The organism is Peribacillus deserti (genome assembly GCF_016909175.1).
Classification (GTDB): Bacteria; Bacillota; Bacilli; order Bacillales; family DSM-1321; genus Paraperibacillus; species Paraperibacillus deserti.
On record NZ_JAFBFI010000001.1, the window covers coordinates 230,687 to 288,357 of the forward strand.

The window sequence follows — 57,671 nt, forward strand, 5'->3', positions numbered from 1 at the left end:
TAATATTTTTGCGGGCATCTCCATAATTCTTTTGAATATCTACCATCTGATCAAAGGTTAAGTTCGTTTTAAGATTATTCCCTAAAGCTTTTAGGATCTTATCATAATTATTTACAGTGGAAAGGCTCGCACCCTCATTTATTACAGCCTTCATTACCTGCCGCTGGCGAAGCTGTCTGCCGAAGTCACCTCTTGGATCCTGATGCCGCATGCGGGAGTATACCAGTGCCTTTTTCCCATCTAATTCAATAGGTCCTTTGTTAAAGTGATAGCCTTTATCGCTGAACTCCAAGTCATTATGGACTGTTACACCGCCGACTGAATCTACTATGCTCTGAAATCCTTCCATGTTGAGCTCAACATAATAATCTATGGGAATATCAAGAAAGTTTTCTACGGTTTTGATGGACATCCCTATGCCCCCATAAGCGTACGCATGGTTGATTTTGTCCTCGGTGCCTTTTCCGATCATCTCTGTTCTTGTATCCCTTGGTATGCTCATCATTTCCACTGATTTTTTAGTAGGGTTTACGGTCAGCACGATCATTGTATCCGACCGTCCACTGTCATTTTTACGCTGGTCAACACCAAGCAGCAGTACCGAGAATGGCTGTTGGTTTTCAAGGGTTACTGCTTTTTGCCTCTTATCAGACTTACTATTATCGATGGGACTATGCATGGTCTCCACTGCAGCTGCCAGGGATTTGTAAACTGAGAATATATAAGTTCCCCCACCTATTAGGAACATTAGAAGCAGTAGACTGACTACTTTTTGCCATCTTAGTTTCTTTCTTCTTCTCGATCTCATGGTAACCTCCCTATCTAAAAATGAATCTAGACTAGAATAACATGTTTACTAAGTTTTGCAATTTGGGTAAAACTCCAATTTTTTGCTCATGTTCTTTGTTATGTTAAGAAACTATAAATACCATGACAGGAAAGTAAATGCTTGTTTCAAGCCCAATCCACATTCTTTCCTTATTATATAACCCTCTCATTACCTGCAGCCTGGCTTTACACAATCTTTAACATGCCAACTAACTTGATAAATTGTTAGAAAAATCTTAACAATCCTTACAAATGATTTGTAAACTCTCAATATCCACTTCATGTACGGCCTCTATAATTCGACATGTCAGATTAATTAATGTCGCTGGGGTGGTGTATTTGTGAGTACAGAAAAGGCCTACAATATCTATCATGATTATGCAAACGTCCAAGAATCCTCCAATCTCTCACTTTCAAGGCATGCACTTCAATATCTCTATTTAAAGAGAGTGATTGATCTTATTATCGCAGGGATAGGCATTGTGCTTTCGCTGCCTGTTATATTATGGTTTGCACTGCTGATCGTTCTTGAGACACCTGGATCTCCTTTTTACTTTCAGGAGCGGGTGGGGAAGAATGGAAAAACCTTTAAGATTATTAAACTCAGATCTATGAGAATAGATGCTGAGAAACAGGGCGCAAGATGGGCTGCTAAACAGGATTCCCGAGTTACCAGAGTAGGTGCCTTTATCCGGAAAACACGGATCGATGAGCTGCCGCAATTACTTTTGGTTTTGAAGGGGGACATGTCCATCGTAGGGCCGAGACCTGAAAGGCCCGTCTTCGTTAAGCAGTTTAATCAGGAGATTGACGGCTTTGAAAAGCGTCTTCTTGTTAAACCCGGGCTGACAGGGCTTGCTCAGGTTAACGGGGGATATGATATTACACCAAAAGAAAAATTGAAATACGATCTGGAATATATTCAAAATCTGGCGTTCAAAAATGAAATGAAAATTATGATTAAAACTTGTAAAGTTCTTTTTACCGGTGAAGGAGCACGTTAAGGCGGGAGAAATGATGACAATCACAAACCAAATGACAAAAGGGGCAAAATGGACTGGGATTTCAACTGCGGCCATTACCATTATACAGATCGTCCAGTTTATCTTCCTTGGAAATCAAATGAGTGTATCCCAATTTGGTCTGGTAGGGATGCTTACTACCATTATGGTATTTGCCCAAATTCTGCTCGATGCCGGTTTTGGTTCAGCCGTGATCCAAAAAGAAAAAATTTCTAAACCCATGCTTTCAACATTATTTTGGCTGAATGTGATGGTTGGCTGCTCCTTGTTTATTCTCTTGTTTTGTACAAGCGGGATGATCGCAGGGTTCTTTCACCGATCTGAACTAAGTGAATTAATAAAAATCTTGGCTGTTCTGTTCCTGGCGGCACCTGTTGGCCAGCAAAGCCAATATTTGCTCCAGAAGGATCTGCGGTTTAATCACCTTGGCAAGATCGAAATGGCCTCAAGCTTTGTTTCGTTTTTACTTTTAGTTATTCTCACATTTGTGATGAATCCTATTTACGCCTTTGTCATCTCACAGGTCGTTTTATATGGGTTAAAAAGCATTTTGTACTTTGTGAGCTACGCCAGAACATGGCGGCCGGGAATGGTCTTTGAGTTGAAGGAATGCCGGGAGATCTTATCCTTTGGAGCCTTTCAATTATCATCTAGGCTTGTTAACCGGATCGGCTCCAACATCGATGTCATTTTAATAGGGCGGTTCATGGGTGCTGAAGCACTTGGTATTTATAATCTGGTCTATCAAATTGTAACGATCCCGGTTTTACGGATCAACCCGATTATGACAAGGGTTGCCTTTCCGGTTTTCTCGAAAAACCAGCATAGCCATTCAGCGTTGAATGAAGGGTTTTTGCATATGACGAAGCTATTAAGTCTTATTACATTTCCGATGTTAATGGGATTAACAGCCGTAGCCAATGTATTTATTCTCACTTTTTTCGGCGAAAAGTGGATAGAGGCCATACCCATTGTACAAATTATGGCGATTGTCGGGATTTTGCGGGTGTTAATGAATCCTAGCGGCAGCATCATTCTTGCAAAAGGAAAGGCGGATATTGCTTTTTACTGGGATTCAGGCATGCTCCTCCTTTACGGCGGGGCGCTGGGAGCAGCCGTCACTACAGACAGCTTAGAAATCGTTGCCTGGACTTATGTTCTGGTCAGCATAGTCAACTTCCTCTTAGGACGCTGGCTGCTGTCGTGGCTGATCGGACTCGAGTGGAGCCGGTATTTGAGGACGGTGGCTATGCCTTTTGTATTATCGCTACTGATTTCCTTCGCAGCTTACTTGATTAATAAAGGCTGGACCTACTATTTTTCGGAAACTACGGTGTGGCCTCTAATTATTTCAGTAACAATCAGTGCAGCGATGTACTTGGTTCTTTTATATAGGTTTTATCCTCAGTATTTTTCAAGGCTGTTAAAAAAACGGACTGGAGGCAGGTCGCTATGAAGGTTTTATGGATAACGAGTGTTTACCCGAGCTCGGAGCAGCCTGGGTGCGGCGTGTTTCACGAAACACAGGTGCAGGCTCTCGTTCGTTTAGGGATTGAAGTTACCGTCATCTGCCCGGTGCCACGTAATCCAGCCGTGATTCAATACATGAAAAAGCAATATCGTGCCAATAAACATATCCCGCTTATATACGAGCGTAAAGGTGTAACGGTCTACCGGCCGCCTTATACGGCGCTTCCCGGACAGCTCAGGTGGGCGCAGCCTGATAAAAGGATCGCTGCTGCAGTCCTAGAGACGATGGCCGAACATAACATGGAGCCTGATTTAATTCATGCCCACTTTGCCATGCCTTCAGGAGGCGCAGCAAAGCGGGTTGCAGAAGTAAAAAATCTTCCCTGGATCCTCACGCTGCATGGAAGTGATGTAAATGTGTATCCGCACTACAGTAAAGGTGCGATGAAGGCATTCCTGCAGTCTATCAGATTGGCAGACGAGGTCGTATCAGTAGGCAGCAATTTGAAGGAGAAAGCAAAAGATTTAAGCGGAAGAGACAGCACAGTTCTTCCAATCGGGGTCGATTTATCCCGGTTTCAGCTTCCTAAACAATTTAAGTTAGAAGTAAGAAGGCAGCTAGGTCTACCTCTGGATAAAAAAATTGTATTGTTTGTCGGTCGGTTAATGGAGGCAAAAGGTGTTTTCGAGCTTGCTAAAGCGCTGGAAAGCCTGCCGGAAGAAGTGGCTGCTGCCTATGTAGGTGATGGCCCGGCTTATGAAAAGCTGAATTCCCATCCCCAATTTAATAAGCGGATTTTCTTGACCGGGCAGGTCGAGAATTCTAAAGTAAAAGATTACTTGTTTGCCAGCGACGTGTTCGCCCTCCCATCGTACCGGGAAGGAATGCCAACCGTTGTGATCGAGGCGCTTGCGCTGAAGGTTCCGGTGATTTGTACCGCAGTGGGTGGTATGACGGAGCTGTTTGGGCAGCACAGTAAACTCCTGATAGAGCCGAAATCAGCTGCAAGCCTGTCGGAGCGGATTAGCGATTATTTATACAGAGATATCAACCTGACAAAGATTGGGCAGGAGCTGTATTCCCATATTCAGGAACACTATGATGCGTCAAAGAATGCTTCTGTTTTGCGCGACATCTATCAAAGGTTGCTGAAATCAGATGGCCGTTTAAGCAAAAATACAAAATGAATGCACAGAAGGAGACGATGATTGTGAAGAAAATAGCGGTAATTGGAACTGGTTATGTTGGCCTTGTATCGGGAACATGTTTTGCAGAGGCTGGCAACCAGGTGACATGCTGTGACATAAACCAAAGCAAAATATCGAGTCTCTTACAGGGAATTATGCCGATCTATGAACCAGGCTTGAAAGAGCTTGTACAGAAAAATGTGGAGAGAGAAACGCTTGCGTTTACGACCAAAATTGATGAGGCGGTACGGGCCGCAGAAGTGGTCTTCATTGCAGTCGGCACGCCGATGTCAGCAACTGGGGAAGCAGATTTAACCTATGTAAAACAGGCAGCTGAAACAATCGGCAGCAATCTAAATGGCTATAAAGTGATTGTAACCAAAAGCACGGTTCCGGTTGGAACTGGCAAGCTGGTAGAATCCATCATACGTAAATCTGCTCCTAAAGGGCAGGCGTTTGATATTGTCTCTAATCCGGAATTTTTACGCGAGGGAGCAGCTATAAAGGACAGCATGAATATGGAGCGCGCCGTGATTGGTGCAACAAGCGATAAAGCCTATGAAATCATTGCTGAACTTCATATACCGTTTACTTCAAACATTGTAAAATCTTCAGTCGAGAGTGCAGAGCTAATTAAATATGCAGCTAACGCCTTTTTAGCAACAAAGATTTCATTTATTAACGATATAGCTAACATCTGCGAACGTGTAGGTGCTGATGTAACCAAGGTTTCTGAAGGAATAGGCCTTGACAGCAGGATTGGGAGCAAATTTTTACAGGCTGGAGTTGGGTTCGGCGGATCTTGCTTTCCGAAGGATACGTCAGCGCTTCTGCATATTGCACAGGACTCAGGATATGACTTTAATTTAATCAAAGCGGTCATGGAAACAAACGAAGGGCAGCGGGCTCAGGTAGTTGAAAAAATAATGGCTGCTCTAGGGTCATTAAAAGGAAAGACCATCAGTGTCCTGGGACTTGCATTTAAACCAGACACAGATGACGTTAGATTCGCACCAGCACTTGATATTATCCCGCAGCTGAAAACATTAGGAGCACAGGTAAAAGCATTCGACCCGATTGCAATCGGTGAGGCGAAAAAGCAGCTCGGCAATCAATGTGATTATTCGGATGATCTGTATGAAACGATTAAACATACAGATGCGTGTATCGTATTAACAGATTGGAAGGAAGTCAAGGGTCTGGATTTAGTTAAGGTGAAGCGCCTGTTAAAACGCCCTGTTATCGTCGATGGGCGCAACCTGTTTGACCTGGATGAAATGCACGATCTTGGATATACCTATATTTCCATGGGAAGGCCTGCTGTTTATAACGAAAAAGTATTGGTGTCACATGTTATTTAATTTAATGGGCTTTTATTAAAGCACACTCTTAGTTTAATCACTGCGTTGATTGGAGCGGAGGGCGCGAGACTCCTGCGGGAGCAGCGGCTCACGGGAGACCCCACAGGCGTAAACGCCGAGGAGGCTCCCGGACCGCCCCGCGGAAAGCAGTGCCTCTCGCTGCAATCAACAGACCAGGTTAGATGTAGATAAAAGGAGAAGGAAAGCGATGGAAAGCAATTTCACAATCAAACAGGCAGCAGCAACATCGGCTTTCCTTTTAGCTGGGCTATTAGTAGTCAGTTACTTCGCAGGAATGGGGGCTCAGTTCCTCGTCTTTTTAGGGGTATGGGCTGTTATCATCCTGGCTGCATTGGCAATGCCGCACGTCAGCTATAAGCAGATTTCTGTTTCTGCAATGTATATACTGTTAGCTTCCACCTTTCTCAACCAGACTCTGCTCAGCATTAAGGTGGGTTTCTTTACCTTATTCCTGTACAGACTGATCCTCATTGCTGCGGCATTTATATTCATGGTGCATGTGGCGCGGGACCGGGAGCTTCCACGGTACTGGAGCGGAGTACAGGTAAAAGGCGTCATGCTTTTTCTCTTGTTCTGGCTTGCATATGGCGGTGTGTCGCTGCTATGGGCAAAATCAGTCGTGGATGGAATCAAATATTTATTTCTGCTTGGGATTGGCGTGGTGTTTGTGTTTCTCGCCGTCTTCACGTTTACAAGCATTAACCGGCTTTTAATGGTATACGCAATCTGGATGCTGATGACGGTCTTTCTGATGATAATCGGCCTGGTTAATCACTTTTTCGATTTTCAGCTACCGACCTCAACGCTTTATGGAGGGCCCCAATACAAGCTGTCCTATCCGACATCGGTATTTTTCAACCAGAATGACTTTGCTACCTTTTTAACTCTCTCGTTCTTCTTTTATTTAGCGGCTGCAAAGAACAGTACACATGCAAGTGTGAAAACTATATCGATTATGCTGGCATTTTTGGCCGTTTACCTGATCTATTTAACCGAATCCAGGGCAAGCCTGCTGGCAGTCATTGCAGGGCTCGGCGTGTATTTCTTTTTAATCCTTCCAAGAGGGCTTAAGAAAATAACGGGATGTCTTGGAGCAGCTGTAGCCACACTTGCGATATTCATGATGTTCAGCAAGTTCGAAAAGCTTTTTTCTCTTCTTTTCTCGCCTTCCGGCTATCAGGCAAGATACGAAGCACTGCCATCCAATGAGGCCAGATTAAATCTATTGAAAAACACGATGCATTATTTGGGAGAATCATTCGGCTTCGGGGTCGGGGCAGGAAATATTTCATTCTATTTAAAAAATGAGCCCGTCTTCCATACCAATTATGTCGTTGAGGTTCATAACTGGCTGGCAGAAATTCTGGGTAACTTCGGACTTATTGTGTTTTTGGGATATGCTGTGATGTACTTATATCTGTTTTTCAGTCTTTTTAAAATGTATGGGACTGGCGGCCGCAAGGAAAAGACGCTGATTGAAGCGTCTATGCTGGCGATGGTTGCATTCCTTGTATCCAGCATCAGCCCGAGTACCATGATCAACCTCTATTTTCACTGGGTATTCCTCGGCTTTGTCATATCGGTTGTATCCGTAATGAATACTGCGGGGACTGTCCCAAACCCGCGGAAATGGGGACAGTCCCCATATAAAAATATTGTCTAAGGAGCCACTGGAATGGAACTCGTCGTTAAAAGATTGACTGCAAGAACAAAGAAATTTTTCCTTTTATTGTTAGCGTTCCCCATTATTCTCGGTGCTCTTGGCTGGTTTCTTCCGGTGGGGAAAACGGGTTCGGATGCTCCTGCAGAAGCAGAGATTTCCCTGGGGAGCTACGAAAATCCGAATTTAAATGACCCCAAACAGGTCATCGTTCTGTTATCAAATCTGCCATTTTACCAGGAGAATTTACCTGATGTTTTAACTAAACACAGGGAAGAGATCATGCGGGATTTGAGTGTAACTCCTGTAACGGAAACAAATATTCAGATCTCCTATAAGAATCACCCTAAGGAAGAATCTATCCAAATGGTCAACAGCATTGCCGATGCGTTTATGAAACTGGATAAACGGGGCTTTGAACAAAAGCAGACCATTATGAAAGAGTCGATTGATCGATTAAAGAATGAACAAGTCGGGCCTGACGCCAAGGTTGACCAGCAGCGGTTTTTGTATGAACTGCAAACGGCGGGTCTTACGATGAAGAAGGCTGTATTACTGAAAGCACCGGATGAAGAGGGATTGGGAGAAAACGCCGTTTCGTCAAAAGCGAGAGCGGTTCTCGGTGTGTTAATGGGCTTTACCCTTGCCCTGTTATGGATTGTCATACCGGAATTTGTACGCGACCAAAAACAATAGGAGGTGGAAGGCCGTGGAACGAAAGCATCCTCTAGTATCAATCATTACTCCATCGTATAATGCCCACAGGTTTATCGGCGATACAATAGAATCTGTCCAAAAACAAACGTTTCCAGACTGGGAAATGATTATTGTGGATGATTGCTCAACCGATGATACACGTGAAATTTTAAGGATCTATGCTAAGAATGATCCCAGGATCCGTGTAATCTGCCTTGACGAAAACGGCGGTGCCGCTATCGCCAGGAATAAAGCCTTGGAGCACGCATGCGGCAGGTATCTTGCTTTTCTGGACAGCGACGACAGCTGGAAGCCTGAAAAACTGGAAAAACAGCTGGGCTTTATGCAGAAGCATAATCATGCTTTTACTTTCACGGGCTATGAGCTTGTGAATGCGGATGGAATTCCAGTAAATAAGAAGGTTTTAGCACCGGAACAGATTTCATATGATCATTTACTGAAAAACACGATCGTCGGTACGTTAACCGTTATGATTGACAAGGAGCAAACCGGGCCATTTGAAATGCCGAATATAAGGACCAGGCAGGATCTCGCTACATGGCTGTCTATTTTGAAAAGAGGTTTTACGGCCCATGGCTTAAATGAAATTCTCGCCCAATACCGTGTAGGGAATGCCTCTATTTCAAAAAACAAATGGAAGGCAGCCAAAATGAACTGGTTTGTCTATCGCAAGGTGGAGAAATTAAACGTCGTTAAGGCCTTCTGGTGCTTCTCACATTATGCCTGCCATGCTTTTTTAAAAAGAATGTAAGGGGGGAAGAAATGAAAAACATTCATATCATTGTGGCAACGGGCGAATGGGGCCAGGACAATCTGCGATACCGAAGGCACCGGCTAGCCGAGTTTCTGCAAAACGAGCCCGATACCAAAGAAGTAATCTGGTTATGCCCAACCCCTGATCAAACCGATTCTTCCATGAGCAAATTACCAAATGGAATCAAACAATGGGCGGTTCAGGATCTACTGCCCCAAAAAGTGTTCCGCTTTGGCCGGTATGTAGACAGCTTTTATAAGAAAAAAATAGAACTGTTCCTTGAGTTTCTAAAACAGTCAAGGGAATCATTCAACCTTATTCTGTGGTATACCTTTCCAGGCTTTCCGCTGCTTGCTGACCTCTTTTCATGGGACAAGGTCATCTATGATTGCAGCGATCTATGGGCTGCACCAATCAGCGGTTCAAAATCCGTGGTATCAGCCTTCAGGCAAAAAGTGATTTCATCTGCCGAAGACCGAATTGTGAAAAGAGCTGAGCTGATCTTCTGCACATCCGATTACTTACAGAAACAAGTTGTACGGAAGTTAGGTGTCTCAAACACTGGACACGTGCATACATTTGAAAACGGTGTGGAATATGATTTGTTCGCCGGTGAAAAAGAAATAGCGGATGTTGCGCCAGGATTTGATGGAACCATTTTAGGATTTATTGGCGGCATCAAACCGAAGCTTGATTTTGCTTTGATTACAAAGGCAGCCCGGCAGAAACGGGAATGGCTGTTCCTATTTGTCGGACCAGATGGAACTGGCGGCCATCCTGAATTTAAAGAGCTTTTGCAGGAGCCCAATGTGTTATGGACAGGAAGCGTTCCTCCGCTAGAAGTTCCAAAATATATGAATCTAGTTGATATTGGCATCATGCCATACAAACCATCACCTTATAATGATGCGGTATTCCCATTGAAGCTGTATGAATTTCTCGCTGCCGGCAAGCCTGCCATTGGAGTTCATCTGCCATCCACAAAGAAGTATGCAGAGGAAATGGTGTATGAGCATGTGAATCATGTTGACGGCTTTATTGAAGCCTGCGAGAAGGTTGAAGCAGTGGTGTATGATTCCGTTTATGCGAACAGGCGCAGGGAATTAGCAAAAACAAAGGACTGGAATTCCGTATTCAGCGGAATGGCGGATGTTGTATTTGAAAAGAGAAATTGGCCCCTGCTAGTGTGGGCTGACACGGATCAACTGAATTGAGACATCCACATCTATGGTTGCATTATGGAGGGTGATGGAAGTCCAAACCGGGCAAATGGGTTAGAGAAGCGTCCTTCATAAGGGTGATGAAAGACCAAACCGGGGCAAGTGGGTTGGAGAAACCAACTTTATGTTGATTTTGTACCAGCAGGTGCGAGTTAACAAAACATTAACATTCAGGTAACTATCTCTTATCATGGGCCGAGTACACTGAAACTGTAGAAATCACAGGCGTCATCTATAACCAGTAATACCAGTTTGTTTTTCCTAAATTCCTGGTAGGAGGTAAGAGATGTTACACATACTGAATATCCTGTTCCTGGTCTGTTTGTCGGTGTGTTTCAGTGCAATTTTTTATTATTCATTTATTGCCCCTCAGTCGAAGTGCAGTCCTCAGTCCCAACCGGAGAAATATTCATTACGTATAACAAAACTCTTCAAAATCATTCTAAAGGGATGTGGTTTTAGTGAAAAAAGTGCGTAAAGCAATTATTCCAGCAGCTGGACTAGGAACCAGATTTCTGCCGGCAACAAAAGCAATGCCTAAAGAAATGCTGCCGATCGTCGATAAGCCTACCATTCAATATATAGTAGAAGAAGCGGTTGAGTCGGGAATTGAAGACATCATTATCGTAACAGGTAAAGGAAAGCGAGCCATAGAGGACCATTTCGATAGAGCTGTCGAGCTCGAGCAAAACCTTATGCTTAAAGAAAAATACGAACTGCTCCAAAAGGTGCAGGCAACTTCACACGTTGATATCCACTATATCCGTCAAAAGGAACCCAAAGGTCTAGGACACGCGGTATGGTGTGCCAGAAATTTTATCGGGGAAGAACCGTTTGCCGTGTTATTGGGGGATGACATTGTAAAAAGTGATATGCCTTGCTTAAAGCAGCTGACTGACGTGTATGATGAAACAAGAAGTTCTGTAATTGGTGTTCAGCAGGTATCGGACAGCGAAACTCACCGCTACGGAATCATCGATCCAGCTGAACAGGACGGCCGGCGCTATCAGGTTGCAAACTTTGTTGAGAAGCCTAAGCCAGGAACCGCACCTTCCAATATAGCCATCATGGGCCGTTACATTTTAACACCGGAGATTTTCATGTTCCTGGATCAGCATGAAACGGGAGCTGGGGGAGAAATTCAGTTAACAGATGCCATCCAGAAGCTGAATCAAATCCAGCGTGTGTTTGCCTATGATTTCAAAGGCAAACGCTATGATGTTGGGGAGAAAGCAGGTTTTATTAAAACCACAATTGAATTTGCCATGGATGATCCTGCGCTGAAGGCCGAGATCATGCCGCTGATGCAGGAGCTGCTCGAGGCGGAGAAGGTATTGGAATAATATCATAAATGGAACTGCACCCCGGTTTAGCGGGGTGCTTGGGCATGTTGTATTCAAATAAGGTTGTCCGTATAAATGGTCGATTTGACGTGAGGATTATTCTCATAAACGATGGAATAGAAAGACAGCCGCAGGATTTATATCTAAATTCTAAAAAAATCAAAGCACCAAACCTATTAAGATAACTACACACCACTATAAGATTGAAATAATCCTCAATATCCTCCTGATAAAATTTCTATCAAACTCATAAATACACAGATATAGACTAGAAAAACACCTGGACAATCGATAAGATACATAAGCGGTCATGCCGCCCAAAGAAGAGCAGTAAAATTTCTGTGACATAGGAGAACGAAACTGAAACAGCAATAGCTTTCTTATGGCTTTTTGTTAAAAGCCAGAGAGTCTATGACTGCAAAGCCAAAAATTGCCCAAGCTTCACTATGATAAAATCCTAAAAACGAAAGAAGATACTTTCAATTTTTTAGATAGAATTAACTTAGGAAGTCCGGCTTGAAACCTATTTCGGTATATAGCTGGGGTGTCTTCATACTATACCACCAAAATGGGTTTATAGAGATCCTTACAGTATGATAGATAGTAAAGTATAAGGTAACTATTAAAACTAAGGTAAGATATTATGTTGTCTGGCAACGGGTTCGGAAAATAGTGGCAGAACGTTTCTATAAAAGAGTTAAGGGTGGGAAACACGGGTGAACGTTAATAAAGACATAATCATTTATATTGTTTCTGGTCCGTGTGGCGTAGGTAAATCAACTGTAACAAGAGAACTTACTAAAAAATTAAATCATACGGCTCTGATAAGCGGTGACATTATTATGAATATGCTTGGTGAAGACCATTTAGCCTGGGATGAGAAGCTTAAACTTACATGGATCAATATCTTGTCGCTATCAAGGAATTTTGTAGAGCATAAATTAAATGTAGTGATTGATTTTGTTGTTGAAAGTGAGCTAGAATGGTTAGTCCAAAATCTTTCAGAACTGCCAGTCAAGATAAAGTACATAGTATTGATAGCTGATGAAGATACATTAAAAGAACGATTACATAAACGAGGCGATCCTCAATTGCTGGAAAGGTCCCTATTCTTACTGAAACAGCTTGGAAATTGTGAAGTAAATAAGAAACATTTATTCGATGCGAAAGATAAAAATCCATTAGACATTTCAGATGATCTCATTCACCATTCAGGATTTTACATACATAATTAACTAATTTCCTATAAATCTAGATAAAATAGTAAATGAAGAGGAATGTAATAAATCACGAAAAGGATTTTTATCAAAGCTATATATGATTAATTCTGCCCAGAGCTGGTTGTAGTCTCTGGGCTTTTTTTCAGTGATAAAAAAAATGACCCCAGCATACCTGGAGTCATTTCCAAAAGAAAAGGGCTATGATTTAATGCTTGTCGATTGCCGGACGAGAAGTTTAGGAGATAGTAATACTTCCTGAAAAGGCTCCTCTTTATGTTGAATTCTCCAATAGAGCTGTTCCACTGCTTTTTTTCCAAAAAAATTTAAATCAATATCCATAGTTGTGATTTTAGGTGAAGCATATTGAGAAAATTGCCCATTATCAAAGCTGCAGATTGATGCTTCTTCTGGAATGGCCAGCCCTTGATGCTGCAGTGAAGACAAGATGTGAAAACCAAAACCGTCATTTACACAGAACCAAGCTGAAGGCAGCTCTTTAATATTTGCAATCAAATGGCTAATCTCTGTTTCGTTTTCTTTCACATTTATAAACATTAACCCTGGGTTCGCTTCAAGGTTATTTCTTTTAAGGGCTAATAAGTATCCTTCTAATCTTTCTTGGTAGCTAGGAGAAATATCTGTATTGCCTATATAAGCGATGTTTTTATGTCCTAGTCGAATTAAATGTTCTACAGCTATATACGCACCATAACGGTTATTGGTTAAAATAGCGTCTGCATGCAAAAGTGGATCGTGATGGTCTATTAGAACCGTCGGAATCCCAGTCTTAATTACGGCCGAAATGTATTCTGTGCTGATGTGGGAGAGAATTAGTATACCATCTATCTCATGGTTACTTAGCAATTTTGGAAGTATCAAGTTTTCTTTGTCATCCGAATTAATTGATTCTATAAATAAATTCATTCCTCGGTTGTGGACTTCTTTTTCTATACTGAGATAGATCTTGCCAAAGAAGCTAGTTAAAGAAAACGCGTATTCAGAAGCGATTAGCGCAATATTTTTAGGAGAGTTCTTTTTCGCTGCCTTTCGAACAGTTAGATACTGATAGCCTAAGTCTTCCGCTGTTTTTTGTACAAGCATTCTTGTTTCATCGCTTACTCCCGGTTTCCCGGACAGAGCCTGGGAAACGGAGTTTTTGGAAATTTGTAATCGATCTGCGATATGCTGCATCGTAATTTTCTTTCTATCATTCATAGAATCGTCCTCATTTGTTTTATTATGAGTTAACTTTTTACTAATTCAGAGTTTATACCAATATTGTAACGTTACAGAATTAACATTACAAGCTGTTTGCAATACTAATTATATTAATTTTAAAACTGAATGATAGTGAAAAAATGTAAATTTACGTTTGACTTTGTAAAGTGATGATGCAATAATGGATTTGTAAGGTGATTAAATACATTACAAATTATATTTTGTAATGTAGTGAAACTTGGTAATAAGAAAAGTCTTAGAGATCTATCATTTCTACATAAATTATAATTTTTTTGACGGTGAATGATAGCGCTATCATAAAGCGGGCTTCTTCTAAAATATTTAGTAGTTTCATAGCGGGTGTTTTAGAATTTGCGGGAATAATCCAGAAGAATCATTTAAATAATGGAGGAATAGAGGATGAAAATCAAAAAAGTTGCATCAATTATGTTTGCGGCGTCATTGACAGTGTCCGGCCTTGCCGGCTGCAGCACAGGGAATGACAGTAAATCTAGCACAACTTCTAAAAATGGAGAAACAACGATTGAATTCTGGGCGGCTCCAAACCCTACGCAGCAGGTCTATTGGAAGGAAATTGCTGATGAGTTTACAAAGGAAAATCCTAAAATCAAGGTAAAAGTAAGTCCGATGAAAGAAAGCCCGACATCTGAAGCGAGCATTCAGTCTGCTATTGCCGGCAAGAGCGCACCCACCATGTCTGAAAATATCAACCGGGGCTTTGCAGCTCAGTTGGCTGAAAGTAAAGCACTTGTACCTTTAGATACGTTAGATGGATGGGATAAAGTAAAATCAGATCGTAATATGGATAACACGATGAAGGGCTGGGAGTTTTCTGACGGCCACCAATATGTACTGCCAATCTACTCCAATGCCATGTTATTCGGCTGGAGACTTGATATCTTAAAGGAGCTTGGGTACAATGAACCACCAAAAACATACAGTGAAATGCTGGATGTAACCAAGAAATTAAAAGCAAAATTCCCGGATAAATATGTTTGGGCAAAAGCAGATATTGCAGACCCTACAGCCTGGAAACGCTGGTTCGATTTCTTTATGCTTTATAATGCAGCATCAGGCGGCAATAAGTTCATTGAAGGAAGCGAGTTCACTGCTGACGATAAAGCAGGTGAATCTGTCCTTACCTTTGTAAATGACCTGCGAGAAGAAAAAGGGTTATTAACAAGACAAGCAAAAGACCCATTTGAAAGCGGTTTAGGAATCTTTACCGATATCGGGCCTTGGACAATTGCCTATTGGAAAGAAAAATTCCCTAACATGAAATGGAACGAAACCTATACTTTAGCAACACCGCCAGTTCCAGATGGCATGGATACATCAAATGTAAGTACTTTCTCTGACACAAAAGGTATAGTCGTTTATGCATCTGCCACAAAAGAACAGCAAAAAGCAGCTATGAAATTCATTGACTGGGTTTACTCAAATCCTGAAAACGATTTGAAATGGCTTGAGAAAACAAGTCTGCCGCCTGCACGTGATGATTTAACAACTAATGATTCCTTTACAGAGTTCTTTGAAAAAAATCCAGCATTAAAACCATATGCTGCGGCCGTTCCAAACGCTATCCCTCCTATGGATAACGCAAAATACAATGATCTGCAGACATTGATCGGCCAACAGGCTTTCAATCCGGTTGTTAAGGGTGAAAAAGATCCGAAAACAGCTTGGGAAGATATGAAGAAAGCCATTGAGGGGGCTCTCAAGTAATGAAGCAGAAAGGACAAGGAAGATTGGGCTGGCTATTTGCCAGTCCTTATCTTGTATATGCGGTCGTTTTCTTTGCAATACCGCTGATCTGGTCACTTTTCTTATCTTTCACAGATTGGAATTTAATTGCGCCAACATTTAATTTTACAGGGTTTTCGAATTACATAGAAGCTGTGAAAAGCCCTGGTGTACAGGCAGCATTTTTTGTAACGTTTAAGTTCATGTTTTTGTTTGTACCTCTAGTTATAGCATCATCTATTGTTGTAGCCTTAATCATTCATGGATTACCGAAGTTTAAGGGATTGTTCTTAATTGGATTTTTCCTCCCTTATCTTGCATCTGGGGTTGTATCTTCTTTAATCATAAAAGGAATATTATCCTACAACAGTCCGATTAATGAATTTTTACGAAAAACCCTTGGATTGGACATTGACTGGCTTGGAAATCCGTTTGCGGCACTGTTTGTAGTTGCTTTGATTATCGCATGGAAATTCACTGGATACTATGCGCTCATTCTAACATCTGGATTTGAGAGCATCAGCAAGGAAGTATATGAAGCAGCCATGATTGATGGAGTAAATCCATGGCAGCGTTTTTGGAAAATCACCTTCCCGCTGTTATATCCAGCGCTATTTACTGTAATGATTTTATCAATCGGTGTAACGTTCGGAATTTTTACAGAGGTCTACCAGTTAACTGGCGGCGGTCCAAACTATGCGACAAACACATGGCAGATGGAGATTTTTGCAAAAGCCTTTACAAATCTTCAGGCTGGATATGCATCGGCAATAGCTATCATTGCGTCGATCGTAACCTTTATTTCGATTTTCATAATCCGAAAACTTTTAGAAATGTGGGGTAAGCGAAATGGATGGGCGTAAGAAAAAAGGATTGTTTTTTCGGTATTTAATTGCGGTTATTCTCTTGCTGATCATGATTTTTCCATACATTTACATGGTGCTTACTTCGTTCGCGGATTGGGACCAGGTAGACAAGAAACTGATTCCCACTGACTTCACTCTAAAATCCTATCAGTGGCTTTTGGGTGGAGGGGAAGCCGTTATCCCAAGACCTTGGCTTCATGCGTTTTTCAATAGTTTCGTAGTTTCCGCAGGTTCGACCCTGCTTATGATGGTTTCCGGGGTTATGGTGGCCTATGCGTTAGCAAAAATTCCGTTTAAAGGCAGAGACACCATTAACAACTTTATTCTGTTCCAAATGTTTTTCCCGGCTATCATCTTGCTGATTCCTACTTTCCTTGTTATTCAAAGAATCGGCATGTACGACTCTTATTGGGGAATGATTCTGCCTAAAGCGTTAAGTCTATGGGCAGTGTTTATGTATGCCAATTTCTTCAAAGCGATCCCCGATACATTTATTGAAGCGGCCAAATTGGATGGCGCAAACGATTTTCAGATTTTATTCAAAATTGTTCTGCCTATGTCCAAGTCGATTACAACCGTTATTTTCCTGTTCCTGTTCATGGAAAGATGGACCGAATTATTATGGGATATGCTGGTTACGAAGAGCGACAGCATGCTGACACTCAACGTTCTTTTATCACAAATGTTTGGACCTTACGGTGGATATCCAGGGCCGATGTATGCTGCATCTGTTCTGCTTACCATGCCGATCATCATTATTTTCCTGATTTTTTCGAAGAAATTCCAGGAAGGCATGCAGTTTACTCTTAAGTAAGGCGAATCTTAACTTGTTTAATTACATCACCATACAGGCAGGAGTTTTAACACGATGACGAACTGGTGGAAGCAGTCTGTTTTTTATGAAATATATATGCCCAGCTTTAAGGATGGCAATAACGATGGAATCGGTGATTTTTCCGGAATTGCCTCCAAGCTGGATTATTTAAAAGAACTCGGGGTTGACGGGCTGTGGCTCACACCCTTTTATCCGTCTCCAAAAATCGATAATGGCTACGACATTGCCGATTACTACGATATTGATCCTAATTATGGGACGATGAGCGATTTTGATTCTTTTATTAGTGAAGCACATGCACGGGGCATGAAGGTTATTGTGGATTTGGTACTGAATCATACATCATCAAAGCATCAATGGTTTCAGGAGTCCAGATCCTCCAAAGATAATCCCAAGCGCGACTGGTACATTTGGAGGGATGAGCCGAACAATTGGGAATCCTTCTTTGGCGGGACAGCCTGGGAGTATGATAAGGCAACTGGCCAGTATTATTATCATGCCTTTGCCAAAGAACAGGTCGATTTAAATTGGGCGAATCCTGAAGTGAAACGCGCAATGTTTGATGTGATGCAGTTCTGGCTTGATAAGGGAGTAGATGGATTCAGGCTTGATGTGATCAACTTCCTAAAGGTAAATAATACGTTTAAAGATAATCCACATGATGCAGAAAAAAATGAACAACTGCATCTGTATGACAAAGACCAGGAGGGCATCCTGGAAGTTATTGAGGAGATTTCGGCTTTTGTTCATGAATATCCGGGAGCATTCCTTGTCGGTGAAGTTGGCTCAGAAGATCTGGATATCTTAACGCAGTATTCTGGCCTTGATAAATTAGATGTGGTGTTTAATTTCAATATAGGAAGTATCCCTAAGTTCGACCTAGATAAGCTTTATGATCAGCTGGCAGAGACGGATAAGATATACGATTCTGTACAAGTTCCAACGTTGTTTTTTTCAAGCCATGACATGCCGCGCTTTATCTCAAGATTTGGTGGCAGCAAGGAACGGGCAAAGCTGATAGCTGCGCTCATGCTTACTGCAAAAGGTGTTCCGTTCATCTATTTTGGCGATGAAATCGGCATGAGTGATTGGGTGACAAATGATATTTCCAAAATGAAGGATGTTCAAGGTGTTATGGCCTATCAATCAGCGATCGAATCGGGCAGTTCCCAAAAGGAAGCGTTAAAGGCAGCTAATGTGAAATGCCGTGATAAGTCGCGAACTCCGATGCAATGGAATTCAAATGAGCATGCTGGATTCTCAGAACACACACCATGGATTACGGTACCGGATGAAACATCCATTATCAATGTTGAAGACCAGACAAACGATCCTGATTCTCTGCTTTCATTTTATAAAAATCTTTTAAAACTGCGAAAACAACATTCGGCGCTGCAAACAGGTGATTATGAGTTTTTCCAAAAAGAAGAGGATTTTGTGTATTTCGTAAGAAGCAATGATTCAGAAAAAATATTAGTCGCCTTGAATTTTGGAGAGAAGCCGAAAAGTGTGGATTTAGCGGATTATGAACTGTTGTTTTCCACCCATAGGGAACGGGTTAGAACTGGCGAATCCATAACAATCCTACCCAATGAGGCAATGATTCTAAAGGGGGATAAAAAATGAGAAGATTAACCAAAGGTGACGTGAAAACCTGTGAAGCGCTTTTAGAGGAGTTCACATCGCAGGCACAGCCGAGACAGGCCGAAAAAATCGTGTTCACTGGGATCGGCGAAAATGATGTGTATAACATTACAGCTCCTTTTGCTGATGAAGGGGAGCTTGTGATCGCAGGGCGTGTGGAATCGCGCGACAGTGAGCATTCCAATGTGTATTTTTTTGTGCAGCGGAATGGAGAATGGATACCTAGAGAAAACGCTCCAGTTTTAGAGCTTCAGGATCCGTTTTTTACAAGAGTTAAGGGAGAGCTTGTGCTTGGAGGAGTACAAATCTTTCCTCATCCGACGACTGAGGGAGCACTTGGCTGGAGAACGGTGTTTTACAAAGGCGCATCTATTTCTGATTTAAAGGAATTTGCTAAAGGGCCGGATGGAATGAAGGATCTCCGTTTAGTGGAGCTTGCAGATGGCGGGATAGGCGTGTTCACTAGGCCTCAGGGTGAAAAGGGAGGCAGAGGTAAAATTGGCTATACCCGTATTGCTTCATTAGAAGAGCTTACTATAGACATCATTAATGAAGCTCCTCTGCTTGAGGGACAGTTTATAGAAGAACAATGGGGCGGAGCGAATGAGCTGCACGTATTATCCAATGACTTGATTGGGGTTTTAGGCCATATTGCTTCCTTCGATACAGAAGGGAACCGACATTATTATCCAATGATTTTTGCCTTGAATCCGGAAACAGCAGATATATCAGACATCCAGCTTATAGCGGTTAGAAGCAATTTCTTGCCGGGGCCGTCTAAACGTCCCGATTTGATTGATGTAGTATTCAGCGGCGGTTTAGTCCGGAAACCCGATGGAATGGCAGAGCTTTACGCCGGCATTAGTGATGCAGAAGCGCAAAAGATAACCATAGAAGATCCTTTCTTACAATATGAACAAGCAACAAAAAATAATTAAATAAAAGGAGAATCAACCATGAATGTATATAGATATGAAGAAAATCCGCTGGTAACACCGGCAGATGTAAAGCCTCACCGTGAAGACTTTGAAGTGATTGGAGCCTTCAATGCAGGAGTAACAACGTTCAACGATGAAATTATTATGCTTCTTCGTGTTGCGGAGCGTCCAATCAGCGAGGATCCAGATATAGTCAAGGCACCTGTTTATAATCCTGAAACCAGAGAACTAGAGATTTTAGAATTCCATTTAGATGATCCGAAATATAATTTCTCAGATCCACGCTTCTTTGCAGAAGTTGGCGACTCTCAAAGCTTCAAATATTTAACTTCTTTATCCTACTTAAGAATTGCCCGAAGTAAGGACGGCCACCGTTTTACTATTGATGAAAAGCCTTTTGTTTATCCTTCGAATGAGTTAGAAACGTTCGGAATTGAAGATCCGCGCATCACCAAAATAGAGGATACATATTACATCTACTTTAGTGCTGTATCATCGGTGGGGGTTGGTGAATCTTTGGTATCCACAAAGGACTTTATCAACATTGAACACCACGGAATGATTTTTGCACCTGAAAATAAGGATGTCCTCATCTTCCCGGAAAAAATAAACGGAAAATATTATGCCCTGCACCGCCCTGTTCCGAAAAGTGTAGGCAGGCCCGAGATGTGGATTGCTGAATCTACTAATCTTATACATTGGGGAAATCACAAATATCTATTGGGACTGCGTGAAAATATGTGGGATAACGGCCGCATGGGCGGCGGGGCTGTTCCAATCAAAACTGAGAAAGGATGGCTTGAACTCTACCACGGTGCCTCCAAAGAAGACCGCTACTGCATGGGGGCAGTACTGCTGGATTTAGAGGATCCATCTAAGGTTATTGCCCGTTCAGACAAACCAATATTAGAGCCTGAGGCTGATTATGAGGTAGAGGGCTTCTTCGGTAATGTCGTGTTTTCATGCGGCGCCATTGTAGAAGGTGATGTGGTCAAAATGTACTATGGTGTTGCCGATACTTCCATGGCCTGTGCTGAGCTAAGCCTGCAGGAAATACTAGATTCATTGACCTATGTAAAATAATTTTCCAAAACTTGATCAGGGTGACTCAGTGAGTCACCCTCCTTTTTCTGTCATCAAGGAAATTAGTAATAAGGGACGGTTTATTGAAACTGAAGGAAAATTGGAAAATTCGTCAATTCAAGTGGTGGATGTTTTTTCATTTCATACAGGTTCACGATTTGGACCCCTGAAGCTATGGCTGATTATCCTGACCTGAGAGTTACAAAAGCAATCATAACCATTTAATTGCAGATATGTGCTTGGTTATGCAAAAGGAGAGCACAGGATGTTTAGCATTTTTAAATCTTTTTCTACTGAATTAAAGTTTTACTTAATCATGAACACATTTTTTTCGTTCGGGAATGCTCTCTCGGGAGTTTTCTTAAGTGTATTCCTGTGGAAACTGGATAAATCGTATTCCCTGCTGGCTAATTACAGCCTGTATTGGTCCATTTCCATTATTTTTAGCTTTGGGCTTTGTGCATGGCTGGCCCGCAAGACGAGTCCGATGATTACCATGCGCTATGGGTTCGTGAGTTACCTGATTACGTATGTGATTATGCTTAGTTTTCACGAGTCGCTGGATCAGCATATTATTTTATTGGGTGCAGGCATGGGGCTGTCCATTAGCTTATACAGTGTTGGTATGCACATGGCGATTTTAGATCTAACAACGAATGATAAACGCGAGCAGTTTCTATATATAGAGGGTATCTTATCAACAATTGGCGGAGTAATAGCACCGCTGTTATCCGGAATATTAATCTCGAATTTTCATGGAATGGCCGGATATTATGTCGTGTTTATTGCGACTTGCGTCTTTTTTGTATTGTCCTTTGTATTTTCCTTAAAAGTAAAAGGGAAACATATCCCTGCAAAAAGCTACTTTTGGGAAGTGATCAAGAATCCCTCACCTGAATGGAAGAAGATGTACGTGATTATGGTCGGGGATGGAATTGTTTCAGGTGTTTATTTTACCTTTCTGATTTCAATGATCACCTACAAGGTAGCAGGAGGAGAACTGAATCTTGGTATTTATAACACCATAACCCAAATTGTCTCAATCATTGCTTTCGCGATTCTTGCAAAGTATTCTAAACCTGAGTACCGAATTGCGATATTTGGGATCGGTGCTGTCAGCTTATTACTGAGCTCCGTTTTTCTATCAGTGTATCCTGTTTTAATTGGGCTCATTATTTTCGGCTTAATGGAACCGATCGCTAGTAATATGATTATAACGACCATGAATGCAATGATTTATGCATCGATTGAAAAGGACCCTCAGTATAAGGAAAAACGGTTGGACTACATCATTATCCGAGAAATACCTCTGGGTCTGGGAAGAATTCTGGGTGTTGTTTTATTTTTATGGATGAGAAAATATTTTGATTTCGATCAGCTTTTACCAGTTTCGTTTAGCTTGTTTCCTATTGTTTTTGTGCTGATGGTTCCATTATTGTTTATCGTGTGGAAAAAAAGCGGACACATGCATCAAAACGTAAATATACCTAAAGGATAAGTCTAACGACTGAAGGAACCTTGTTGTACAGATTTAGAGAACGAATATGTCTTGAACAAATTCCGATAATTTCTTTAGAAGAAATACATGGTAAGGACGAGTGTCAATATGGAAAATATAGGGATGTGAGTGGTCCCGAAGACGGGTGGGGAATATAAAAGCTTTTCTCCATATAAATGAAATTCCGTCACATCTTTTACATCACTTAAGGGTTTTCCGCCTGGAAGACACGTTATATGATAAGTGCCTTCACCTACTTTCCCACAATAGGGCGATACTTTTTCATTCGCACAAGACATTTTAATCCCAGCTGAGTCATTAAGCGACGGCTTGGTTTATGATTCAATAAAAGACTTTTTTGCATGAACAGTGCTATTTTAGTATCCAAATTATATTTAGTGTTCAAAACTGCACCCCAATGGTTAGCTATGGGTCTCGATTGGGGTGAGTTCATATTAATATCCTTTTGTTCAATTCATTCTTCCGCTATCGTACCCGTTTAGCTGAACAAGAACATCTATTTAATCGAGTTTGAGTGCAAATTTTCTTTGTGTTTTTTCTGATTCGTAATCATCTACTATTATTTTAATAATTTTATAAGATTCTTCTGCTATGGCTTTGTTAGAATTTTTATTACCATTGTAGGTTATTAAAGCCTTCCATAAAGCCCATCCTCTTGCTCTGTTCCAAGTTTCTTCATCCATTTTTAATACACTCTTGAATATCTTTCTACTATTATCATCAAAAAATGTCCATGCCATTGCAGCATCACAGGAAGGATCTCCTACACCTAATATTCCAAAATCAATAACTGCACAAAGTATTCCATCCTTAACTAATAGATTTCCCGGTGCTATATCGCCATGAACCCAAACAGGATTAGAATTCCAATTAGAATCTAATGCCAGTTCCCAAATTTCTTTTAATAAGTGTTCATTAAAAATATCCTTATTATTCTCAATTGCTTCTCTAGACTCTTCATCGTATATTGACAAAGGTCCACCTCTATAAAAATTATGCTCCCCAGCTAAAGGACCTCCGCTGGCATCAATCGATTGTAATTCTATTAAAAATATCCCCAAGTCTCGTGCAAATTGATTAATATCATTAATATTTCCAGGAGACACTGTCTCCCCCTCTAACCACTTGTTGATAGACCAAGCCCATGGATATTCGTCGCTAGGATCACCTTTAGCTAATGGAATGGAAATTGGGAGAGAAAGTTGGTTGGCTAATATTGGCAGCCATTTTTGTTCTTTCTCTACTTGAGCAGCATAACATGCAGCGCTCGGTAACCTTACACTCATGTGATCACCTAAATGAAAAGTTCTATTATCATTTCCACTAAATTTTACAGGACTGATTTCTAAATCCGCCCATTGTGGAAATTGTTCTTTTATTAATCTAACTACTAAATCAACGTTGATATTTGTCATTAAATACCTCTCCAAAATATTATTTGTCACCCAAAATTCAAAATTACTGTTTAATCCTTTTGTCTTGTTGACAGCCTTGTGAAGTATCTAGGGCCTGTCGTTTCCTTCCTGTTGCTTTACCCTCCACCAACCATCCATAGAGCTGCCTTAATTAATATATAAAATTAATAAGATCTTCAACAATCCGGCCCTGTTAATCACTAATTCAGCGCAAAACCTGTGCTGCACCCATGAGAATGAAATTTTCAAAGTCGTCAATACTGATTCTTGGTTGAGGGAGGAAGGTAGACAACTATGGTACCTTTCCAGCCCATTTAGGCTGACTCCAACGACCACGATGCACCATAGACTGTCTCTCCCTTCAGGGAGAGACAGTCTATGGTAGATTAATATTATTTTATTATTGTACCAGGCCCAAATTTATAAGCTAAAGATAAAAATTTTTCAGTTCCATTAAAACTGTATTCTATTACAAATTGAAGAACGGGCCCGATAGCCAATCGGATTCAAAAAACATTAGAAGGTGATAATTTCAAACTGGGTTCTGTCTTTTGGGACATTTATAGGCTTTTCATCTAACTATGATTCGTGCGATTGCAGAGGATGAAGAAAACCCTGTGAAACTAGTGAAATTCGTGCGTCGTACCATGAAACAAAAATCGATCTGATGCTTTTCTTCTATTCTATTTCGGGGTAGACACTGGTAAAACGTAAAACCTTAAAGGTGTGCCTCTTGAGCCTTCAGGAAATTTGCTTTATTTGAAAGTGAAGGCTCCCACAAAACCGTCGGGGAAGGCATTGATATAACACTCAGAATCCAGCAATTAATCAAACAGAAAAACCGAGGCCATAAATTGTGGTTTATTCCAACAACGGTTTGTTATACAGAATGAATGCCCCTTTTAGAGAGTCTCTGGGTTTCGCTGGCAAAAAGGGGGGGATTTTCACTAACAGCTTGATTCAGAGGTTTTCAGGGATGAAGCTTAGTATCCCGTTAGATGAATTAGAGTGGAGACCCGGTATGATTGTGAGGGGAGTTAAGGAAGTACCCTTTCTTTATAAACATACAATTAAGAAGAACACTGCCTTGTGTTCTTTTTGTTTTGTTTTCGTTTAGGAAAATAGTGTAAGAAAAAGTAGACAGATAATTCTGATTGTAATAATCTGTAAGTAAGCTTTTCTTAAAGTGCATTTCATAAGTCTCCTCAGATATACATAAATTTTAGAATTATAGTATATACGTTTAAAAGAGGTGAAGGATTTTTACCAGATTGTAAGCGCTTATATTAGTAAAAAACGGGGGTAATTTAGGATGAAGAAAAAACTTATATTGGCCTTATCGCTGCTGCTTGCGTTCTCAATGGCGCTAGCAGGCTGTTCCGACTCTTCTTCTGGTGGAAAAACAGAAGGAGGTTCAAAGGGAAAAGAAGATAAGCTTGAAATTTTTAGCTGGTGGACTGGGGCAGGGGAAGAAGATGGATTGAAAGCTTTATTAAAGCTGTTCAAAGAAAAAAATCCTGATATTCCTGTACAAAATGCGGCAGTAGCTGGCGGCGCTGGAACTAATGCAAAAGCCGTACTGGCCAGCAGAATGCAGGGAGATGATCCTCCAGCGACGTTCCAGGTGCATGGCGGAGCAGAATTGAATTCAGGCTGGGTTGCGGCAGGGAAAATGGAGCCGCTTAATGATTTATATGAAAATGAAGGCTGGAAGGATAAATTCCCGCAGTCATTGATAGATATGGTAAGTAAAGATGGCAGCATTTACTCTGTACCAGTTAACATTCACCGGGGAAATGTACTTTGGTACAACAAGAAGGTTTTTGCTGACAATGGAATCACACCTCCAAAAACCTTTGATGAATTCTTCGCAGCTGCAGATAAGCTGAAAAAAGCTGGAGTAACACCATTAGCATTAGGAGACAAAGAGCCTTGGACCGCAACCATGCTTTTTGAAGATATTCTTTTAGGGACGATTGGCGTAGAAAACTACACAAAGCTTTGGACAGGTGAAGTACCTCTGGATGACCCAGGTGTGGTAGAAGCCGCAGAAACATTTAAGAAAATGCTTTCTTATATCAATGATGACCATAGCTCACGCAACTGGCAGGATGCCGCTCAAATGGTAGGCAAAGGCGAAGCGGCGATGAATGTAATGGGGGATTGGGCAAAAGGTTACTTTGTTAATGACTTGAAATTAAAAACGAATGAAGACTTTGGCTATATCACAACGCCAGGAACGGAAAACAGCTTTATGGTTATCACAGATACATTTGGATTGCCAAAAGGCGTTAAAAATCCTGACGATGTGAAAAAATTCTTGTCCGTTTTAGGATCCGTGGAAGGGCAGGATGCCTTTAACCCGTTAAAAGGATCTATCCCGGCTCGTACGGATGCAGATCAATCGAAATACGATGAATACGGAAAACAGACGATTGCTGATTTTGGAAAAGCTGAGTTAGCGGCGAGTCTTGCGCATGGTTCAGCTGCTCCAGAAGGATTTGTTACCAAAGTGAATCAAGCGATTAATATTTTCGTTACGCAAAAGGAAGTTAAGCAGTTTGTTGATTCATTAAAAGCTGCGTCTGGTGATCTCAAAAAATAAAAAGTTTCGGCGAAAAGAGGAGGAGACACAGCGTCTTCCTCTTTTTGATTCATACATAATGAATTTGACACGAGTTTGGCGTAATTATTTAGTAATTTGATAAATTAATTTAGTTATCGCTCAATTAGCTGCAATAAAACGCCATCTAAAAATGAAGAATTTGGGTTTGGCGCAATTATTTTGTTATAAGCAGCAATTATTTTGCTATGTGATGTAGCTATTTTTTTATACAGTGCAATTAATTTTTAGCAGGGGCTCCCAGGCGGTCCGGCTGCTGATTCTAACAGATTCAATGCTCATTTTAAATTAGCAAGGAGGTTGTCACGATGGAGCCGAGCATAACTAAACAGGAAACAGTAGTATTGCCCGCAGCAAGAGCAAGGAAGAAAAAAAAGATGACAGCTGACAGGCTGCTGGCATTCTCCTTCATTCTGCCATCTATAGTGCTGGTAGCTATATTCGTATATGGCTTCATTGGATGGACAGGGTATGTAAGCCTAAGTAATTGGAATACGTTAGTACCTGACTTCTCGTTTGCCGGATTGAAGAATTACATATTCTTATTCCAGGATTTCCGTTTTCAGGCTGACCTGCGCAACACCTTGATTTTTACCATCCTGTTTATCGCGGTCGTTGCCATAGTCGGTCAATTATTAGCTATTTTTCTTGACCAGAAAATCCGCGGCGAATCAATCTTTAGAAACATTTTCTTTTTTCCCATGGCCTTATCCTTCGTTGTGACAGGTGTTGTGTGGCAATGGCTGTTAAATCCAACAACAGGCGTCAATCTGTTCTTGAAAAAATTCGGACTTGAATCGATGTGGTATACCGATACGAATATTCTAGCTGGCTTTAAAGTAGGCAAGATTGAATTTGGGGTGCCTGTAGCAATTATTGCCGTAGTGATTGCGGCTGTCTGGCAGATGACCGGATTTTCACTTGCCATGTATTTAGCCGGGCTGAGAGCGATTCCTGAGGAATTGAAGGAAGCAGCCAGAATGGATGGAGCCTCGGAATTTACCATTTATCGCAAGGTAATTATACCTTTGCTAAAACCGATTACGGTCAGCGTGATCATTATCATGGCCCATATATCTCTTAAAATATTTGATTTAATTTATGCCATGACTGGTCCCGGTGCGAACTTCGTTACCGATGTACCTGGTGTATATATGTTCGAAGCGACATTCCGGGGCAATTATTATGCCAATGGTGCGGCCATTGCGATCATCATGCTCCTTTCGGTTGCCATCTTCATTGTTCCATATCTTATTTCCAGCAGAAAGGGTGAGTCGTAATGGCACTGAGCCGACTAAGCAAGCCGTTGTTATATGTGCTTTTAATTGCCTTATGCCTTTTTTTCCTCATGCCTATATACGTCATGCTGGTTACAAGCTTAAAGCCTCTTGATCAGGTCACTCTTAGTGAGATGTGGAAGCTGCCAACAGTTCTTGACTTCAGCAGCTATTCGACTGCATTTGAGAAGCTGCTGCCGAACCTCTTAAACTCGTTTTATTTAGTGATCCCGGCCACAGTTATCTCTGCATTATTAGGGTCACTGAATGGTTATGTATTATCAAAATGGAAGTTCAAAGGAGCCGACATCCTATTCACTCTGATTTTGTTCGGGATGTTTATTCCTTATCAAAGTATATTAATTCCGATGATTCAGTTCCTGCGCGATGTGGGGCTGTATAACACCATTCCGGGACTTGTTTTTGTCCATGTAGTGTATGGAATACCGATAACCACCTTAATGTTCCGGAACTTTTATGCCAGCATTCCTGATGAAATGATAGAATCCGCCAAAATCGATGGTGCAGGGTTCTTGCGGATCTTCCGCTATATCATACTGCCGCTTTCGATTACAGGCTTTGTGGTTGTAGCAATCTGGCAGTTCACGAATATATGGAATGAATTTCTTTTCGCTGTGACGATCACCACATCCGAACAGCAGCCGATCATGGTAGCCCTGCAAAACCTATCAGGCAGCCAGATCGTCCAATGGAATGTACAAATGGCAGGCGCCCTCCTGGCAGCTCTTCCAACCTTACTAGTATATATATTCCTGGGCAAATACTTCGTAAAAGGCCTGCTTGCGGGGTCCGTCAAAGGATAAGTGCTTGGGAAATGGTCTGGGAAATCGGGGACTGTCCCCGGATGCTGGGAAATAATCAGGGGAAATCGGGGACTGTCCCCAAGGGGTAAAAGGAATTTAAAAATAAAAGCTGACCAGCTTAATTCCTGGGTCAGCTTTTTTCATCATTATTATTGTCTTCACTAGATGCCTGTTCAAATAGGTGGGAAATGTAGCTGTTTAATTCAAAACCTTCTTCATGAGTAAAATCGGTAATCTGTCGCATATGTGATGCCTCCTATAATTTGTTGTTAGATTCATTATTCCCCGTCTATGAATCTTTTATTCATCCAAATTATAGAATTAACTTATTTTTTAGTAGAGATCTGGCAAATTCACCATTTCCCAATGACTAATTGTACGGATAGACCTCTATCAAACTCTCTTTCTTCCACTATTACAAGATCATTTGATTGTATCAGCTGGACAGTATTGCGGGTTAAACAGCAGCCATTCTTTATAGTTCTAAATGTTCCTTCAATCGGTTATGAAGGGAGAGCCGCTCACTTTCAGGCACTAAGAAATAGTAAATGTGATCGATCTTAGTACCTGATCCTTTTATTTGGTTTTGTTCGATATGACGTTGAACTCCTTTGTAGTTTTTCTGCAAATCGACCATCTGATCAAATGTTAAATTTGTTTTAATATTATTGCCCAGCGTGGTAAAGATCTCGTCAAAACTTACGAGGGAAGAAACGCTGGCTCCTTCTTGAATAATACCCTGAATAATTTGGCGCTGGCGCATCTGCCTGCCGAAATCTCCTCGTGGATCTTCGTATCTCATCCGCGAATATTTTAATGCCTTTTCGCCGTTTAAAGTAAGGCTGCCCTTTGGAAAATGTACGCCTCCAGACGTAAAATCAAGATCATTATTTACGGTAATCCCGCCAACAGAATCTATAATTTCCTTGAATCCTTCCATGTTCATTTGGACATAATAATCTATCGGTATATCAAGAAATTGTTCAACCGTATCCATGGCCATTTCGACTCCGCCAAAAGCATAAGCATGGTTAATTTTATCCTCTGTCCCTTTGCCGGCAATTACCGTTCGGGTGTCTCTGGGGATACTAAGCATTTCTATCGAATTTTTATTTGGATTAACAGTAAGCACAATGATCGTATCAGAGCGGCCGCTATCATTCTCCCGCTTATCTACTCCAAGCAGCAGAACGGAAAAAGGATCTTTTTTCTCAAGAGTAACGGCCTGTTCACGTTTATCAGAAACCTTTCGTTCAATAGGCTGGTGCATCTGGTTTACGGCAGAAGTTAATGATTGAGAAAAATAGAATAAATAGATACCTCCGCCTAAAATCAGTAAAAGTAAGGCAATGCCAGCAAACTTAGCCCATCGGCGCCTTTTTTTATTTTTCTTCATAATAACCTCCAGATTTTCGGTAAACTATTTTAAGAATATCATGAATTTTATGAAAAAGGGAGAGGGGATAAGAGCAAACGTCGGTGATTAATTCCCAAATAATAGAAAATTTGTTCAGGGGAAATAAACAAATTCAATAGATACTTGTTTAGGGGATTTTGAATGTTACATCACAGAGAGAAGCAGTTTAATCCAGCCAAAGATCGCGAGCCATAGTGGAATGCTTAATGCCGTTCCCCATAATAGTCCTTTAGCAAAGTTTTCTGATTCAGAGGAGAAATTCATAATATAACCTTCTTCTAATAGATTTTATTATAAATTCTCTCCTGTTTATGAATATATAATCATACTGAATTGAAATCTATATCAGAAAATTTTTGTTACATTAAATATATATGACGCTTAGTGAAAAATTAGCCAGGTATATTAACCTTTTATTTCTCATACAGCTCCAAAGGCAGTCTATCTGGATCATGAAAAAAAGTAAATTTCTTCCCTGTGACAGGATCGATCCGAATCGGTTCCGCTTGGATGCTGTTCGCATCCAGCTCACTTACAGCCTCTTCTATATGATCCACTTCAAAAGCGAGGTGTCTAAGTCCCTGAGCCTCAGGGTAACTCAATCTCTCAGGGCTGTCTGGAAACGAAAATAGTTCGATCTGATATTCGCCCCCGGCCATTAAGTCTAGTTTATAAGAATTCCGTTCTTCACGATACGTTTCCTTCAACACTTCTAATCCCAGAATATTTACATAGAAATTCTTTGATCTTTTATAATCGGAACAGATTATTGCAATATGATGGATTTTATTAAGTTTCATCTTTTGCCCGCCTATCGTTAATTTATAAACTAATTCTAGCATTCTTTCTTGTAACTTATGTATTACCGCCTGCATTTGAATCGAAAAAACGAGCCGCAAGTCCTTTGTTTATATCCATGGTTTTAAACAAAACCAATTCCTTTTACCCTTAAACATCCCTAATTAATATATAAAAATAGTATATATTCTTCATAACAAATGTCCTTTTATTTGTAAAAAACTAGAAATAACAAGCGTTGGAAATTATTAATCGTTGTTAATGCCTCTCTAATAATGATATTTTATTATAGTTATTTTTAATAAAATACTAATTAGAAGGAGGCACACTATGATTAACGAATGGAATGTATTGCGGACAGTTGCTTGTCTCAGTATCGTTTTTCTTCATAGTACAACCATGATCGGCTCTCCTAATATAGAATATTTTGATCTGTTCAGGGCCTTGTTATGTTTTGCAACACCCACATTTGTTGTTTTATCTGAAATTATACTAGCGAATCGCTATCCTGATAAACTTCCAGAGAACTTCTGGTCCAAACGCTTTCAATGGATTTACCTACCGTTTCTATCCTTTGCGATCATCGATGCTTTGGTGGCTAAAGATCTCTATCCAAATCTTAATTTAAGCCAGAAGATGATTGAAAATGCTGTGTTCGGTTTATTTGGGGGATATTTTGTATTGATCATCTTCCAGTTTTACTTGCTGCACTATCTGGTGATCCGTTTCAAAATATCTATGAAACTACTCTTTCCCCTAAGTTTAATCATCATGTTCGCTCATTTATATATTCTGAATGGGAAACACCCATTTGTGGTTGAGTATAATAAAATGTTAGTCATGCCCTTTACTGCATGGTTCGCTTACTTTACAACTGCCTTTATCATAGGCAAGCATTATAAGAAGATTGCTGCCGTTCTATTGAAATATAGATGGTTTACGATTATTCCTGTAGTTCTCTCTGTTGCGCTTGTTTTTTACTTTTATCAAGAAGGAAATACCGCTGTTAATTCTCGCCGTCTTGATTTGTTCCCGGTCGTTATTTCGGTCAGCATGTTTATTCTTGCGTGGGGTCAGCGGCTTCCTAAATTACGTCTGGTAAATATAATCAGCAATTATTCATTTGGGATTTATCTCGTTCACTGGCAGGTACTGAAATACCTTTCGCCGTTTGTGTCTCAGTTATTCCCAAGCAAATCCTTAAAAATTATAACTCTGTTTGTGATCACTATAACCATCTCCATAGCCATCATCAAACTTGTTTCCCTGCTGCCTAAGGGGTCGTATATCGTCGGCAATATCAACCGCCGGCGGAAAAAGGCTGTTTCTGTACAAAGAACGCAGGCAGCATAAATTTCGAGCAAATCTTTTTAACAGAGGGTTTGCTTTTTTTATGCCATTTTGCTTGCTAATTTACATTTTTTGCCGATAATAAGAGTAACCTCAAGATTAAGGAGATGTCTGTTTGAAAAAGATTATGTTTATTATGGCGGTATTAACTGCTATTCTGTCGACGCAAACGCTTGATACAAAAGCAGCTTACCCAACTTACACCATTACTCAATCCAGTAGCCCGATTAATAAGTCCATGCTGAAATTCTCCACTTATAATACATACACAAAGCAATATTATGTATTAAGATCTTATCTGGAGGAGTTAGAGAAAAAGGGTGGAGGCACACTGGTTTTAAACAGCGGCACCTATACGATAACCAATACCTTATATGTACCTTCTAATGTTACTCTCCGATTCAAAAACGGCGTGAAAATTATGAAAGGAACTGTTACAGGTACCTCACAGTTTCAGGCGGCCAAATCCGTTTTCCAATTAATTCGGCCTTCCCGTTCAGGCAAGACAGGTGTATATGGGAAATATGATGGTGAGAAGAATATTTCGTTTATTGGTGAAGGAAAAGTATTGTTTGATATGAAATATTTTAAAGATGGAATAGCGATCATTGCTGGCCATAATCAAAATGTTAAAATCGAAAATATTGAATTTCATAATATGCAGTCAGGTCATTTCATTGAAATGGACGCCACTTATAAAGTGGTTATCAAAAATAATGAGTTTATTGATTCAAAGGCATCAGCAAATCTAAATAAAGAAGCGATCAACCTGGATACACCGGACAAAGAGACACAAGGCTGGAGTCAAAAATGGAGTAAGTATGATAAAACTCCCAATAAAGATGTTTTGATTGAAGGAAATCTATTCAAAAATCTCGATCGTGCCATCGGTACTCATAAATATTCAGAAGGAAAATTTCATGAAGCCGTTATTATTAGAAAAAATGTGATTGATAAAACCAGGAGGGATTCTATACGTGCCATGAACTGGTCGAATTCTATCATTGAAGGGAACACCATCCGCAATGTAGAAAGAAGCGGTAATTACAGCGGCATCCTAGCAAGCGGCGTCAAGAACCCTCTGTTCAGGAACAACAGCTTTGAAAATGCGCCAAGGCCTATTCAGATCTTCCCTTGGAAGAATAGCGGACCAGGCTCCCGATATGCGGTGACCTATAATGTTATGAATTCGCCCAATATTAGTGCCCTTTCAACCAATAAAGTAAAAAATACAACAGAGTCCTTTATTAGAGTCAACTCGGTTTATAATGAGTACACCAAAAATACCATTAAAGTGAACTGTATGGCTTACTAATAAACTAAAACCCGAATCGTGGATAATTTTGAATTGTCCATGATTCGGGTTTTTAATTTTTTTTAGAAAAATCAGATAAAATAAACCGTTTTTGGATGTTAATTTGTTGTAAAAATAGTAAAATATTACTATTAGGTACGAAATCTGAAAACGGAGATAGACGAATGAAAATTGAAAGCATAATAAGCATTGTAAACAAAGCCTGCAATGATGAGAGATATACTAGGGCAAGACAGATTATGAGTAAAGAGTGGAATAGACTGATTGAAACTCGAAGCTATCAGCTGCTGAATGATAATGCCAAGCAATTAATCAAAATTATCGTGGAAGAAAAGGAAAAAGGCACCTTCGAGGCGCTGTCCCATTCTGATAAAAAATTACTGAAGTTAATGAATGATAGTGTCAGGGAAGTAAACCTTCCTTTTGCAAAGCGAATTTATATAGAATACATAGACCTTTTTGAAAGACAGGAAGCACAGGGATGGCTTTCTTCTGATGCCAGATTTGTTTGTGATGCCTGGAAAAAAGCAATGGAAGTGAATACCTAAAAAGAAGCCTTTTGATTAAGAGGCTTTTTGTTAAACAATCTATGATTCCAGCTGCAAATGCTCTTTCAAACGATCAGGCCTTCTTCCAGAACATTATAATAGCAGACTCCAGCAAGCTTTGTTCCGCCCCTTACCGATATCATTTTGTACAACATTGTAGGTCGTCTGAATAACCTGCTTAAAATTATTCTTCCTTCTTAGACAAACACATAATTCTGAGATGAAAATCAGATAGAAAAATCAAACAATTCCTTGAGATTACTATAATAAGTAGTTAAAATTGAAACAAGAAAAGTATAGATACTTCGTGTTAAAGCTCAGCAAAGCAATTTTACTACTACATGTAGGAGTTGAAGACATGTCAAACATAAGTTCAGTAAAAATTAATGGAGAAAACATTCACCTTTTTGCTTCAGATCTATACATTAGACAAGAAAACGGCTATGAAACTTTATGTTTGCAGATCGTTATGGGAGAAGAGGACCAAGAGTCCAACTCTTTATTAAAAGACGCGGTAGTAAAAATAACGTTAGATGATCAAAGGGTCTTCACTAAAATAATGAAGATTGAAAAAGTGGGTTATTATCATCTTCCTGGATTGCTTCTTGCTGGTAAGATTGAAAATTTTCATGAGTTTGAGGGAATTGATATAATCTCGGAAAACGAATCATTACGAACTCGGATGGATAAAGAAATAACCCTGGATGATATTCGGAAGGTTAAAATGCCGCATGATGATGATGAGTTCAGGCTCCCAGTAGAACAACTAGAATGGTTATCTGAATTTGGTGCTGAAGAGAAAAATGAAATTGTTAAAAGAGCTATATACGACTATATGGAAAAGTATGCGTAGAGTATAAACCATACCCTTAATGGTGAGGAATGTATATCCTAATCAAACGCGTACCGCAAGTTAGAGCATCGGAAATTCATACCGATGCTCTTTTTTAAATAATCCTTCAGATCTTTGTATCAGGGAAAAATTCTAAAAATTTGCTGCGAAAATATATGATCAGTTATCAAAAATATATGATCAGTTATCAAAAATATATGAGCTGTTTTCAAAAATATATGAGCTGTTTTGGAAAATAAATGAGCCGTGCTCGAAAATAAATGAGCCGATATTCAGGGCCGCCGAAATAATGAGCGGCCCAATCTTGATTTGCTTTTTCAAATCAAGTAATCGGGTAGTAAGTACATTTATGCTCGGTTGAAAAACGATGTTTAAGGTAATATTTAAGCCTCTTCAGAGTCATTTTTGATTCCCCATCCCTTTTTCAAAAAGACGCTCTTGACCACAATTTTTCATGCAGAAAAAGAAAGTCGTCAGGATGCGGACTCTCCCTTTAAAAGTATGAGCTATCAAAACAAAAATTTAGGTGCGTTACACCTTTCTGCTAAAAACTCCCAAAATTAATCCGATACTATATATAAAGTACTAAAAATATTAAATGAATTAAGTGTCGATAAGATTTCAGGGCTGCTGGGACAGAAGGGATTTTGCTAACGTGAGTATGAATAGTAGTATGGAATTTTACTTAATAACTATAGGAGCTTTACTGTTCATTATCGTCGTAAAACTGTATTTAAGATTATTGATAAAAAGAAAGCTGGGAATCAGTTCATATAAGTTTACTAGAAAAAACGATTCTATTTTTTATTTAGTCATTATCTGCCTGTTCATTGGCGGAAAGTGGTATGAACACTACTTGGGGGAAGAGGTGCACACGAAGTATAAAAGAGATTCTGAATATATCGGGACCCTTTTTTCTAAAGAATTAAGGCAGTTGAATCATCAGCTGATTGACGACCAGACTGCTTCTGGTATGGCGGTATATCATAGAATTTACAATAAAATGCTTGATTGGCAGAACAGTAACCCCCAGGTAATCAGCATCTACACACTAAAGAAAAACGAACAGAAGGATAACTACTTTGCGGTTGGTCTCGAAACCGACTACAACCGGGACGGTATCATCAGGGGAGATGATGAACTAAAAATTCCGATTGGAACTCTCTATGATGAATACATACCTGAACTTGAAAGGGCATTTACCGGGAAGTACTCTATTCAGGAGTATCCAACTAAGGATGAGTGGGGATACAGCCTTTCTGCTTTCTATCCGATCAACAGCTCTGCGGATAGTACAGATGCTGTTCTCGGCATCGATTATGATGGGGACTCCTTTGTGAAAGCAATGGAGCAAAATCAATGGAGAGTATTTGGTTTTCTTATCCCTGCTATTATTGCTGTATTGTTAATTTTTGTAGTCAGGATGTATACGAAAATAGAGCGCCAAGCCGAATATTTGCGCCGTAAAGAAATAGATAAAATGGCCTATTATGATGATTTAACAAATCTTCCTAATCGAAACTTTATTTTGGATGTAATAGATTCTTATAGTAAAGAACATCCGGCATTTGCCGTGATGCTGTTTGACCTCAGGGGCTTGGATTCTATCAACAACCTGCTGGGCTATACAGTTGGAGATAATTTTTTGAAAAAAGCCATAAGTAAAATTCATGCCGAATTAAGTCAAGGCCAGCTGTTAGGGAGATGGGGAGGATGCGATTTTGTCTTGATTGTTCCTGACTATCATTCCGAAAAGCAGGTACTGGCTATTGCAGAAGATATACTTAATAAGCTGAAAAATCCCATTTTGATGGATGGACGGGAGTTTCAGCTTTCTGCTCAATTTGGGATAAGCACATACCCTAAAGATGGAACTGATGGGAAAACTCTCATTAATAACGCAGATATGGCGAGGACTCATTTATCAAAATATGATAACAGGCATATTCAGTTTTTTAACGAACAAGTGGTAAACGAGGTTCACAAAAAACTCAATTTAGAGATAGAGCTGCGTAAAGCTCTTCAGAGGAATGAGTTCGTATTATTTTATCAGCCGCAGCTAAGTGTAAAGACAGGGGAAATGATTGGAATGGAGGCCCTCATTCGATGGATTCACCCTGAGAAAGGGATGGTTCCTCCAAACGATTTCATTCCCCTTGCAGAGGAGCTAAAGTTAATAGAGTCAATCGGCAGATGGGTGATTAAAGAAGCCTGCGAGCAAACCATGCTTCTATTCGAACGAACCAGACTTCCTTTAACTGTTTCCGTAAATCTCTCACCTATCCAGTTTGAAAATGAAAGCATCGTAAGCGATATTCAATCGATATTAGAAGAAACAGGACTTCCTGCCCGGTATCTTGATTTGGAAATCACAGAAAGTGCGATCGTCAACTATCAGAGATCCAGCACATTATTGAAGGGTATAAAAAGCCTGGGAGTCCAAATCAGCTTAGATGATTTTGGAGCCGGCTACAGCTCTTTAAGCCATTTGAAAAATCTCACGATAGACCGATTAAAAATAGACCGTTCCTTCCTAAAAGATATTCCGGAAAAAGATGATACGATTCTTTCCTCGATTATCTTGTTAGGCCATCATCTACAACTAATCGTACTGGCCGAGGGTGCTGAGACGAAAGATCATCTTGAATTTCTTAAGAAGAGAGACTGCGACCAGGTTCAAGGCTATTACCTATCAAAGCCGATTCCTTTTGCAGAGATAGAAGAGTATGTAAAGAATTATCAGAGTCAGCATATCTCTAGAACCTCGTGAGTAAAAGATGTCCTGAACTCTAAAATCACAAATATAAGGATGACTCCGGCATTTTAGCTGGAGTCATTTTATTTTAAGTCTCACGAGATAATCGACAACATTTTTAAAGGTTTTTTGCTAAAAAGATTGCAGTAACAGTAATGAGAAGGAATTTAATCAAACAATTGATTAAATAAATTCGACAGCATCATCGAGCATTTCTGTGTCTTTTTGGTGAATTTTAAAAAAATGTATGAGAATCTATAGGCAGGTATTAGCAGCATTAAAAAGAACGGATAAATAGTAAACGTCTTCCCGCCGCACGATTAATCATTAAACTATTATAGTGTCTTTTTGTTAATGAAAAGAGGGGGATATCACATATTTTCACGGGAGACAGTGTGTTTCTATTGAACTTTTTTACAGAATAAAAAAGGGATCTTTCCCATTGTGTTGAACTGTCCTAAAGGGGATTACAATTGATTAAGGTGGTATTCGAACAAACTATGAAAATTCCAAATGGATTATTATCGTTTTTACTTACCGCGCTTTTATCTTTTTTGCAGGGGCTTCAATGGCAGAGGGTGATGAATTAAACAATTCAATGATTGCGGCTGCCACAGCCATTGCTATGACCTTCATCGTTAACTTTCCAATTGCCTGGATCGTTATTCATTATATTGTTAAAGGTGTAAGGAAAAAGCCAGGGAATTAAAAAAGGACTCCTGTGCTTGGAGTCCTGCAAATAAATATTATTTATTGTCTTTGTATTTTGATAATGCATATTTCGGATACAGTTGGGCCGAAGGAGTGTGCTGCATGCTTCCATTTGAAACCTACACGCAGGAGGAGTAGAGAGCCCTTAATTTACCATGTTTTTAGGGGTTCATATATTAGTTATTGGCCTTCTTCAGATAATGGATCTTCTCCATTATAAGGATCCTCAGGTTCTGGATAATATTCTTCTGTTCCTTCTCCTTCTTCAGGCACAGCCTCGTAGCCTGGCTCATCTGTTGGTTCTTCATTTAATTCATCATCTGAGACAGCCGGATCTTCCTCTTCAGGTGTTATATATTCTTCTGCTTCGGGGTCGGCAGTTTCATAGTCACCATAGCCGGAGGAATCGTCAGAGTTATAGTATTCTTCATCTGATTCAGATTCTTCTGGATAGCTGTCTGTTCCTTCTTCCTCAGAGTAATCATATGTACTGTCCCAATCCTCTTCATAAGCTTCATCCGGAATATCCCATACATCTGTATCACTGTAAGTATTTCCATAATCATATAGCTGGTCTAAATCCATAGGATTCTGAATCCAGCTGTCAATCAAAGGTACTGCCTGCTGAATCGGAATAGAGAAGCCAAGTGCTTCTTCATTTATATAAGAAGCGCTGTTAATAGCCATAACCTCACCGTTGTCTTTGTTTAATAAAGGACCTCCGCTGCTTCCCGGCCAAATGGGAGCTGTAGTCTGATAGATATTTTCATACACAAAGGGAGGGATTTCAAAGCTGCGGTCAATTCCGCTGATAATTCCTTCCGATACAGAATCCTTCAAGCCTTTGGGGCTTCCGAAGGTGATGACCTCCTGCCCTTTTTCCGACATAGCGGCGGCAGTTTGTAAAAACCCTTTTCCTGCTAATTCGGGTACTTCAATGACGGCAACATCAAGAGCTTCACCAATACCAATTACGGTTCCGTGAAGCGAAGTATCATCAACGGTCAGGACTTCTACATCCTTATATCCTGCGACTACATGGGCGTTTGTGACGATATGGCCTTTATTGTCATAAAGAAATCCAGATCCAAGACCATCTGGCGTTATAATTTGAAAAACTTTGTCCTGGGAGTCCCGGATAATATCCTTCAAACTTTTTTTCTTTGGCTCCGCCGTTTGTGCGGCAGGCACCTTTTTCTCCACGACCTGCACCGTTTTAACTTCTTTCAAAATCGTTTGAGCCGGCCCCGCCTTTGTTTGTGTTTCCTCTTTTTGCTGCAAAAAACTGCAGCCTGACAGCATGGAAAAAGCTAGTATACTAAAGATGCTTATAATGACTTTTACGAAATTCATTCATTTTTCCTCCTTGCCAAATAGTGAATATGTCCTATGATATATCGGATACGCACAGAAAATTTAAAGGATAATCATTTAATTTTGATAAAATATGGAAATTACACTTTTAATTTTAAATATTAAATGAATAAAAGTAATGATGGAACCGAAGGCAGATCTTCTTCGTCTAAAGTTTGTGAAAGAGAGGAGGATATGGATGCAAGTGAAGATGATGAGAAAAGAAACTTTCTGCCCGGCTGAGATCAGCCATCTGTCTAAAGAGCAGCAGCTCGTCTGGCTGATGGAGGAATACGGCGATATGATCGTACGCCTGGCTTATTCATATGTGAAACAAAAGCAGGCAGCAGAGGATATTTCGCAGGAGGTCTTTATCAGCTGCTTTAACAGTCTGGATCGCTTTCAAAAGAAATCCAGCTACAAGACCTGGCTTTACCGGATTACTGTTAATAAATGCAAAGATTATGTGAAAAGCTGGTCTTATAAACATATTCGTTATAAGGATTTCTTCAGCAGCATTTTAATGAAGAATCCTTCACCTGACATGCAGGGAATGGACCGGGAGGAAAAAGAGGTTATTTTTAGTAAGGTGCTGTTTCTTCCGATAAAGCTGCGGGAGGTAATTATTTTTCATTATTATGAAGAGATGTCGGTCAATGAGATTTCAGACCTGCTGTCTATTAACTCAAACACGGTAAAGACGCGGCTCCATAGAGCAAAAAAGCAGCTGAAAGGTTTACTGGAAGGAGACGGAAATGATGGAAGATAAGTTAAAATACCCAGAGGATCAGGGCCTACGTTTTAATGAAAAGCATAAACAGAATGTCTTGTCAGCCATTAAGAAAGGTAACGTCATACACTTAAAAAAACCAGGCTCTGTGAAAGGCAGGAAAATATGGTATTACACGATCGCAGCCGCTTCTTTGTTTCTAGCGTTTATAGCCTCATCTTATTTTTCCCCTGCGATGGCAAAGGTCGCGGCAAACATTCCTTATTTCAGCTTATTTATTAAGCAGGAAGAATATAAATATGCGATTTATGCCGTGCTTTCTGATGTAGTCCAGGACAAAAAATATGATGTATACAACATGGAGGTATCCGTGCCAGACCGGGAGATCACTCTTACAATGATCGGCCCTAAAGATCAATTCAAAAACATAAAGCCTGACGTTATCAAAAACGTAAACGCCGAACTAACTGCCCAAAACTTTGGGAAATATGAAATCACAGTGAAGCGGGTAAGTCCGGACGTTAGAGAGCCGGCACATGACTTGACTCCTGAGGAAAAACAGAATGAGCAGAAATCAAATGAGCTTCAGGCGAAGGTAGAAGAGTACCTGAAGAAAAATAAATATCTAACACCTTTCCCGCCTCAGGTTCGTATTAATAAAATGGAGCATTATATGTATGTGTCCATTGCAAAGACGGAGAAAAGAAAGGCTGAGCTGGAACAAGCGGTGGGCGACCTTTCCAGTCCTTATGGAGACAAGTTTAAAATAGACATCCGCAAATCAGATATGACAGCCCGCCAGCAGGAAATAAGATGGGGAAAGAATAATATTATCGGCATTCTAGGTTCGGGGTTAAGGGAAAACAAGGAATTTAAAGTAAGGGGCTTCTCTTACTCCTTCCATCCGCTGCCGCTTCAGATTGAAGTGAAAATCTCTCTAGAATCGTACGATCCAGAAGCGAGGGAGCTGGCTGAGAGGATTAAGAGTGAGATTGATACCTTCATTGGGACAGATGAGATTACAAAGGAAGTGCGGAACGACCCATACGAGGTGACCGTGATTGGTAAAGATAAGAAAAAGATTCAGTAAATGCTGCTTAAACGTCCTTTCTTATGAGAGGACGTTTTTTCTTGAGCACCGAATGATAGGAACTACTTCTAAAAATGAGTCTAAACACATATGTTTTGAGTCGAATTTTGATAGATAATTAGGATAGTAATTTTTATACATAAGAGTATAATGGTTCATAATTAATCTTTATCTGGAGGACGTACATGTTAGGTACATTTTATAAGTTGATGGCACCCCTCGCTCTTACGACAGCACTCGTTTCTATTATCCCTCAGGTAACTCTTGCAGATGAAAATGCCGATCGCCGGCAAAAGACGTTTTATTCTGGAAAAGAAGTAAGGACTCAGGCAAGCGCAGCCGATTTAGCGTCCGTAAATGACCGGCAGGCTATCATTAAGTCTTCCAAGCCTATAAAAGGTTTGTTAGCTGCGTATAACCTAACATTGGTGAACCAATTTAAGAGCGGTCATGAAACTCTATATATCATTAAAATACCAACCTCACATAATTACAATTTGGTACTTAAGAAGGCTCTGCAGTATCCAGGTGTAACTACCGCTGAGCCAAACTATGTTAAGAAGCATTTTGCTGCTGCTGCGCCCAATGATAAGTATGCGGCCGCACAATGGTATTTACCGAAGCTTGGAATACCTGATGCATGGGAGTCTTACACCTTTACTCATCCAGTAAAAATAGCTGTTCTGGATACAGGTATTCATTATGATCATCCAGACTTTGCAGCAGGCCAGATTCTGCCCGGATATGATTTTGTAAACGATGATGCCGATCCTCTGGATTATGCAGGCCATGGAACGATGGTTTCCGGGGTTATTGCAGCGCAGGCAAATAACCAGATCGGAATCGCAGGTGTAGCAGCCAAAAATACCAATATAAAAATACTGCCTGTAAAAATAGGCAGTGCTAAAGGTGCAGAAATAGGAACTGAGATCCTTGGGATTGATTATGCGATTAAACAGGGAGCCGACATTATTAATATTAGTTTTGGAAGTGAAGAGCCCAGCCAGGCAGAATATGATGCTATCTCTCGTGCTGTTTCGAAGGGGATATTAGTTGTTGCTTCTGCTGGAAATGAAGGGGAATATAAATTTCCGGTTAGCTTTCCTGCGGCATACCCCGAAGTGCTTAGTGTGGGTTCTACCGACTCTAAAGACAAGCTCTCCACTTTTTCGAATACTGGTGAAGCGCTTGACCTGGCTGCACCTGGAGAAAATATTGCCGTTCCAACCAGGCGGGGAGGGTATGATTTGAAGGCAGCCGGCACATCATTCTCAGCTCCCATTGTCAGCGGACTGGCAGGCTTGATGCTATCTGCTGATAAAACGCTTGAGCCCTATGAAATTGAGTATCTATTAGAAAGATCCGCTAATAAGCCGCCAGGATATACGAGTTTTTGGAATAAGTACACCGGATTTGGCCGTGTGAATATCATGAAAGCTATGCAGACCAGCCTGCCTGTTTTGAGTAAAGATACCGGCGACCTGCGTACTAGAGCTAAAGCAGTTTCCGTAAATAAAAGCTACATAGATAAATTTGATACGCCTCTTGATAGTGACTGGTATGTACTGAAAGCTGTCAAGAACATGAAAATAAAAGTGGATGTGAGCGCAGTATCCTATACAGACCCAGTTATTTGGACTGACCGTCTTGTTAGTGGAAAGCCTGCTGAAGAAAAAGAGCATGATGCTAAACGAATGAGTTCAGGTGAAAGCTTTACGATCAGCATCAAACCTGGAAGCAATTACTTCCAGCTCTTTGAAAAGAACAATCATTTTTCACCAAACTCTTATTCATTGAAAATCACAGAATTAGATACAACAGCACCAGGAGCACCATATGTGTATACAGTGAATTCCAAATCTACCGTAATTAAAGGAAAAGCAGAAAAAGGTTCCACTGTAAGAATCTATTACGGAACCAAACTGCTCCGTACAACCAAAGCAACAACAGCAGGCACATTCTCCACCGCCATCACCAAACAACCCGCCGGCCGAATCCTAACCGCAACCGCCACAGACCTCGCCGGCAACAAAAGCAAAACAACAAAAATCACCATCAAAATATAAATGGGGACTGTCCCCATTTCCCGGATTATTTCCCAAGAAGAGCGGCTCAGGTGGAGCCGCTCTTTTTTGTGTTGACGGTTAAATTGTGTGTTGAGGGTACACCGCTTTTTGGAAGAACCAATTTATTGACCTGCTCTGCGGAATAATTTATCACGAAAAAGGCTTAGCCACATAAATTCGTGTTTTTGCCACATAAAACTCTATCTTGGCCACATAAACCGGCGGGAGCACGCGCTTTCTGCTAGCAAGGATGCATCTTTGACGCCAAATAATAAACCTTCCGAATTAATATCCGGAAGGCTATTCTTTATGCTGCTAGTTTGATATTACTAACATTTTTCCTGGAACGAAGCAGAGCAACGGCTGCTGCTAATACGGCGAAAATAGCGAGATAGGCAATCAATATGCCTGTATTGTCCCAGATAAAGCTTGAATTATTTAGTGTAATGATCGATTTGAATCCGCCGATTGAATAAGTCAATGGCAGGAAGCTGCTTAGCGCACGAAGGTTCTCAGGCAGCATGTCAATCGGCAGGCTTGAGCCTGTTGTAGACAGCTGGATGACCAGGAGTGCTAAAGCAATGAATCGGCCGATATTGCCTGCTGCTGATACTAGGAAGAAGACGATCGTCAAGAAGGTAAGGCTTGCAAGAACCGAGAATAAAATTAATCCTATGCTGTTTGAGAAGTTCAGTTTTAAGAACATCAACGAGAATAAGCTGATGATTAGGGCCTGTGCAATGGCAAGTAAAGCCATGCTGCCAAATCTGCCTGCATACCATCTTACTCCTGAAACAGCGGCTTCTGCAGGTTTTCTTAAGTCAAAGAAGAAGCTCATGACGAGAATGCCTACAAATAAAGCAAGAGATAAAATGTATGGTGCATTTGCGTATCGGTAAAGCGGGAACTTTTTGATCACTTTGCCGTCCAGTTCAACAGGAGAAGCGAACATGGCAAGGTTTTTAGCATCCGCATTAATGCTTCCTGTCTCATCTGCTCCTGCCTTGAGGCCGGATGCTAGCTGGCTTGTTCCATCTTCCAGCTTTCCAACTCCATTATCCACCTGGGCTACGCCATCTGTAAGAGTAACCCAGCCTGTTTTTACCGTCTGAGTTCCATCTGAAACCTGCTTCATTCCGTTGTTAAGCTCTCCGGCGCCAGCCGTTAAGGTTTTCCAGCCAGAGTTTACCTGCTGATTGCCGTCACTGATCTTCGCAGCGCCGCCCTTCAGCTGGGCAACCGAACTAGTAAGAGTACCCCACGATTTGTTAACTGTAGCATTTCCATCAGCAAGCTGAGCTGCTCCGGCAGCCAGTTTTTGAGCGCCTTTATCAAGCTCTGCCTGCTTCGCTGCAAGCGTGCTTACACCGTCAGAAATCTTGGCCATGCCGGGTGCTACCTGGTTTAAAACGCGTGCAATGTCTTGGGCGCCTTTTTTAAGTAAAGGAGCTTGACCGGCTATCCTATTGAGATTATCAGCAACGACTTGCTGTGTGCCTAGAATCGTTTGGAAACCAGGATCTGAAAGAAGCGCTGGATTTTTGGCGGCCATTGCCTTCAAGCCATCCAGTACACCTTTGGCAGCACCAGCTAAAGCAGGCGCTCCGTCAGCCACTCCCTCAACCCCTTTGGCTAAGGACTGACTTCCCGGCGCTAATTTATTGTTTAGGGCAGCACTGATATCTTTTACAGGACCTTGTACACTTTGAATGCCGCCAAGAATTCCTGCTGTTCCGGCTTTCAGGGTATCAAGCCCAGCTTTCATATCCTTTGCACCATTAGATAACTGATTAATTTTTCCGGAATTATCCTGGAGGGATTTTAACAACAGGCCAGTTCCGTTTTCCAGGGTTTTGGTTCCCTCGGCAAGCTCTGAAATAGAGCCTGATTTGGCTTGAAGAGATTGAACCATTTCCTGAGTACCGGCCTGAAGCTGCTGGGACCCTGCAGCCAGCTTATCGATATCAGGAGATTTTTCTTTTAATGAAGAAAGAATTTCCCCTGTGCCCGCGCGGAGCTCTGCAGAACCGGAATTTAACTGAATAGAACCATCAGCGGCATTTTTGAAACCGCTTGCAATTTTATCCATGTTTCCAAATATGTTCTTCACATACGATTCCGTAATCTTATCGCCAAGCTGTTCCCGCAATTTTTCAGTTGCACCAGTTGTTACTTTTGCGGCGAGAAAGTGCAAACCTTCATTTTGAACATATTTAATTTCTGGCTTTTTTGGATTTTCATCCATCACGGTAACTGCATCCTGTGAGAAGGTCTCAGGAATTTCAACAACCATGTAATATTTCAGGTCCTTAAGGCCCTGATCAGCTTTGCTGGCATCGACAAAATCCCAGCCAAGAGCCTTGCTTTTTTTCAAGTCTTCTACAAGGTCTCTCCCAATATTAATGTCCTCATCACCAGACTTCGCGCCTTTATCATTGTTGACTACAGCTACAGGCAAATTGGAAAGATTGTCATACGGTCCCCAGCTAGGAGTAAGAATAATTGCTGCATAAATAAGAGGCACCAGTAAGACGGCAGTAAGAGAAATAATAACACCTTTCCTGCTCATAAGCTCAGACAACTGCGACCCAAATCCTTTCATAAACAACCCCCTTGTACCATTTTTTACAGCAAAAAATGAACAGTCATTCATTTTTACTGCTAATACATTATATTCTTAGTAATAGGTCGAAATTCCTGCTGGTGTGGAAAATATTCATTTGATAGATAGAGAGTCCGGTTACTCTCTTGAAAATTTTTTGATTTTGAATCGCGGATCGGGTCTCTGTTGATATGTAGCTTCGGAAAAGAGTGAAATGAAATCCCCTAACTGTTCAACTCCGTAAAAGCGGATTTACCCTCGAAAATTTCAAAAAGCCCCCGTAAAAATGAATTTACCACTCGTAAACGTGGTAGACCCTTCAACGAAGGTATAACTAGAGGTCTAAATAGTAGAGTTATCGATTTAACCCGGCCATGAGTACCACTTTTTTTCTACAGCCAGTATCTAAATATAAAAAAAGAGCTGCCTCACATTTTGAGGCAGTCTCTATGTTCATTTAATAGTTAATGCAATTTCGCCAGAACTTTTTTCTTTTTTGCAAAATATCTTTTTTCCTTCGTCTGGAAGGAATGCTCGATTTCTTCTAACGAACGGCCTTTTGTTTCCGGTACAAATTTTTTTACGAAAAGCATCGATAGTATACCAAAGCCGACAAAGATTAAGAAAGTAGAGGATAATCCAAGCGCGTTCAACAGCACCGGGAATAACAAGCCTACTAGGAAATTCATGCTGAAGAGACAGAAAACAGTAATTCCCATTGCTAATCCTCTTAAGTGAAGCGGGAATATTTCTGACTGCATTAGCCATGTTACCGGAGATACAGCACCCTGCTGGAAGGCTAGGAATAGTACGGTCAGCCCTAGAATGATAAATGGAAGGGCCGCACTATCTTTTAACGTTACTGAAAAAATACCGATCAGCAGAAGAGATGTACTAGTACCAAGCAGGCCGGTAAACAGCATAGGTCGTCGTCCTACTCTATCTAACAAGGCGATCCCTGCAAATGTTGCTATAACAGAGATTAAGCCATTTGCGATATTCCCAATCAACGCTGCTTTTGTTGAAAAACCAGCATCCTTCAGGATTTCTGTTCCATAATACATGATAGAGTTAACTCCAGTCAGCTGCTGGGTCATGGCAATTCCAATTCCTATTAAAAGGATTCGGCGTACGTGAGGCAGTTTAATATCCTTGAAGGTTGCCTTTTTCATTTTCCCTTCCTCTTCAATGGTTACTTTAATAGCATTTAATTCAGATTTTGCTCTTTCATTTTTACGAACCTTCTGAAGCACTTTAAGGGCCTCGCCAAATTTTCCTTTTGATGCCAGCCAGCGCGGGCTTTCCGGAACAAATATCATTCCAATCCATAAAATAACGGCTGGAAGTGTAGCGATGACGAGCATATATCTCCATACATGTGCCATTTCGCCTAATGAATTAGCAAGCACGGCATTGAAAGTATAAGCAAGCAATTGTCCGGTTACAATCATTAGCTCATTGATTGTCACTAATTTCCCCCGGCTCTCGGCAGGTGCAAGCTCTGCCAGGAAGGCAGGAACTGTAACAGAAGTCGCTCCTACAGCAAGACCGAGTACGATTCGCCAAAACACCATCACGCCGACGCTTGAAGCAAATGTACATCCTAGTGTAGCCGCGATAAATATGAGCGACACACTGAGGATCGTTTTACGTCTGCCTTTCCGGTCAGAAAACCTGCCGCCCAAAACGGCACCAAATGCAGCGCCTAATAGAAGGGAGGAAGCCACCAGCCCCTGGGTAAAAGGAGTTAAATTCAGCTGATCGGTTCTTGACATATAAGGCAGGGCACCGTTTACTACTCCCGTATCATATCCATATAAAAGTCCGCCAAATGTAGAAATAAAAGTTATTAATTTTAAGAATGCTTTATGAGAAAATTTCTGTTTGGGGTTTTCAGCCGCTGTGCTTGCTGAAGTAGTGTTGTCATTAAATGAGGAACTTGCTTTCCCACTAACCAATTTAGGATCATCTTCGTTGATTTTCATTCTCGTTTCTCCCTCTCTGCTGTAGTAATGATATATGATAATAACTTTATGAAAGTTTTAGAAATCTGATTTTCAAGCAGCGGCAGCATCGCTTCCTTCTAATAGTTTTGTATGTTACCTATTTCACAAATACAATCTATACTTATAACTACCACACCTCCAAGCCCTCCTAAACCTCTTTTTTTTTTGGGGACTGTCCCCCATTTCCCAGCCCGGACCCTCTTGATACTGCTGGTTTTATTGGGGGACAGTCCCTATTTCCCAAAAACAATTTTTGATATAATGAAGTTAAAAGTCGGAATTTTCGGAAGGTGAAGGAATGGAGAAGTGGTATGGTTCGGCGGGTGTTTGTGTGAAAGAAAAAGGGCAAGTGTTGATGGTGCTGCAGGGAAGGCCGGATGAGGAAAAAGTATGGTCGGTTCCTTCAGGCGGCTTAGAGGCTGGTGAAACCTTTGAAGAATGCTGTATACGTGAAGTGTGGGAAGAGACGGGTTATCGGGTGGAGATTGTGAGACCACTGTACATTAAAGAAGGTACAGCCTTTGGGATAGAAGTTGAGGTTCACTATTTCGAATTAAAACTTATAGGCGGGATGTCTGTAATTCAGGACCCTGATGAGCTGATTCACGATATTGACTGGAAATCTGCGGACGAACTAAGAGAGCTGGATTTATCATTCCCAGAGGATCTGGAAAACTTATTAGGTTTTCTTAGGGAGTCTGAGCATGAAAATGAAAATGTCATATAAAAGCTTTATTACAATAAAAAAGGACAGCCGCAGCTGCCCTAAATAAAAACAATTAAATTTTTGGTTTTACAGAAACAGCCTTAGGCAGTCCAGTCCGTGTCCAGGAATGGTCATTATCCACTGTAGAGTCAGGAATGAGGAAATACTTGTAACTAAGCATTGGCTTGCGGTTACTCGCGATCGGATCATCGAACGTTGCATCGACGTGATAGTATTTCCCGCTCACTTTTACGAGGTTCCAGGCATGAGGCCCGCCGTTAGCATAGCCATTCACTTTGATTGCCCATAATCCGGATTTATTCAATAGAAGCTTCATTGCCTTTGCATATCCGTCGCAGACCGCTTTCTTATTAATCAGGACCCCGTAAACGGAATAAGATGAGTCTGGAATCGTACCCTTCAGGTAATTATCATAATCATATTGAGCTGAATTTACGAGATAGTTATGAATATATAAAACTTTTTGCTGCTCTGTTTTCTTCGTTTTAGCTGCAGCCACAATGGAATTCACCTTGGCATTTAGCGTTGTTTTCATAGTGGTAATCTGAGCTTTTGAATATTTATAGCTTAATAGAAGCTGAGCCGTTGAACCATTCGAAGACACTCTATAGCTGTTCGGTGCGTAAAATAGTTCCGGACGCTCATTTATAACCTGCTCATAGGTCTTCTTGACTCTATTAAAATCAGTTCCGCTTTTTCCAAGCGAAATAGTTGTTTGTACATTGGTTATTCCAGTGACGATCGAATTGTAAAGTGGATCACCAGCGGCCTCTGCATTACGCAGATTGTGTGAATCTATCAGACTAGTCAGCAGCAGTAAAGAAGCCATCAAAAAAACAATAGATATTTTTTTCATATGTTCCCCCTTGTTAATAACAAAGCCTATATTACATAAAATCCCAGTCTGTAGGAATAGGTAGTAAGTCCTAATGAGGGGATTTTTTTAAAAGTATCATAAAGTATAAAGGTAGTGGTAATTATTGCCAACAATTAAAAATTTTACATATTATGATATAATTCTACTAGTACAACACTTATTGGTAACGGGAGAGACGCTGAATGATTACTAGAGTAAAAGGGCTGTTCAATGATAGCTCAAAAGACCTGAAAAAGTTACAAAAACAGGTTACCCAGGTCAATAAATTAGAAAAAAAGTATGAGAAATTTACCGATGATGAATTAAAAAATATGAAGAATATATTTCAAGAAGAATTAGCAAAAGGAAAGAATCTACTGGATATCCAGCTGGATGCCTTTGCAGTTGTCAGGGAAGCAGCAAAGCGCGTGATCGGGCTGAGGCATTATGATGTCCAGCTGATTGGCGGCTTTGTGCTGAATGACGGAAGCATCGCTCAGATGAATACAGGTGAAGGAAAAACGCTGGTATCTACGCTGCCAAGCTATCTTCATGCTTTAGAAGGAAAAGGGGTTCACGTTATTACCGCTAACGAATATTTAGCACGCCGTGATAAAGAGCTGATGGGACAAATACATGAGTTTCTAGGTTTAACGGTAGGTCTAAATATTTCACAAATCGATCCTCAAGAAAAATTGGCTGCCTATCAAGCGGATATTACTTATGGAACAGGCACCGAGTTCGGCTTTGATTTTCTTCGCGATAATATGGTCAGTGATTGGGAGAGCAAGGTACAGCGCGGGCATCATTATGCCATTGTCGATGAAGTGGACAGCATCCTGATTGATGAAGCGAAAACTCCTCTTATTATTGCCAGCAAGAACAGTGAAGGGGCAGAGCTGTTTTATATCACGGCAGATATTTTAAGCAAGTTTGTAAAAGACGAAGATTATGAAGTGTTCAATGAGGCGAAGCAGGCCTTTCTTTTAGATAAAGGTGCAGCGAAAATCGAAGCTGCCTTTGGAATCGAGAATCTATATGATGCGGACCACCAGGAACTATTGCATCACATTATGCAGTCGCTAAAGGCCCAAGTGTTAATGAGAAGAGACGTTGATTATATCGTAAAAGACGGTCAAGTTATAATCATTGACGGGTTCACAGGCCGGATGATGGAAGGCCGTACGTTCAGCGATGGGCTCCACCAGGCGATTGAAGCAAAAGAGGGCCTTGAAATCTCTGAAGAGAATGAAACACAGGCTACCATTACAATCCAAAATTACTTCAGACTTTATGGAACATTAGCCGGCATGACCGGAAGTGCGACGCCATCAAAAACGGAGTTCTGGGAAACATACCGCTTGAAGGTTATTACTATTCCCACTAACAAAGATATTCAGAGAATTGACATGGAGGACCTGGTGTACAAGACAACCGATTCCAAAGTCAAGAAGATCGTTTCTGAGGTTCAGCGGCTCAATAAAGAAGGGCGTCCGGTACTGATTGGAACTACTTCTATTGCTCAATCGGAGGACCTTTCTGAGGAACTTAAAAAAGCAAAAATAAAGCATCAAATTCTAAACGCTAAAACAGAAGAAGATGAGGCAAAGGTTATTTCCCTGGCCGGCCAAAAAGGGCAGGTTATGCTCGCGACCAATATGGCAGGACGCGGCACCGATATTATGCTGGGTGAAGGAGTCAGGGAATTAGGCGGCCTTCATATTATTGGAACCGAGCGCCATGAGAGCAACCGGATTGATATGCAGCTTAGAGGACGTTCCGGACGCCAGGGAGATCCGGGTTCTACTCAGTTCATCATTTCACTAGAAGACGATCTTTTCACTTATTATGATGAAGATGAAAAAGAGAAATTTGAGAAAAAGGTGAAGGTTGATGAGACGGGACTTGTGATTTCACCTGATCCTGTTAAGTATGTGAAAAAGGTGCAGGAAACGATAGAGAATATGTTCTATTCTTCTAGGAGCCACCTGCTGAAGCTTGAAAATGTCATGGATGAACAGAGTAAAGTGGTGTACTCTATGCGCGACCGCATTCTTACGCTGTCTCCTGAGGAAATGTTCCAGGAATTGCTGGGCTACATGGAGCGATATGTGCGCTTTGTGATTGCAGAGGCCTATCCGGAGGATGCTTCTGCATGGAATCCGAAAGGGCTGCTTGAGAAGCTTTCTGTTGTTTTCATCCACTCAAGTGTAACGCTCGAAAGCATCTCAGATTTGGAGCCTGCTGAAGTGGAGACTGTCATGATTGCTGAGCTTGAGAAGCTGAATGATTTTGTTCTTAGCATGCAGGAGGATGAAAATCTCGGTGTTCAGTTGAAGCAATTCATGCTGCAGCAGATTGATTTTAATTGGATTCAGCATCTTAATACAATGACTCAAATGAAGGATGGCATTCAGCTGAGAAGCTACAGCCAGGAGAATCCTTATATCCTGTTTGAAAAAGAGGCTCTTCACGAGTTTAATGGTTTGATGCTGAATATCGAATCGGGCATAACCATTAGCTTTATGGAATTTGTAAAAAGTCAGTTTGAATTTAAGGAAGTTGCAGCTGATGAGGAAGAAGGAGAACTAGAAGATGGCACTTTTTAAATTTAAGAAGAAAAAAACGGAAGAAAAGCCGGCAGAAACTCCTGCTATGGAACAGCAGGATCTGGGTGCGGAAAAAGGCGTCCGTACAGTCCTTAATTTTCACCCTGAATGGGAAATGTCTAATTCTGAGCGCTACATCTACCAATACCGCCATCAGCAGCTAGAAAAACTGGAACCCAATCAGCTTTCCATTTATGGATTAAAATTATCAGAATACTATGGGGATATTGTAGTAGTGGCCTTCCTTAGAAATACACTTCCAAAACCCATCCGTTTTGAAACAGTAGATTTGCTGCTGCTTGACGAAAATGGCCAGCCCATTGCAAGGCAGCAGTTTGAGCTGGACAATCTTGGAGAGCTTCCGGCCATGAGCTGTACGCCATGGAGATTCTTGTTTGAAAGTGAAAACATCCTGGCTGCGGACATTCCCGAAAAAGGCTGGAAAATTGCGTTCGAATTGAAGAAAAAGGCTGAGCCTGCAAAGCATTCACTTGACCTAGAAGCAAGCTGGGAAGACCAGATATCGCAAATGCAGCGTGAGAAGCTTTCGAATCTGGTAGCCGGCCTGCCTCATTTAGCTCCTGGTGAAGTAAACTTCATGGGCATCGAAGCCGTACCTGCGCCTGATGGTGCCTTTGCCGTGACCGTTCTGATTCGAAACGGCAGCGAGAAAAACATCAAGCTCGAGCAGATTCCACTAATCGTTGAAGATGCAGAAGGCGATATCATCTGCCGCGGCGGCTTTACGCTCGATCACTTCGAAGTAAAAGGAAATACCAGCAAGCCATGGACCTTTGTATTTCCAGCATCGTTAGTCATGAAACAAAACCCGGACTTGAGCAGGTGGAAGGTGTATCCGCCGAGCGGGGAATAAGAAGTTAATAGATTTGGAAAGAGCATATTCCTGTGGGATATGTTCTTTTTTTATAATTTTTTCATAAAAGTTGGTGTGTTTCTGAATAAATTAAAACTTTTTACTTTATTTTTCATCTGCTGATGGAGGATTTGTTGATGAGCAGACATGGAATCCATGTTTATGCTTAACTTTTAAAGATTTATGCTTGAGTTTTTAATATTTACGCTTATGTTTTCTAGATTTATGCTTCAGTTATTAATTTTTATGCTTATCATTGCTTGCATAAGTACGTTTACGCTTTTGTTAGATGCTTTATGCTTATCATGCGATATAGGGGACTTCCAATTGCTTTAATTGAGATGCTCTCTCAAACTCAAAAAAAAGGAAGTGACTCCAATCATGAGCCACTTCCTTTTCTATTTGGGAAATAATTCGGGAAATGGGGACAGTCCCCACAATTAATCTTTCTTTTTCCCTTTCTCCTTTTTATCCTTACCTTTTCCATTGCCAGGTTTTTTGCCCTTGGAAGAAGAAGCCTTTTCCTTGCTCTTGGACACCGCTTTTTTCGTTTTTGATTTCGGTTTTGGAGCAGGAGGGATCATGTCTTTTTTGATACCTTTTATATACAGCTCATTCCGTACTTTTTCAACGGATGCTGGCTGTGCAAAGCGTTCGGTGCCAGCCGAATAGTTCTGCATCATCGTTTTAAATATAGTATGGGATATTTTCGTATCTGTTTTATTCATATAGTTTCCCGGTCCATTTTTGGCGTAGCCGGTCCATACGGTCATCGTATATTTAGTGGTGTAGCCTGAAAACCAGCTGTCGCTTGTGCCATCTTCTGGATAGCCGAATTTGCGGATGACATTTTCGTCGAAATTGGTAGTACCCGTTTTTCCGGCTATATCCGTGCCTGCGACAGCAGCCATCTTCCCGGTCCCATTAGGAGCGTTGATGACTCCGCGAAGCATGTCTGTAACCATATAAGCCGTGTAGTCCTGCATCACTCGCTTGCTCTTAGGCTTAAAGTCGATTACCTTACCATCAGGCATAACCACCTTCGATACAAAGTGCGGCTTGGTGTATACCCCTGTGTTGGCGAAGGCGCCATAAGCTCCTGCAAGGTCAAGAGGAGATACCGAGTTGCTGCCAATCGAGTAGGATTCATATACATGGCCGTCAGGATAGCTAATGCCAAGATTCTCAGAAAATGCTTTTGCTTTCTTTAAGCCGACACTTTCCAGCGTTTTTAAGGCAGGTATATTTCTCGACTCCACGAGTGCATTACGAATGGACATTTTACCTTTATAATTCTTATACGAATTTCGGATCGGGTCTCCTGTTGAATACTTATAAGGAGCGTCCACAATCTGATGATAAGTCGACCATTTTAAATACTCAATCGCAGGGCCATAGTCAAAAATCGGCTTAAAGGTGGAGCCTGGCTGGCGCTTTAGAGTTGTCACCAGATTATGTCCGCGGAACGTTGTTTTGTATTCATTCCGGCCGCTGCCGACCGCCCTGATTTCTCCTGTTTTAGAATCCATAAAAGTGAAGGCAGTCTGAAAGCGTTCGTTAGGATAGCGGACCAGGCTGCCAGAAACGATGGAATCAGCAAGCTGCTGTGCCCTCGGATCGAGCGTCAAGTGAATCTGCAGCCCATCCTCGCTAATATCCACATCCTTTAGCCGGTCTTCAACCTCTCTTACAGCAGCATCTAAAAACGCTTGATAAGGCATGCCATTTTCAGCTTTATCGGTAACGATACCCTGGGTGACCGGCACTTTTTGGGCAGCAACCAGCTCTTTCTTAGTGATATATCCATGCTTGTTCATTAAGGTTAAAACAATATTGCGGCGTTTTGTTGCAGATTCTACGTTTTCTTTTTTAGAAGGATCATAGTTATTCGGACTTTGGGTGAGGCCGGCAATCATAGCGGCTTGCGGCAGAGTCATTTTGCTAAGGTTTTTTACCTCTATGCCGTAATAGTTTTTTGCTGCCGCCGCCACTCCATAGGAACGGTTTCCAAGATTGATTTTGTTCACATACATAGCAAGGATTTCCTGCTTGCTATACTGCTTTTCCAGCTTATAGGCCAAATACCATTCCTGAACTTTGCGCTTAATCGTTTTTTCTGGAGATAAGAAGGAGTTTTTAATCACTTGCTGGGTAATGGTACTCCCGCCCTGGCTTCCGAAGCCACCTGTAACGTTCTCCATAATCGCTTTCGCTGTTCTTTTTACATCTATTCCCTGGTGCGTATAAAATCTGCTGTCCTCCGTGGCAATGATCGCCTGTTCCAGCACTTTGGGAATATCATCATATGTAATTTTGGTACGCTGTTCCTTCCCATATTCGTGGATGAATTGGCCGTCTTTGTCATAAAACTTGGAGGATAATGGATCCTGCAATTGCTGTTCATTAATTTCCGGCACATCTTTAATAAAAGCATACCCGGTACTTCCTATTACACCCAGGCAAAAAAAGCCTAATAATAGAAAGCCGATCAGCAGCTTTTTAAAAAACGGCTTCGGCCGCTTTCGCTTGTTATGTTTTTTCGCTTTTTCAGCGAGTCTTCGTTCTTCCCGGGTTCGATATGTAACTGTCATGTTGGTTTTTTACCTGCCTTTGCCGATGTAAAGGCTAAAAGTCTATGAGCCTTCATTTTTTAAAGAAAGTCTTATTGTATACTATTAGCTTAGAAGATTCAGTTGTAATGATTTAATTCCCATATTTTAGATGGGGCAAACAAACCGTGTAACTTAGTAGGGTAATAGAATTCTTTAATAGAGCGATGGACTTGGGAATCGCACAAAGGATCCATGAAATCGCGCGTAGAACCACTGGAATCGCGCAAAGCCTCCAATAATCGCGCGTAGAGTAACGAAAATCGCGCAAAGACCTCTCAGAATCGCGCAAAGTCGCCATTAATAAGACCTCCTGCAGAGCTGAAGCTACCCTGCAGGAACTTTCCACCAATATGAACTCATATTCAAATCTTATTCAGTACGCTTTTCCAATATTTTTATAAAAAGGGAACCATTACATACATTTCTCATCTATATAGGCAGGGAGGGAGGGCGGCAGTTATGCTGAGCGCACGTAAAAAGGAGAAGGAATCACAATTGGACTAAATTAACCTTGATTTGGAATATGAAGGAATACGGACAGAGCAGTCTGGCTGGCGTATCATATTGAAGGATAAAAGTATCGCTGAAGTATCCCGTAGCAGGTTTTAACGATTTTACTAAATCTCCAAATCATACGGATTAGTAAAGAGTCAGCAGTATAACCTTATGATCTAAAGTGAAGAAATGAAACAGCTGAATGGACAATGAAAGGCGGATATCTTCTAAGGAAAGCCGCCTTTTTTATTCGGCCAAAAAAGCCAAAAAATAGGAAAATAAAAATCTTTTGTTATCTTTTAATATTTTGGGGTATTTATATACACAAATAACCTTTTAGGAAGGCAGGGATCGAGATGAAACACGAATACAAATCCAATGGAAATAATTCAGACCAATATGGAAAAGGCCAGGCAGAATATATCATGGACAAGGACGCGTTGAAAACTAGGAAAATCCTGACCCAGGCCCACACGGAATATACAAAAGGAGCTACAAAACTTATCGAAAATGTGCAGCGTGAATTCCTTAAAAAGCAGCGCTATATTGAAATTGACAAAGCGCTGGACGAAAGAAACGAAAAAAGATTTATGGCCTTAACATCCAAGGGATGGGAAAAGGTGCTATGAACATAGAACTACCTATATAACAGCTGACTAACATATTATTTTAAAATATGTTAGTCAGCTGTTTTTTTTGTTTTGGGAAACCCCACAAAAAAAGTCCTGCTCCGCCAATGGAAGCAGGTTGTGTCTATATTATGTGAAGTCGGGCCAGTTTACTTGGATTTCGTCGCCTTCGATTTGTTCGAGGGTGCGGTATTTGAATGGTGTGAGTTCGGCTTCTTCTTTCTTGATAAATGCTTTTGCTATTTCGAATGGAAGAAGTTCAAATTCTTCATCACTTTCAGAAATGAAGTAGGCACCGGCAATTTGTCCTTTGTTTGTCATGTCCAGGGTGATAAATGCTGGATAATAGGTTTCATCCTTTGCCTCCAGTATGGCTTTTGCAGTCACTGTAGATCCGTCCGGCTCATGTTCAACAGAATCATTGCTTATTTTATCGAGAACCTTTAGCGCCCAGCCCGGCTTTTT

45 protein-coding genes and 1 pseudogene (2 of these 46 running past the window's edge) are annotated in these 57,671 nt (G+C 40.9%); 34 read left to right on the top strand and 12 right to left on the bottom strand.

All coding sequences use genetic code 11. The annotated features are described in order from the left end of the window. Window positions 1-808 carry the 5' portion of a polyisoprenyl-teichoic acid--peptidoglycan teichoic acid transferase TagU gene (gene tagU / locus JOC77_RS01015; protein ID WP_204537488.1) on the bottom strand. 116 nt of this gene lie to the left of the window's left edge, so 808 of the gene's 924 nt are visible here — the first part of the coding sequence; it begins with the start codon at window positions 806-808; the stop codon falls past the left edge of the window. Between the two features lie 361 nt (window positions 809-1,169). On the opposite strand from tagU (JOC77_RS01015), the gene JOC77_RS01020 reads away from it, so the two are divergent. The 11 genes from JOC77_RS01020 (at window position 1,170) to JOC77_RS01070 (ending at window position 12,819) form a co-directional block, all read left to right on the top strand. Next, on the top strand, window positions 1,170-1,832 hold the full coding sequence (locus JOC77_RS01020) for a sugar transferase (RefSeq protein ID WP_204537490.1): 663 nt from the start codon (window positions 1,170-1,172) through the stop codon (window positions 1,830-1,832). Between the two features lie 10 nt (window positions 1,833-1,842). After that, a complete protein-coding gene (gene tuaB / locus JOC77_RS01025) occupies window positions 1,843-3,306 on the top strand; it encodes a teichuronic acid biosynthesis protein TuaB (RefSeq protein ID WP_204537492.1) in 1,464 nt (487 codons plus the stop codon). Next, complete coding sequence (gene tuaC, locus JOC77_RS01030; protein WP_204537494.1) at window positions 3,303-4,508, top strand: teichuronic acid biosynthesis protein TuaC; 1,206 nt, start codon at window positions 3,303-3,305, stop codon at window positions 4,506-4,508. The genes tuaB and tuaC overlap by 4 nt, the downstream gene beginning before the upstream one ends. Window positions 4,509-4,525: 17 nt before the next feature. Then, window positions 4,526-5,869: a UDP-glucose 6-dehydrogenase TuaD gene (tuaD, locus tag JOC77_RS01035; protein ID WP_204537496.1), complete on the top strand. Its 1,344-nt coding sequence runs from the start codon at window positions 4,526-4,528 to the stop codon at window positions 5,867-5,869. 208 nt (window positions 5,870-6,077) lie between these two features. Continuing rightward, entirely contained in the window at window positions 6,078-7,553 is a 1,476-nt protein-coding gene (tuaE, locus tag JOC77_RS01040; RefSeq protein WP_239558516.1) for a teichuronic acid biosynthesis protein TuaE, read from the top strand. Window positions 7,554-7,565: 12 nt separating this feature from the next. Then, window positions 7,566-8,246 carry a hypothetical protein gene (locus JOC77_RS01045; RefSeq protein WP_204537497.1) on the top strand — a complete coding sequence of 227 codons (681 nt, stop codon included), beginning with the start codon at window positions 7,566-7,568 and terminating at the stop codon, window positions 8,244-8,246. Between the two features lie 13 nt (window positions 8,247-8,259). Beyond that, window positions 8,260-9,018, top strand: coding sequence for a teichuronic acid biosynthesis protein TuaG (tuaG, locus tag JOC77_RS01050; RefSeq protein WP_204537499.1), 759 nt, complete (start codon window positions 8,260-8,262; stop codon window positions 9,016-9,018). Window positions 9,019-9,029: 11 nt separating this feature from the next. Further along, on the top strand, window positions 9,030-10,235 hold the full coding sequence (tuaH, locus tag JOC77_RS01055) for a teichuronic acid biosynthesis protein TuaH (protein ID WP_204537501.1): 1,206 nt from the start codon (window positions 9,030-9,032) through the stop codon (window positions 10,233-10,235). 467 nt (window positions 10,236-10,702) lie between these two features. After that, the gene (galU, locus tag JOC77_RS01060; RefSeq protein WP_204537503.1) at window positions 10,703-11,584 is read left to right on the top strand and encodes a UTP--glucose-1-phosphate uridylyltransferase GalU; all 882 of its coding nucleotides are present in this window, start codon (window positions 10,703-10,705) and stop codon (window positions 11,582-11,584) included. A 44-nt stretch (window positions 11,585-11,628) separates the two neighbouring features. Further along, complete coding sequence (locus JOC77_RS01065; protein WP_204537505.1) at window positions 11,629-11,769, top strand: hypothetical protein; 141 nt, start codon at window positions 11,629-11,631, stop codon at window positions 11,767-11,769. A gap of 531 nt (window positions 11,770-12,300) precedes the next feature. Beyond that, window positions 12,301-12,819, top strand: coding sequence for an AAA family ATPase (locus tag JOC77_RS01070; RefSeq protein ID WP_204537507.1), 519 nt, complete (start codon window positions 12,301-12,303; stop codon window positions 12,817-12,819). Between the two features lie 183 nt (window positions 12,820-13,002). On the opposite strand, the gene JOC77_RS01075 is transcribed toward JOC77_RS01070, so the two are convergent. Continuing rightward, on the bottom strand, window positions 13,003-14,019 hold the full coding sequence (locus JOC77_RS01075; protein ID WP_239558518.1) for a LacI family DNA-binding transcriptional regulator: 1,017 nt from the start codon (window positions 14,017-14,019) through the stop codon (window positions 13,003-13,005). 423 nt (window positions 14,020-14,442) lie between these two features. Between JOC77_RS01075 and JOC77_RS01080 the strand changes: the two genes are divergently transcribed. The 7 genes from JOC77_RS01080 (at window position 14,443) to JOC77_RS01110 (ending at window position 22,650) form a co-directional block, all read left to right on the top strand. Further along, window positions 14,443-15,768 (top strand): extracellular solute-binding protein, encoded by a 1,326-nt coding sequence (locus tag JOC77_RS01080; protein WP_204537509.1) that lies wholly within the window; start codon window positions 14,443-14,445, stop codon window positions 15,766-15,768. Further along, window positions 15,768-16,649 (top strand): carbohydrate ABC transporter permease, encoded by an 882-nt coding sequence (locus JOC77_RS01085; protein WP_204537511.1) that lies wholly within the window; start codon window positions 15,768-15,770, stop codon window positions 16,647-16,649. Before JOC77_RS01080 ends, JOC77_RS01085 begins: the two co-directional genes overlap by 1 nt. Beyond that, window positions 16,636-17,466 carry a carbohydrate ABC transporter permease gene (locus JOC77_RS01090; RefSeq protein WP_204537513.1) on the top strand — a complete coding sequence of 277 codons (831 nt, stop codon included), beginning with the start codon at window positions 16,636-16,638 and terminating at the stop codon, window positions 17,464-17,466. Before JOC77_RS01085 ends, JOC77_RS01090 begins: the two co-directional genes overlap by 14 nt. 54 nt (window positions 17,467-17,520) lie before the next feature. After that, a complete protein-coding gene (locus JOC77_RS01095; protein WP_239558519.1) occupies window positions 17,521-19,113 on the top strand; it encodes a glycoside hydrolase family 13 protein in 1,593 nt (530 codons plus the stop codon). Then, window positions 19,110-20,069: an MTP-1 family protein gene (locus tag JOC77_RS01100; protein WP_204537514.1), complete on the top strand. Its 960-nt coding sequence runs from the start codon at window positions 19,110-19,112 to the stop codon at window positions 20,067-20,069. The genes JOC77_RS01095 and JOC77_RS01100 overlap by 4 nt, the downstream gene beginning before the upstream one ends. An 18-nt stretch (window positions 20,070-20,087) precedes the next feature. After that, complete coding sequence (locus JOC77_RS01105; protein ID WP_204537516.1) at window positions 20,088-21,152, top strand: BtaManbiosPhlase; 1,065 nt, start codon at window positions 20,088-20,090, stop codon at window positions 21,150-21,152. 265 nt (window positions 21,153-21,417) lie between these two features. Next, window positions 21,418-22,650 carry an MFS transporter gene (locus tag JOC77_RS01110; RefSeq protein ID WP_204537518.1) on the top strand — a complete coding sequence of 411 codons (1,233 nt, stop codon included), beginning with the start codon at window positions 21,418-21,420 and terminating at the stop codon, window positions 22,648-22,650. A 146-nt stretch (window positions 22,651-22,796) separates the two neighbouring features. On the opposite strand, the pseudogene JOC77_RS21115 reads toward JOC77_RS01110, so the two are convergent. Together JOC77_RS21115 and JOC77_RS01115 are read right to left on the bottom strand one after the other, a co-directional pair. Continuing rightward, window positions 22,797-22,996: pseudogene (locus JOC77_RS21115) on the bottom strand (IS3 family transposase); the annotation flags it as partial. 175 nt (window positions 22,997-23,171) lie between these two features. Next, the gene (locus JOC77_RS01115; protein ID WP_204537520.1) at window positions 23,172-24,086 is read right to left on the bottom strand and encodes an aminoglycoside phosphotransferase family protein; all 915 of its coding nucleotides are present in this window, start codon (window positions 24,084-24,086) and stop codon (window positions 23,172-23,174) included. Between the two features lie 1,312 nt (window positions 24,087-25,398). Here JOC77_RS01115 and JOC77_RS01120 point away from each other — a divergent pair. The 3 genes from JOC77_RS01120 to JOC77_RS01130 all read left to right on the top strand — a co-directional run bounded on the left by JOC77_RS01120 (window position 25,399) and on the right by JOC77_RS01130 (window position 28,810). Further along, complete coding sequence (locus JOC77_RS01120; protein ID WP_204537522.1) at window positions 25,399-26,691, top strand: ABC transporter substrate-binding protein; 1,293 nt, start codon at window positions 25,399-25,401, stop codon at window positions 26,689-26,691. Window positions 26,692-27,017: 326 nt separating this feature from the next. Then, window positions 27,018-27,989: a carbohydrate ABC transporter permease gene (locus JOC77_RS01125; RefSeq protein WP_204537524.1), complete on the top strand. Its 972-nt coding sequence runs from the start codon at window positions 27,018-27,020 to the stop codon at window positions 27,987-27,989. Beyond that, complete coding sequence (locus tag JOC77_RS01130) at window positions 27,989-28,810, top strand: carbohydrate ABC transporter permease (protein ID WP_204537526.1); 822 nt, start codon at window positions 27,989-27,991, stop codon at window positions 28,808-28,810. Before JOC77_RS01125 ends, JOC77_RS01130 begins: the two co-directional genes overlap by 1 nt. A gap of 475 nt (window positions 28,811-29,285) precedes the next feature. On the opposite strand, the gene tagU (JOC77_RS01135) is transcribed toward JOC77_RS01130, so the two are convergent. Beyond that, on the bottom strand, window positions 29,286-30,206 hold the full coding sequence (tagU, locus tag JOC77_RS01135) for a polyisoprenyl-teichoic acid--peptidoglycan teichoic acid transferase TagU (protein ID WP_204537528.1): 921 nt from the start codon (window positions 30,204-30,206) through the stop codon (window positions 29,286-29,288). A gap of 434 nt (window positions 30,207-30,640) precedes the next feature. Beyond that, a complete protein-coding gene (gene gloA2, locus JOC77_RS01140; RefSeq protein ID WP_204537530.1) occupies window positions 30,641-31,027 on the bottom strand; it encodes an SMU1112c/YaeR family gloxylase I-like metalloprotein in 387 nt (128 codons plus the stop codon). Between the two features lie 328 nt (window positions 31,028-31,355). On the opposite strand from gloA2, the gene JOC77_RS01145 reads away from it, so the two are divergent. The 6 genes from JOC77_RS01145 (at window position 31,356) to JOC77_RS01170 (ending at window position 38,555) form a co-directional block, all read left to right on the top strand. Beyond that, window positions 31,356-32,378 (top strand): acyltransferase family protein, encoded by a 1,023-nt coding sequence (locus JOC77_RS01145; protein ID WP_204537532.1) that lies wholly within the window; start codon window positions 31,356-31,358, stop codon window positions 32,376-32,378. 112 nt (window positions 32,379-32,490) lie between these two features. Next, window positions 32,491-33,690 carry a glycoside hydrolase family protein gene (locus JOC77_RS01150; protein WP_239558520.1) on the top strand — a complete coding sequence of 400 codons (1,200 nt, stop codon included), beginning with the start codon at window positions 32,491-32,493 and terminating at the stop codon, window positions 33,688-33,690. A gap of 164 nt (window positions 33,691-33,854) precedes the next feature. After that, entirely contained in the window at window positions 33,855-34,238 is a 384-nt protein-coding gene (locus JOC77_RS01155; protein ID WP_204537534.1) for a hypothetical protein, read from the top strand. Between the two features lie 358 nt (window positions 34,239-34,596). After that, complete coding sequence (locus tag JOC77_RS01160; RefSeq protein WP_204537536.1) at window positions 34,597-35,091, top strand: hypothetical protein; 495 nt, start codon at window positions 34,597-34,599, stop codon at window positions 35,089-35,091. A gap of 661 nt (window positions 35,092-35,752) precedes the next feature. Further along, a complete protein-coding gene (locus JOC77_RS01165; protein WP_239558544.1) occupies window positions 35,753-37,861 on the top strand; it encodes a putative bifunctional diguanylate cyclase/phosphodiesterase in 2,109 nt (702 codons plus the stop codon). Between the two features lie 553 nt (window positions 37,862-38,414). Further along, complete coding sequence (locus JOC77_RS01170) at window positions 38,415-38,555, top strand: hypothetical protein (protein ID WP_204537539.1); 141 nt, start codon at window positions 38,415-38,417, stop codon at window positions 38,553-38,555. Between the two features lie 182 nt (window positions 38,556-38,737). Here the strand turns inward: JOC77_RS01170 and JOC77_RS01175 are convergent, their stop codons facing one another. Then, the gene (locus JOC77_RS01175; RefSeq protein ID WP_204537541.1) at window positions 38,738-39,910 is read right to left on the bottom strand and encodes a S1C family serine protease; all 1,173 of its coding nucleotides are present in this window, start codon (window positions 39,908-39,910) and stop codon (window positions 38,738-38,740) included. Between the two features lie 199 nt (window positions 39,911-40,109). Between JOC77_RS01175 and JOC77_RS01180 the strand changes: the two genes are divergently transcribed. The 3 genes from JOC77_RS01180 to JOC77_RS01190 all read left to right on the top strand — a co-directional run bounded on the left by JOC77_RS01180 (window position 40,110) and on the right by JOC77_RS01190 (window position 43,796). Beyond that, the gene (locus JOC77_RS01180; protein ID WP_239558521.1) at window positions 40,110-40,679 is read left to right on the top strand and encodes a sigma-70 family RNA polymerase sigma factor; all 570 of its coding nucleotides are present in this window, start codon (window positions 40,110-40,112) and stop codon (window positions 40,677-40,679) included. Continuing rightward, complete coding sequence (locus JOC77_RS01185; RefSeq protein ID WP_204537543.1) at window positions 40,666-41,730, top strand: DUF4179 domain-containing protein; 1,065 nt, start codon at window positions 40,666-40,668, stop codon at window positions 41,728-41,730. The genes JOC77_RS01180 and JOC77_RS01185 overlap by 14 nt, the downstream gene beginning before the upstream one ends. A 185-nt stretch (window positions 41,731-41,915) precedes the next feature. After that, the gene (locus tag JOC77_RS01190; protein WP_204537545.1) at window positions 41,916-43,796 is read left to right on the top strand and encodes a S8 family serine peptidase; all 1,881 of its coding nucleotides are present in this window, start codon (window positions 41,916-41,918) and stop codon (window positions 43,794-43,796) included. 307 nt (window positions 43,797-44,103) lie between these two features. Here the strand turns inward: JOC77_RS01190 and JOC77_RS01195 are convergent, their stop codons facing one another. Next, entirely contained in the window at window positions 44,104-46,398 is a 2,295-nt protein-coding gene (locus JOC77_RS01195) for a YhgE/Pip family protein (RefSeq protein ID WP_204537547.1), read from the bottom strand. Between the two features lie 464 nt (window positions 46,399-46,862). Then, window positions 46,863-48,383, bottom strand: coding sequence for a sugar porter family MFS transporter (locus JOC77_RS01200; RefSeq protein WP_204537549.1), 1,521 nt, complete (start codon window positions 48,381-48,383; stop codon window positions 46,863-46,865). A 319-nt stretch (window positions 48,384-48,702) separates the two neighbouring features. Here JOC77_RS01200 and JOC77_RS01205 point away from each other — a divergent pair, with 319 nt between their 5' ends. Continuing rightward, window positions 48,703-49,131 (top strand): NUDIX hydrolase, encoded by a 429-nt coding sequence (locus tag JOC77_RS01205; RefSeq protein ID WP_204537551.1) that lies wholly within the window; start codon window positions 48,703-48,705, stop codon window positions 49,129-49,131. Between the two features lie 52 nt (window positions 49,132-49,183). Here the strand turns inward: JOC77_RS01205 and JOC77_RS01210 are convergent, their stop codons facing one another. Further along, the gene (locus JOC77_RS01210) at window positions 49,184-49,987 is read right to left on the bottom strand and encodes a transglutaminase domain-containing protein (RefSeq protein ID WP_204537553.1); all 804 of its coding nucleotides are present in this window, start codon (window positions 49,985-49,987) and stop codon (window positions 49,184-49,186) included. A gap of 203 nt (window positions 49,988-50,190) precedes the next feature. Here JOC77_RS01210 and secA2 point away from each other — a divergent pair, with 203 nt between their 5' ends. Both secA2 and JOC77_RS01220 read left to right on the top strand, forming a co-directional pair. Next, on the top strand, window positions 50,191-52,596 hold the full coding sequence (secA2, locus tag JOC77_RS01215) for an accessory Sec system translocase SecA2 (protein ID WP_204537555.1): 2,406 nt from the start codon (window positions 50,191-50,193) through the stop codon (window positions 52,594-52,596). Continuing rightward, a complete protein-coding gene (locus tag JOC77_RS01220; protein WP_204537557.1) occupies window positions 52,583-53,470 on the top strand; it encodes an accessory Sec system S-layer assembly protein in 888 nt (295 codons plus the stop codon). Before secA2 ends, JOC77_RS01220 begins: the two co-directional genes overlap by 14 nt. Before the next feature lie 440 nt (window positions 53,471-53,910). On the opposite strand, the gene JOC77_RS01225 is transcribed toward JOC77_RS01220, so the two are convergent. Next, complete coding sequence (locus tag JOC77_RS01225) at window positions 53,911-56,061, bottom strand: transglycosylase domain-containing protein (RefSeq protein WP_204537559.1); 2,151 nt, start codon at window positions 56,059-56,061, stop codon at window positions 53,911-53,913. Window positions 56,062-56,933: 872 nt separating this feature from the next. Here JOC77_RS01225 and JOC77_RS01230 point away from each other — a divergent pair. Next, a complete protein-coding gene (locus JOC77_RS01230) occupies window positions 56,934-57,206 on the top strand; it encodes an IDEAL domain-containing protein (protein WP_204537561.1) in 273 nt (90 codons plus the stop codon). Window positions 57,207-57,335: 129 nt separating this feature from the next. Here the strand turns inward: JOC77_RS01230 and JOC77_RS01235 are convergent, their stop codons facing one another. Continuing rightward, window positions 57,336-57,671: the 3' portion of a hypothetical protein gene (locus JOC77_RS01235; RefSeq protein ID WP_204537563.1), read on the bottom strand. 75 nt of this gene lie beyond the right edge of the window; 336 of the gene's 411 nt are visible here — the last part of the coding sequence; its start codon lies beyond the right edge, outside the window; the stop codon is at window positions 57,336-57,338.

What these genes read in the sequence shown, in the direction of transcription:
- JOC77_RS01130 (WP_204537526.1), top strand. Translation starts at nt 27,989, where the DNA reads ATGGCACTGAGCCGACTAAGCAAGCCGTTGTTATATGTGCTTTTAATT.
- JOC77_RS01190 (WP_204537545.1), top strand. Translation starts at nt 41,916, where the DNA reads ATGTTAGGTACATTTTATAAGTTGATGGCACCCCTCGCTCTTACGACA.
- tagU (WP_204537528.1), bottom strand. Translation starts at nt 30,206, where the DNA reads ATGAAGAAAAATAAAAAAAGGCGCCGATGGGCTAAGTTTGCTGGCATT.
- JOC77_RS01075 (WP_239558518.1), bottom strand. Translation starts at nt 14,019, where the DNA reads ATGAATGATAGAAAGAAAATTACGATGCAGCATATCGCAGATCGATTA.
- JOC77_RS01120 (WP_204537522.1), top strand. Translation starts at nt 25,399, where the DNA reads ATGAAGAAAAAACTTATATTGGCCTTATCGCTGCTGCTTGCGTTCTCA.
- tuaD (WP_204537496.1), top strand. Translation starts at nt 4,526, where the DNA reads ATGATTGTGAAGAAAATAGCGGTAATTGGAACTGGTTATGTTGGCCTT.
- JOC77_RS01085 (WP_204537511.1), top strand. Translation starts at nt 15,768, where the DNA reads ATGAAGCAGAAAGGACAAGGAAGATTGGGCTGGCTATTTGCCAGTCCT.
- JOC77_RS01105 (WP_204537516.1), top strand. Translation starts at nt 20,088, where the DNA reads ATGAATGTATATAGATATGAAGAAAATCCGCTGGTAACACCGGCAGAT.
- JOC77_RS01115 (WP_204537520.1), bottom strand. Translation starts at nt 24,086, where the DNA reads ATGACAAATATCAACGTTGATTTAGTAGTTAGATTAATAAAAGAACAA.
- JOC77_RS01110 (WP_204537518.1), top strand. Translation starts at nt 21,418, where the DNA reads ATGTTTAGCATTTTTAAATCTTTTTCTACTGAATTAAAGTTTTACTTA.
- JOC77_RS01090 (WP_204537513.1), top strand. Translation starts at nt 16,636, where the DNA reads ATGGATGGGCGTAAGAAAAAAGGATTGTTTTTTCGGTATTTAATTGCG.
- JOC77_RS01230 (WP_204537561.1), top strand. Translation starts at nt 56,934, where the DNA reads ATGAAACACGAATACAAATCCAATGGAAATAATTCAGACCAATATGGA.
- JOC77_RS01220 (WP_204537557.1), top strand. Translation starts at nt 52,583, where the DNA reads ATGGCACTTTTTAAATTTAAGAAGAAAAAAACGGAAGAAAAGCCGGCA.
- JOC77_RS01080 (WP_204537509.1), top strand. Translation starts at nt 14,443, where the DNA reads ATGAAAATCAAAAAAGTTGCATCAATTATGTTTGCGGCGTCATTGACA.
- tuaE (WP_239558516.1), top strand. Translation starts at nt 6,078, where the DNA reads ATGGAAAGCAATTTCACAATCAAACAGGCAGCAGCAACATCGGCTTTC.
- JOC77_RS01200 (WP_204537549.1), bottom strand. Translation starts at nt 48,383, where the DNA reads ATGAAAATCAACGAAGATGATCCTAAATTGGTTAGTGGGAAAGCAAGT.
- JOC77_RS01185 (WP_204537543.1), top strand. Translation starts at nt 40,666, where the DNA reads ATGATGGAAGATAAGTTAAAATACCCAGAGGATCAGGGCCTACGTTTT.
- JOC77_RS01225 (WP_204537559.1), bottom strand. Translation starts at nt 56,061, where the DNA reads ATGACAGTTACATATCGAACCCGGGAAGAACGAAGACTCGCTGAAAAA.
- JOC77_RS01180 (WP_239558521.1), top strand. Translation starts at nt 40,110, where the DNA reads ATGCAAGTGAAGATGATGAGAAAAGAAACTTTCTGCCCGGCTGAGATC.
- JOC77_RS01095 (WP_239558519.1), top strand. Translation starts at nt 17,521, where the DNA reads ATGACGAACTGGTGGAAGCAGTCTGTTTTTTATGAAATATATATGCCC.
- gloA2 (WP_204537530.1), bottom strand. Translation starts at nt 31,027, where the DNA reads ATGAAACTTAATAAAATCCATCATATTGCAATAATCTGTTCCGATTAT.
- JOC77_RS01045 (WP_204537497.1), top strand. Translation starts at nt 7,566, where the DNA reads ATGGAACTCGTCGTTAAAAGATTGACTGCAAGAACAAAGAAATTTTTC.
- tuaH (WP_204537501.1), top strand. Translation starts at nt 9,030, where the DNA reads ATGAAAAACATTCATATCATTGTGGCAACGGGCGAATGGGGCCAGGAC.
- JOC77_RS01145 (WP_204537532.1), top strand. Translation starts at nt 31,356, where the DNA reads ATGATTAACGAATGGAATGTATTGCGGACAGTTGCTTGTCTCAGTATC.
- JOC77_RS01165 (WP_239558544.1), top strand. Translation starts at nt 35,753, where the DNA reads ATGAATAGTAGTATGGAATTTTACTTAATAACTATAGGAGCTTTACTG.
- JOC77_RS01065 (WP_204537505.1), top strand. Translation starts at nt 11,629, where the DNA reads ATGTTGTATTCAAATAAGGTTGTCCGTATAAATGGTCGATTTGACGTG.
- JOC77_RS01100 (WP_204537514.1), top strand. Translation starts at nt 19,110, where the DNA reads ATGAGAAGATTAACCAAAGGTGACGTGAAAACCTGTGAAGCGCTTTTA.
- JOC77_RS01175 (WP_204537541.1), bottom strand. Translation starts at nt 39,910, where the DNA reads ATGAATTTCGTAAAAGTCATTATAAGCATCTTTAGTATACTAGCTTTT.
- tuaB (WP_204537492.1), top strand. Translation starts at nt 1,843, where the DNA reads ATGATGACAATCACAAACCAAATGACAAAAGGGGCAAAATGGACTGGG.
- tuaC (WP_204537494.1), top strand. Translation starts at nt 3,303, where the DNA reads ATGAAGGTTTTATGGATAACGAGTGTTTACCCGAGCTCGGAGCAGCCT.
- JOC77_RS01170 (WP_204537539.1), top strand. Translation starts at nt 38,415, where the DNA reads ATGGCAGAGGGTGATGAATTAAACAATTCAATGATTGCGGCTGCCACA.
- JOC77_RS01160 (WP_204537536.1), top strand. Translation starts at nt 34,597, where the DNA reads ATGTCAAACATAAGTTCAGTAAAAATTAATGGAGAAAACATTCACCTT.
- JOC77_RS01205 (WP_204537551.1), top strand. Translation starts at nt 48,703, where the DNA reads ATGGAGAAGTGGTATGGTTCGGCGGGTGTTTGTGTGAAAGAAAAAGGG.
- JOC77_RS01210 (WP_204537553.1), bottom strand. Translation starts at nt 49,987, where the DNA reads ATGAAAAAAATATCTATTGTTTTTTTGATGGCTTCTTTACTGCTGCTG.
- JOC77_RS01125 (WP_204537524.1), top strand. Translation starts at nt 27,018, where the DNA reads ATGGAGCCGAGCATAACTAAACAGGAAACAGTAGTATTGCCCGCAGCA.
- secA2 (WP_204537555.1), top strand. Translation starts at nt 50,191, where the DNA reads ATGATTACTAGAGTAAAAGGGCTGTTCAATGATAGCTCAAAAGACCTG.
- JOC77_RS01195 (WP_204537547.1), bottom strand. Translation starts at nt 46,398, where the DNA reads ATGAAAGGATTTGGGTCGCAGTTGTCTGAGCTTATGAGCAGGAAAGGT.
- JOC77_RS01155 (WP_204537534.1), top strand. Translation starts at nt 33,855, where the DNA reads ATGAAAATTGAAAGCATAATAAGCATTGTAAACAAAGCCTGCAATGAT.